The following is a 56,051-nucleotide window of genomic DNA, read 5'->3' as shown; positions in this document are numbered from 1 at the left end:
AGTCGAGGGGGCGAGCGCACGGAGGCCCGAAGGACTGAGCACCGTCGTCCCCTCGACACCGACCGAGGCGCCCGGAGGCGGAGCGCCGAAGACACGCGTGGGGGACGATGGTGCGCATGCCCTCCGGAAAGCCACCGGCCAGCCCCTTCACCCGTCTCGACTTCCAGCTGGTGCTGCTGCGCCGCATGGCCGACCACAATCCCGACCTGGTGGAGGGCGCCCGGCACGAGCTGGGCGTCTCCATCGCGGACATGCGGGAGGCCAACCGACGGTGGCAGGCGATGGTCCGCTCCCCGCGGTCCCGGTCCGCCGCCTCCCGCTACCGCTCGGTCCTCGGCGAACCCGAGTCGGTGCTGACCCGCAGGATCGGCGACCTCGAGTGCGAGGCCCGCCGGTGGCCGCTTCCGCTCTGGCCCGACCTCCGCTTCGAGGTGCTCCTCGCCCCGAACGGCACCGTCTGGAACGAGTGGCTGATCCGCGCCCCCGGAAGCGACGGGCCTTCACTGCGGACCCTCGACGACCTCACTCCCTGGTCCTGCACGGTCGACGAGGCGGCCCGCGCCTTCGCCCCGGCCCGCCCCCTGCAGGGGACGGCGCCGACGCGGTGGGGGCTGGCCTTCACCGCCCCGGACGGTGACGGCGTGCGGTGGGAGTGTGCCGCCGAGTTCACATGGGGTCTGCTGCAGCGGGTGGCGGTCAACGACCGGTCCGCCGACGGCGACCGGAGCGACTAGGGCCTGTCCGGCGGATCATGCCGCAGACGCGGGGCCTGGCACGCCGATCCGCGTCGATGAGGCGCCGCGGATGTCCTGCGACTTGATCCGCCGGACAGGGCAGTACACCTAGGCGCCTCAAAGGGCCGCCGCCAGGATCGCCGCCGCGACGGCGGGCACCGACCCCGGATGCAGGAACAGGAACAGGTTCGGCTCGACCAGCTCCAGCTCCATCACCCGCGGCTGTCCGTCATCCCCGTCCACCAGGTCGACGCGGGCGTACAGCAGGTGATCCGCGTCCGGTACGGCGGCCAGAGCCCGCTCGGCGACGGCGAGTTCGGCCGGGGTCGGCGTCCAGGGCTCCAGGCCCGGGTGGGCGACCTTGTCCGCGTCGAAGGCGGTGCCGGGAGCGAGGACGGCCCGTTTGCGGCTGGCGTGCAGGAGACGGCCGCCGTAGAACTGCAGCGCCCGTTCGCCGGCCGCGTCGATGCTGCGCATGTACGGCTGCACCATCGCCGTCAGCCCCTCCCCGTGCATGCGCGCGAGGTGCCGTACGGCCGTGTCGTGCTGCTCGGGCGTGTAGCGCGCCGCGTAACGGGCGCCCGCGCCGGAGGTCGGCTTGATGACGTACTCGCGGTCGCCGGGCAGGTCGGCCGCGTCGCCGGGCGCGAGGTAGCGGGTGGGGACGACGGGCACGCCGGCCGCCGTCAGATCCCCGAGGTACCACTTGTCGGTGTTCCACCGCACGACGTCCGCCGGATTGGCCAGCCGCGTGACCTTGGCGCAGCGCTCCGCCCACGCCACGAACTCGGCCGCCCGCCAGCTGTAGTCCCAGGTCGACCGGATGACGGCGAGGTCGTAGGCGCCCCAGTCGACCCCGGTGTCGTCCCAGAACACGGCGTCCGCCTCGGCGCCGGCCGCGCGCAGCGCCGCCAGCAGGACGGGCAGGTCGGCGTCCTTGCTGGTCTGGGGCCGGGGGTCGTAGGTGACGAGGGCGACTCGGGGCACGGCGGGGGTCCCTTCTCGTACGGCTCGTGGCCCCGCAGGCTAACCGCCCGCCCCGGAACCGGGACAACCCCTTTGACCTTCACCTTCGGTGAAGCCCCAGCATCGGTGGCGAGGAACGGACGAGACGGGACGGGGGACCCTCATGGAACCGCTGACGATCGGCGCCTTCTCCAAGGCGTGCCGGCTGTCGCCCAAGGCGCTGCGGCTGTACGACGAGCTGGAGCTGCTGCGTCCGGCGCGGGTCGACCCCGACACGGGATACCGGTACTACGCGGTCGAACAGCTGGAGCAGGCGCGGCTGGTGGCGTGGCTGCGGCGGCTCGGGATGCCGCTGGCCCGGATCCGTGAGGTGTGCGCCCTGGAACCGTCCGCCGCCGCCCGGGAGATCCGCGCCCACTGGGCGCGGGTCGAGGCGGAGACGGCCGTACGGCGGGATCTCGCCGCGTTCCTCGTGGACCAACTGACGCAGACACCGAGGAAGGACACCACCATGCTGGAACTGCGCTACTTCGCCCACTCGGACCGGGGGCAGGTCCGCCCCGAGAACCAGGACACCGCGTACGCGGGCACCCGGCTGCTCGCGGTCGCGGACGGCTTCGGACCCGCGGGCGCCCCCGCGAGCAGCGCCGCCGTGGAGGCGCTGAGGTTCCTGGATACGGAGGAGGTGCCGGCGGGCAACGTCCTCAACCTCCTGGAGGACGCGGTTCGGGGCGCGACGGAGGCGGTCCGGGGCATCACCGGGGGCACGGACGAGTACGGCACCACCCTGACCGCCCTGCTGTGGACGGGCTCCCGTCTCGCCCTGGTCCACATCGGCGACTCGCGCGCGTATCTGCTGCGCGACGGCGGCCTGTTCCGCATCACCGACGACCACACGATGGTCCAGTCGCTGATCGACGAGGGCCGTCTCACCCCCGAGGAGGCCACCGCCCACCCCCAACGCTCCCTGCTCCTCAAGGCCCTGCCGTCCGCCGCCGCCGCGACTGCGGACCTCCGCCTCCACGACGCCCGCGCCGGCGACCGCTACCTCCTGTGCTCCGACGGCCTGTCCACCGTCGTCCCCGACGACCGCATCCGCACCCTCCTCGGCGCCGCCCCGGCCCCGGACGAGGCCGTACGCACCCTGGTCGCCGAGGCGAACACGGCCGGCGGGCCGGACAACGTGAGCTGTGTGGTGGCGGACGTGGTGGAGACGGCGACGGCCTGAAGGGTTGCTCCGTTATTCCGGAATAACGTAACGTCGGGGCATGGCCGATGATCCCTTGCAGGAGCGAGTCGCCGCGCTCGAAGAACGGGTGGCGCGGCTGGAGTTGAGACCGCGGGCGCCCCAGAGTGAGGTGTTCTGGGCGCTCGAGGGGCTGCGCGAGCGGCTCACCGGGGACGGTGAGGTCCTCTTCACCGGCGTCGTGGACCTGCCCACGGGCGAGCACTACGCATGGCAGCAGGGTGCGGCGACGGCGGGACTGCTCGAAGCGGACTGGGCGGACCACGCCGCGCCGTACGCCGCCCTGGGGCACCCGGTGCGGCTCACCCTGCTGCGTGCGGTGCTCCGTGGCACCCGCTCCGCGGCCGAGTTGCAGGAGACGGCCGGGCTGAACACGACCGGGCAGCTCTACCACCACCTCAAGCAACTCACCGCCACCGGCTGGCTCCAGGCCGAGGGGCGCGGCCATTACCAGGTGCCCGCGGGCAGAGTGGTTCCGCTGCTCGTGCTGTTGTCCGCGGTGGTGCCGGCACCGAACCCGACGACGACGCAGGAGTAGTTCATGAACCGACGGAATCTCCTGGGCGCGGCGACGGCCGCGGCCGGAATATCACTGTTACCCGGGCACGCCACGGCGGCCGGGAGCGATCTGGCCGCGCGGGTGCGGCCCTACCTGGACCGTGCGCTGGCCGCCGGCAGCCCGAGCGTCGTCTGCGGAGTCATCCGCGGCGCACACAGGCACGTGGCGGGCGCGTCCCAGGACGGCAGGGCCCCGGACGGCAGGACGGTCTTCCAGCTCGGCTCGATAGGCAAGACCCTCACCGCGACGGCTCTCGCGCGCGCCGTGAGCAGCGGGAGGGTCCGCCTCGACACACCGCTGACCCTGCCCCCGGGCTTCCCGGTCCCCCGCAAGGGCCCTCGGCGGATCACCCTGGCCGACCTGGCGACCCACACCTCCGGCCTGCCCTCCCTGCCGCCCAACCTCCTCACGGAGGCGGACCCGTACGACCCCTACGCGCACTACACACTGGCCGACCTGGCCGCCGGCCTGGCCGAGACGCCCCTGAACACCGAGCCGGGCAGCACCTACGCCTATGCGAACCTCGGGTTCGGCCTGCTCGCCCAGGCGCTGGCCTTCGACGACGTGGACGCGATGCTGTGGCGCGACGTGGCAGCCCCGCTGCGCCTGCGCGACACGACGACGACCCTGCGACCGGACATGGCCCTGCGCAAGGCCACCGGCCATCTCGCCGGGGACGCCGTCCCCGACTGGCACGACCACGTCCTCACCGGCGCGGGCACGTCCGTCTACAGCACCGCCGACGACATGCTCCGCTTCCTCGGCGCACAACTGCGCCCGGACCGCTCACCGTTTGGCGACGCGATCGAACTGACCCAGCGCCCCCGCTTCACCGTCGCCCCGACCCTGCGCCTCGGCCTCGGCTGGCACCTCAGCACGCTCTCCGACGGCCGCACCATGACCTGGCACAGCGGCGGCACCGGCGGATTCAGCACCTGCGCGGCGTTCGACAGACGGAGCGGGACGGCGGTGGTGATGCTCGTGAACACCTTCAGCGAGGAGTCCACCGACAGCCCCCGCCCGGTGGACGAGCTGACCTTCGGACTACTCGAAGCGTTGTAGGGGCGCGCGGAAAACAAAACAAGCCCCCCTGGTGCCGGTGACAGGCAGCGGGAGAGCCCGTATCTTCGATTGCGGAAACCGACGTGGGGGGGGGCCATGTCCGCAGAGTGGAATTTCGAGGAATTTTCCCGAAGCATTCTGAAGATGTACCGCGAGGAACTCACGGAGCGCGGAGGGAGTTTCAACCTCGCCCTGTTCGGCGATGCGGGCGCCGGAAAGAGTACGCTCGTCAACACGGTATTCGGAGTTGAGCAGGCCCAAACGGGCATCGGAAACCGGCAGACCGTCCATTTGCAGTTCTACCGGGAACCCGACGACGGACCCCTCGGCATCTGGGACACTCCGGGTTTCGAAATCGGTGCGGGGACGGTCCCGACCCTGATCGCCGCAGTCGAGAGAACCCTGCAAAAAGCGAAGCAGGGAAACGGCGACGAGTCCATTCACGCGGTCTGGTTCGTCACGAGATCCGCCACGGCACGATTCCTCGATGCGCATGCGGAGCTGATCCGGTCCCTGCACGGTCTCGGACTTCCCGTGTTCTCCGTCCTCACCTGCGTGGACCGGCTCGACGACCGTGTCGACCCGGAAGCCCTCGCGCTGGCGGAAGCCATCACGGCCAGGCAACTCCCCCTGGCCGGCGGGAAGGTCTTCTTGGTCAACTCGATCGAGACCGTCCCACTGGCCGGCCCCACCTACCCGGTGCACGGAGTCAGGGAACTCCTTGATGCCACCGTGCAGGAGATCCCCGAATCCGTACGGATCGCGGCCATGGCCGCCCAGCGCCTCGACTTCACCGTTCAGCGCGCGCGGTCGAAAAACATCATCAGAGTGGCGATCGCCGGCGCACTGCCGGCCCATTCGGCCCCTCCGGTCCTGGACATGGCGTCGTTGCTCGCCGTCCACGGAGGCATGATGTCGGGGATCAGCGTGGCCTACGGTGTGCCGGTGGACGTGAAGGCACTCACTCACCTGCTGTGGAAGATCCTGGTCGGTGGCGTCGCCGTCAAAGAAGGCGCCGGCTGGCTGGCCCGCGAGTTGACCAAACGAGCCACTGAGGAAGCCGGGAAAAAGGTAGCGGCCAAAGGCCTCATCAAATTCGTACCGGGACTCAACTTCGTGGTCGGAGCCGTGAGCACAGTTGTCGGGGCACCGGCGATGTACACCGTCGGCCGCGCTTGGATGGATGTCTGCGAGTACCTTCGACACCACCCTGAGGAAATCAAGAGCGGGGGCGAGACCCGGTACCTCGATCTCTTCCTCAAGTGTTATCAGGAAAGGGTGCGGGACAGCGGGCCGAGCTGGTTGTCGGCACTACTGCGGAGGTGACGGCGCATGAGCGGATTCCCCAGGCAGACGCGACCGCTGTTCGTATCCAGTACCTTCGAGGACTTCCATGCCGAGCGGGACCTGCTGACGAGCATCGTCTTTCCCGAGATGGCGGAGCGCCTCGGCTCTCGGCGGTACGGGTTCGAGCCGATCGACCTTCGTCTGGGAGTGGACACCACGGTTCACGCCGACGAGGCGGCCAAGTCGCGTCTGGTCGTACAGGTCTGCCTGGCGGAGGTCGCCCGCAGCAGACCCTTCGTGCTGGGCATGATCGGGGACCGCTACGGCTGGATGGTCCCGGACGAGCTGGCACGGACGACCGCCGAGGAGTCCGGGTACGAGGGGCCGACGGCCGGCCGGAGCATGACGGACCTGGAGCTTCAGTTCGGGCTTTTTCAGGGGCGCACTGACGGGCACCTGACCGGGGCACGCGTGTACGTCCGCGACCTGGACCTCAGCGGCGCGCCCGCTGAGGTCCGGAATCGGTTCACGGACGCGGGAGACGCCGCGAGACGCCTGCACGAGCTGAAGCGTGAGCTGCGGGAGTCGCTGGGTCCAAAACGCTTCCGGGAGTACCGGGCGGTATGGGACGCACAGCAGAACCGTGTGGTGGGACTGGCCGATTTCCGAGCCATGGTGACAGAGGACCTGTGGGCCGACCTCGACGCCGCGACCTCGGGCTCCCGCGCCACGAACGTGGGCTGGCAGGCCCGGGAACGTGCAGTGCTCGACGAGTTCTTTCACTCCTCCGCAGCGGACTTCGTCGGCCGCACGACCCTGCTGCACGAGCTGAAGACATTCGCGACGGGATCACGGACAGCGGGATCGCGGGCACCGGGATCGGGGACGGCGCGGATCTGCGCGGTGACCGGTGTTCCGGGGTCCGGCAAGAGCAGCCTCGCCGCGGAACTGGTCCGGCAGCTGCGCGAATCCGACGACCTGCTGGTACTCGATCACGCCGCCGGCATCGGTGGCGAAGCCGGCTCCGTGGACACCATGCTGCGGCGTTGGCTGCTGGAGCTGCCGAGCGACTCGCGTCCGGCAGCGGTGGACCAGCTCACGGGAGCAGACCTCGAGCGCACGTTCGCCCATGCGCTCACCCGCGTTGCCGCACAGCGGCCGGTCGCCCTCGTCGTCGACGCGGTCGACGAGTTCGAGCGATCGGTGCGCGCCCACCGGATGACCTGGCTCCCGAAGATCTGGCCCGAGGCAGCAAGGCTGATCTTCACCGCCACCCACGGCGACGACGTGGAAGCGGTGAGCCGGCGCACCGGGGCCCTGCGCCTGGAGCTCGGACCATTGGAGCCCGATGAGGCCGCCCGCCTCGTCGACTCGATCTACCGCCGGTATCGGCGTGCCGTCAACCGCGGCGTCAAGCAGGCGATTCTCGCGAAGCGGACGGCGGACGGTGCGGCGGCACACGGCTCACCGGTCTGGCTGGAGCTGGTCTGCCAGGAGATGAACCTGCTCGGTGCCGAGCACTTCGCGCGCTCGACCTCGTTCCCGGGCCCCGCCGACGAGCGCCTCACGGCCCTGCAGCTCGCCCTGGTGGAGGAGCTGCCGGCCACCCCGCGGGGGATGTACCTGCGCATGATGCGGCGCGCCGAAAAGGTCGCGGAGCTGGCCATTTCGGCAGGCACGGGATCCGACGGACAGCAGGGACCCGCGTGGGTCAAGGGCCTGATGGAGATGCTGGCCCTGGGCAGGCAGGGCTGGCGGGAGAGCGACTTCCGCGCGGTCATGGGCGCCCTCACCGGCGTCCGATGGACCGACCTGCTCTTCTCCAGCGTCCGGCGGGTGTTCCGTGATCATCTGGTGCAGCGCGGTGCCGCAGGACAATGGGACTTCTCGCACAGCGCGTTCCGTACCGCGGCTCTCGACGCCTACACGCTCCCCCCGTCCGGCCGTCAGGACCTGCACGAGCGCCTCGCCGCACACCTGGCGGACCTGGATCCGGACGATGCCCACCGCCGACGTGAACTCATGCACCATCTCGTCGGCGCCGACGACAGACTGGGAGCAGCACGGCTCTACGCGCGTGCGGAACCGGCCTCCGACCTGGCCCGCTGGGCGACGGACTCCTTGGCCGCCCGGTTCCACTCCGGGCCGGAGGGCAAGCCGTGGGTGGCAGGCCTGCTCGCCCAGGACGGACTCGGTTTCGCCGAACGCCTGCAGCTCGGCCACATGATGCTGCGGAAACTGGACGACCGGCTGGCGGGCGACGGAGCCGGCACGGACGAGCGCCGTTCGCTTCTCGAGGTGATCCGTGACAGTACTGCCACCGCCGTGGCGTCGGCGGCTTCACCGACGGCACGGAAACTGGCGGAGCGTCAACACGCGGTGGTACTGCTGCGGTTGGCGGACCTGGCCATGGACATCGGGGACCGGGCCTCGGCCAGGCAGTCGTACGAGTACCTCGTCGCCGACAACCACCGGGCCGCGCGCGACTCGCAGGCGTTGCCTCTCGCGGAAGTCGACTTCGCCGTCGCGCTCGAACGGCTCGGCAGCATGGACCTGATCGAAGGCCATCCGAGTGAGGCGAAGCGGCACTACGGCGAATGTGCCCACACGCTGGAACGGTTGATCGCCGAGGGCCCGACGGACGTCGGTGATATGTACATGACGTACTGCACCGCCCTCGAAGGCCTCGCCGAACTGTGCCGGCAGGAGGGCGACGCCCCGACGGCCGCGACCTACTACGCGCGCATGGCGGCTCTGGAACCACACCTCCAGGGCAGCCCGCACCTGGCCGAATTCCGTATCCGCACACACGTCAACTCCGCACGCTTGGCCGAAACCACCGACCGTCTCGCCGATGCCGCTCGCCATTACGCGGAGGCCGAGGACCTCGCGCGCCGCGCGGTCGAAGAAGCGCCGGAGAACGTCGAGTCACACAGACGATGGCTGCACATCCAGTCCAGTCTCGGGGACATCGAGCTCGCACGACGTCGTTCGGCACAGGCCATGCACTGGTGCCTCCAGTCGCTCGAGGGCTACCGAAAGCTGGCGGCGGCCCTGCCCGACGACCTACCGACGCAGCAGCAACTGGCCGCGGCTCTCGCTCGATACGGCGACGCGCTGATGCAGGGCAGGACACCCCAGGACGCACACGCGGTCTTCCACGAATCACTCGCTCTCCGGTCCCGCATCAGCGCGCTCGTCCCCGACGACGTCTGGGCACGGCGGGACGTCGGTCTGGCGTACGAACGCGTCGCATCGCTCCCGGACGTCTCACCCGAGGAAGCGATCGAGCATCTCGACAAGGCGGTCGGAATCTACCGACAGCTGTGGACCGCTCGGCCCGAAGGCGAGGAAGAACCCCGGACCCTGGCGATCGCCCTGTTCGCCCTGGCACGTCAGACGATGCGCGTCCCGGCACGGCAACTGGAGGGACACCAGCTCCTGGCCGAGGCACACTCCATACTGAGCGACCTCCGGGCGCGAGGTGTCACCCTGCACCCGGAGGGGAAGCGTGTCCTGGCCCTGCTGGACCCGCTGTTCGGCGGCTCGGGCCGCTGGACCCACTCGGTCCGGCCGAACGACGAGGCCGCCTATGCCGAGCTCAACGCGCGGGCTCTCATGGGTGAGCGAGCTCTCGGCTTAGGTGACTTCGAAACCGCCGAAGAGGAGTTCAGCCAGGTGCTGGAACTGGCGCGGAGCATCGACCATCCCCCCAGCATCGCGCGCGCGATGGGCAGCCTGGGCAAGGTCGCTCTCGTCGGCGGGAACGCGCAGGAAGCCTCACGACTGCTGCGCTCCGCCGCCGACTACGCCCACACCCATGGCCTTTCCGCCGAGGAAAGCGTCACGCTGTCCCTCCTGGCACGCCTGCATCATCAGATGGGAGACCCCGAGCTCGGTCTGCGCACCACTCTCCAGCGCGTCGAGCTGGCGCGGCGGACCGGCAACGCGCCAGATCTCGGCTCGGCACTCGGCACCGCCGCCGAGTACCACATCAACGCGCGGCGGTTCGACCAGGCGCTGCCACTGTTGCGGGAAGCGGTCGAGGTACTCGGTGAGTACCGCGTCGACGACCAGCTCGCCAGCGCCTACATGTACCTCGGCTGGGCACTCCAGGAACTCGGTCGCGCGGAGGAGGCGATCGACGCGTATCTCCGGCACATCGACCTCAGTGAGACGCCCGACCTCCTCCCACAGATCAACGTGGGACCCCTGCTCGGCGAGGCGGGACGCCTGGACGAGGCCATCGAACAAGGCCGCCGCGCAGTCACCCGCATGGAGTCCGAGGGCGTCGGTCCCATCGAGGCACTCCGGCGGTTGATCGCCGACTGGGAGAGACGACGAGACGCCGGAACCTGACCGTCCCGGTCCTACCGCTCCTCGTCCGGCTCCCAGTCGAGCAGGCGGACCTTCGCGACCGTGCGCACATGGCGGCGCATCGCGGCGGCCGCCTGCTTCGGCTGCCCGGCGGCGATGGCGTCGAGGATCGCCTGATGCTGGGCTAGCGAGCGGTGGGGCCGGTGGGGCTGGCGCAGGGACTCGGTGCGGCTCTCGGCGATCTGGTCGGCGATGGAGCGCATGAACTCGGCGAGGAGGCTGCTGTGGGCGGCCGCGGTGACCGCCGCGTGGAAGAGCCGGTCGCCCTCGGTGCCGTGACCGCCCGCGTCGATCTCCTCGGCCATGTGGGCGAGTGCCGCCCGCATCGCCGCGAGGTCGTCCTCCGTGCCGCGCTCGGCGGCCAGTTCGGCGAGCTTGGTCTCCAGGGCCTCGCGGGCGTCCAGGACGTCCGGGAGGCGTCGGCGGCGCTCGACCATCCTCTCGACGGGTTCGACGTCCAGGCTGTCGCGGACCAGGTACGTCCCGCCGCCGTGCCGCGCCTCCACCAGGCCCTGGACCTCCAGGACCACGATCGCCTGCTTGACCGAGGCCCGGCTGACACCCAGCCGCTGGGCCAGGTCACGCTCGGGCGGGAGGCGGTCGCCGGCCTTCAGGCCGCCCTCGGTGACGTACTCACGCAGCCGGTCGAGCACCTGCTCGTACAGGCGCTGTCTGGTCATGGGGCGCAGGGCGCCGGTCACGGGCTCGGTCACGGGGTCCCCCTCTCCTCGGGAGCCTAACACCGGGCCCTTCGGTGGCCGAGTGGCTGAGCCAATTCGTGCGCGACCCCTTGACGGCGGTCCGCCGGGCGCCCACGCTAACCAGCCAACCGGCCAAAGTGGCTCAGCCACTCGACCACTCGCCCGACGCACCGCCAAGTACACCGAAGTAGCCCGAAGTACCCCCGCAACCGCTCCGGGACCCAAAGACGGGAGCCCGTATGTCCCCCGAACTCATCTCGATCCTCGTGCTCGTCGTGGTGTTCGTCATCGCCACCACCCGTTCCGTCAACATGGGCGCGCTCGCCTTCGCCGCCGCCTTCGCGGTCGGCGAGCTCGTCGCCGGCCTCGACGCGGACGGCATCTTCGCCGGTTTTCCCGGCGACCTGTTCGTCGTGCTCGTCGGCGTCACCTACCTCTTCGCCATCGCGCGGGCCAACGGCACCACCGACTGGCTGGTCCACGCGTCCATCCGGCTCGTGAGGGGACGCGTCGCGCTGATCCCCTGGGTGATGTTCTTCCTCACCGGCGCGCTCACCGCGATCGGCGCGGTCAGCCCGGCCGCGGTCGCGATCGTGGCGCCGATCGCGCTCAGCTTCGCCGCCCGCTACGGGATCAGTCCGCTGCTGATGGGCGCGATGGTGGTGCACGGCGCCCAGGGCGGCGGCTTCTCGCCGATCAGCATCTACGGCACGATCGTCAACGGCATCGTCGAGCGCGAGAAGCTGCCGGGCAACGAGATCGCCCTGTTCCTCGCCTCCCTGATCGCCAACCTGATCATCGCGGGGGTCGTCTTCGTCCTGTTCGGCGGGCTCAAGCTGTGGGCGCGGGGGGCGGTCGCGCCGGACGCGGGCCCCGGCGAGGGCGACCTGCCGGAGGGCGGTACCGGTCCCCGCCCGTCCGCCAGGACCGGCGACGGCACCAGCCCCTCCGGCACCGCCACCGCCGTCGAAGCCCACCCCGGCACCACGGGCACCCCCGGCGCTCCCGGCACCACCCGCCTCAACCCCGCCCGGATCGCCACCCTCACCGCACTGGTCGCCCTCGTCGTCGCCGTGCTCGCCCTCGACCTCGACGCCGGTCTGACCGCGATCACCCTCGCCGTCCTGCTGAGCGCCGCCTGGCCCGAGGACAGCCGCGCGGCGGTCGGCCAGATCGCCTGGTCGACGGTGCTGCTGATCTGCGGTGTCCTCACGTACGTCGGTGTCCTGGACGAGATGGGCACCATCACGTGGGCCGGCGAGGGCGTCGGCGGCATCGGTGTCCCGTTGCTGGCGGCCGTCCTGCTCTGCTACATCGGCGCGCTCGTGTCCGCGTTCGCCTCCTCCGTCGGGATCATGGGCGCGCTGATCCCGCTCGCCGTGCCGTTCCTCGCGCAGGGCGAGATCGGGGCGGTCGGCATGGTGGCGGCGCTCGCGGTGTCGGCGACGGTGGTGGACGTGAGCCCGTTCTCGACGAACGGCGCGCTGGTCCTGGCCGCGGCGCCGGACGTCGACCGCGAGCGTTTCTTCCGGCAGTTGATGATCTACGGAGGGATCGTGGTGGCGGTGGTCCCCGCGGTGGCGTGGCTGGTGATGGTCGTGCCGGGCTGGGGGTAGGACCGACAGACGGCACCAGGCAGTGACAGTGAACAGTTAAGGAGTACGACGCGTGTCCTCTCTCTTCCCGGCCCTGACGGCCGGCCCGGCGGGGCGAGCCGCCCTGCGGTTCGGCGACCGGTCCCTGACGTACGGCGAGCTCGGCGCCGCCTCCGGTGCCCTCGCGGCACGGATCGGCGGGGCGGGCCGGGTCGCCGTCTGGGCGACCCCGGCGCTGGAGACCGCCGTCGCGGTGGTGGCGGCACTGGAGGCCGGTGTCGCCGCCGTGCCGCTCAACCCGAAGTCCGGGGAGAAGGAACTCGGGCACATCCTGGCCGACAGCGCACCCACCCTGGTGCTCGCCGCGCCCGGTGACGAACTCCCGCCTCCCCTGCGGGATCTGACTCGCGTCGACGTCGACGTGCGGGCCACCGGACCCGTCCCCCACGGCGAGGCGCCCGTGGGCGACGACCCCGCCCTGGTCGTCTACACCTCCGGCACCACCGGCCCGCCCAAGGGGGCCGTCATCCCCCGCCGGGCGATCGCCGCCACCCTGGACGCCCTCGCCGACGCCTGGCAGTGGACCGGCGACGACGTGCTCGTGCACGGGCTGCCGCTGTTCCACGTCCACGGCCTGGTCCTGGGGATCCTCGGCCCGCTGCGGCGCGGCGGATCGGTCCGCCACCTGGGCCGGTTCGCCACCGAGGGCGTGACGCGCGAGCTGAACGACGGCGCGACCATGCTGTTCGGCGTCCCGACGATGTACCACCGCATCGCGGAGGCTCTTCCCGACGACCCCGCGCTGGCCAAGGCGCTGGGCCGGGCGCGGCTGCTCGTCTCCGGCTCCGCCGCGCTGCCCGTGCACGACCACGAGCGGATCACGACCGTGACGGGACAGCGCGTCATCGAGCGGTACGGCATGACGGAGACACTCATGAACACGAGCGTCCGGGCGGACGGCGAGCCACGCGCGGGCACGGTCGGCGTACCGCTGCCGGGCGTCGAGCTGCGGCTCGTGGAGGAGGACGGGACGCCGATCACGTCGTACGACGGCGAGAGCGTCGGCGAGATCCAGGTGCGCGGCCCGAACCTGTTCACGGAGTACCTCAACCGGCCGGACGCCACGGCCGCCGCGTTCACCGCCGACGGCTGGTTCCGCACCGGGGACATGGCCGTGCGCGACCCGGACGGCTATGTCCGCATCGTCGGCCGCAAGGCCACCGACCTGATCAAGAGCGGGGGCTACAAGATCGGGGCAGGCGAGATCGAGAACTCGCTGCTGGAACATCCCGGGGTGCGGGAGGCCGCGGTCACCGGCGAGCCGGACGCCGACCTCGGCGAGCGGATCGTGGCGTGGATCGTGCCGACGGACCCGGAATCACCCCCGGCGGACGCCGAGCTGGCGGACCACGTGGCGAGCCGCCTCGCCCCGCACAAGCGTCCCCGGGTGATCCACCACCTGGCCTCCCTCCCCCGCAACGACATGGGGAAGATCATGAAGCGGGCGCTGACCCGTGACTGACCGTCCGACGGCGCGCGAGATCCTCGCCGCCGTCACCGACGACTTCACCGAACTCCCTTACCCCGAGCCGCCCGCCGAGCCCGACGGCCCGCTCGCCTGGCAGGGCTACGACGCCTCGCGCGCCCGTGCCGCCGAACGGACCGGCGAGCAGGAGTCCGTCGTTGGCGGGACCGGGCACGTGGAGGGCACCCGGGCGGTGCTGATCGCGTTCGAGTTCGGCTTCCTGGGCGGCTCGCTCGGCGAGCGCACCGGCGACCGGCTGGAGGCGGCGTACACGCACGCCCGCGAACACCGGTTGCCGGTGGTGCCGTTGACGGCGACCGGCGGCAGCCGCATGCAGGAGGGCATGCTCGCCCTCACCCAACTCCAGCGCGTGGCCCGTCAGTCGGCGCTCACCAGTCAGGCGGGGCTGCCGCAGATCGCGGTCCTGCGGGACCCGACCACCGGCGGCGGCTGGGCCACGCTGGGCGCGGGCGCCGACGTGGTCCTCGCGCTGCCGGGCGCGCAGGTCGGCTTCGCGGGCTCCCGGGTGCGGCCGCCGGACGCGGACCCGGCGGCGTACACAGCCGAGGCGCAGGTCGCGGCAGGCGCGGCCGACGCGGTCGTACGACCGGAGGACCTGCGCCACACGCTGGGCCGGTGGCTGAGGCTGCTGACGAGCCGGTCGGCCGCCCCCGCCCCGGTCCCCCCGCCCCTCGGCACGACGGACCTCCCGGCCACGGGCTGGGCCGCGGTCCAGCGCGCCCGCTCCCCCCGACGCCCGCGCGCGGAACGCTACTTGGACACCTACTTCGCCCACCGGGTGGCGATCAACGGCGACCGCTGCGGCGGCACCGACCCCGACGGCATGCTGTGCGGCTTCGGCGAGCACGATGGCCGTACGGTCGCCTACGCCGCCCAGACCGGCACGGCGACCCGCCCGGCGGGCTACCGCACCGCCGCCCGCCTGATCCGCCTCGCGGACCGGCTCGGCATCCCGGTGCTCACCCTGGTGGACACCCCCGGCGCGGCCAATGACGCCGACGCCGAACGGCAGGGCGCGGGCGCCGCGATCGCGGACCTGTTCGGCGCGGTGGCCGCCGCCCGCACCCCGGTCACCACGCTGCTGATCGGCGAGGGCGGCTCGGGCGGCGCACTGGCCCTGGCGGCACCCGGCAACACCTGGGCCACGCCGGACAGCTACTTCTCGGTCATCGCTCCCGAACTGGCGGCGGCGATCCTGAAGCGAACCCCGGAGGAGGTCGAGGCGACGGCGGACCAACTCCGCATCCGTCCACAGGACTTGGCGGAACTGGGCGTGGTCCGGCATGTATCACGCGACAACCTCGAGCACCGTCCGTAACGACACCGGCTCACAAACCCCCGTTCAGCGGCACCCCACCCGGCCCACCACAAGGCGCGCCCCCTCCCCCGCCGCCGCACGATGCCTAAGAGGCCACCACCCGGCGGCCCACGGTCTGTGCTCTCGGGAGGACCTGCCATGACCGCCAGTCTGGAGCAGCTGCGCCGCTGTCACTTCGCCGTCGACCTGGGTGCGGCGAGGACGCGGGTGTACGTGAAGGGGGCCGGGCTGGTCGTCGACCAGCCGTCCGCGGCCGCCGTGAACACCCGTACCGGCGCGCTGATCGCGGTCGGCGAGTTCGCGGAGAAGATGACGGGCCGTACGCCGGACTACATCCGTGTGGTCAGGCCCGTCTCCGGCGGCACGGTCGTCGACATCGAGATGGCCCAGCGCATGCTGCGGCACCTGCTCGGCGACAAGATGCGCCGCGCCCTGCGCCGCAAGCCCCGGCTGCGGGCCGCCGCCTGCACGCCGCACGACGCCGACCCGCTGGCCCAGCGCGCCGCGATCGAGACGCTCGTCGGGCTCGGCGTCCGCCGCGTGGAGCTGGTCGACACGCTGATCGCCGCCGCGGTCGGCTGCGGACTGCCCGTCGAGCAGCCCGAGGCGACCATGATCATGGTGTGCGGGGCCGCGGCCACCCAGGTGGCCGTCCTCTCCCTCGGCTCGATCGTCACCGCCGAACGCATCCCGGTCGGCGGCGAGGCCGTCGACCACGCGATCGTGCAGCACCTGCGCCACGAACACGAGCTGATGCTGCCGAGCCAGTCGGTACGGCCGCTGCAACTCGCCCTCTCCGGCAACGGCCTCACCCCGCACGGCCCGGCCCGCACCGAGATCCACGGACGGGACGTGGCCACCGGCCTGGCCCGTTCCGTCCAGGTCGACACCGCCGCCGTCCGCGACGCGATCGAGACCCCGCTGACGGCCGTACTCGACGGCATCGGCCGGGTGCTGCGCAACTGCCCGCCCGACCTGGTCGCCGACCTCGCCGACCGCGGGATCATGATGGTCGGCGGAAGCGCCCTGCTGCCCGGCTTCGACCAGATGCTGCGGAACGCGACGGGCATGCCGGTGCACATCGCCGAGCGGCCGGACGTGTGTGCCGCCCAGGGCCTCGGCTACATGCTGGAAGGCAAGATCGAACCGCTGGTCCTGGACCCGCTGGCCACCTGACCCGGCCCCGCCGGAAGCGGTCCGACGGTGGCGCGGCAGGCGCAGGTCAGCGGACGAACCAGCACCGCACCCGCGTGCCCTCCACACCCGTGTGCACCCGCACGAGGTCGGCGACGAGGTTGACCATGAGCAGGCCCCGGCCTCCCCGCTGGTCGCGGCCGGCCGGCCTGCGGCCCGCCAGGGGATCCGTGAGGCGCCCCTTGTCGTGGACCTCGCAGATCACGTACCGGTCGTCGGCCCACACCCGCAGCGTGCCCGAACCGCCGCCGTGGACCACGCTGTTGGTGGTCAGCTCGGCGGTGACGAGCGCCAGGTCCTGGAGGCGGACACCGGTCAGACCGAGCCGGCCGGCCAGGTCCGTGGCGACGTGCCGGGCCTGGGAGAGCGTGTCCGTGTCGTAGGCGAAGGACGGCACGTCGGCGACGGGCGGCAGCGGCTCGTTGTAGCGGGCCACGACGTCCTCGGGGTCGTACGCCCCGCTGGCCTGCTCCGCCCCCGCGCCCCCGTGGATGACGGTCGGGTGGGTGGCGTAGGCGTCGGTGATGACCAACGGGTCGAGGCGCCGGACGTCGTAGGGACACAGGATGCTGACCGTGCGCCCCTGGAAGGCCGCGTTGATGAGCGCTTCGTGCTGGACGCAGGCGGGGTACTCGGTCTCCGACCGGCCCGCCCAGATCGGCTCACCGATGATCCGCACCCGTCGGCCGGGCGGCTGGGCGTCGGCGAAGGCGCGCAGCACGCCGGGGATGATCCGGCCGGGGTTGCGCCCGGCCTCCCGCATGTCCAGGAGCCGTACCGCGTCGGCGTCGGCGCCGAGGCCGTCCCGGATCAGCCGGAGGTTCTCACCGGGCACGGCGACCGCCACGGGGTCACCGGCGGCGAGGCCGTCGCGCACGAAGGACACCGTGCCCGCCAGGTACTCCTGCTCGTCGCCGTAGAAGAGGGCGGGGTGGACGAAGGGTTCGAAGAGTTCGGCCGCGGCACTCATGACATCGACACCTCGATCGCCGGCAGGTCGGGCCAGAACATCTCCAGCACGCGGCGCAGAGTGTGCGGCGGCTGATCCAGCACTATCCTTCGGCCGTCGCCGAGTTGCTGGGCGGCGGCAGCGAGCGCACCGGCTCCGGCCACGTCGACGAACGTCACGGACGACAGCTCCAGGTAGTAGACATCCTCGTCCTCACGGACGGCCTGTTCCAGCACGCGCCGCCACACCTCGTGCGTCGCCAGGCCGACCTCGCCCGCCACGCGCAGCCCACTGCGCTCGGCCAGGGGGGACACCGTCAGTTCCGGGACCGCGGCTGCGGTTCCGGAAGGTGCCAGGTACCGGATGCCCACACCGACTCCCCGTTCTTCCCGGACGAAAGCGCCCATACCCCGGACCTCACCCGACATTCCTGACGACGGTGTGTAGTACGCCGTACGGCGGGCAGGCGCTCATTCAGCGCCGCCGGACCCCACCGTACCGGCCCGGCGGACGGGGGCACGCAACGTCATAAAACTGTCGGTGACCAACAAGGCGGGGAGATGACCTCAGCGGCACACACACCTCTCGCGAAGCAGCTCAAGGCGCTGGTGATCGAGAGCCGCGTGGACGCGGGCCGGGCGGTGCTCGTTCCGCGCGGGGAACTCATCCACGGATCCGCGGACATCCTGGCGAAGACCCTGGCCGAACTTCCGGACGGCATCACCCGGTTGGAGCTGGACATGACCGGGGTGCTCTTCATGGACACGGCCGGGCTGGGTTTCCTGGAGGCCCTCGGCGACCACGGTCGCCGGCAGGGCATAGCGGTCGTGACCGTGAACTGGGACGGCCAGCCGCGCCGGATACTGGAACTGGTCGGTCTGGACACCACGGACCCGCTGCACGCCCCGGACGGCGAGTCCGCTCCCGAACTCCACCACCCGGCCGCCCACTCGGCCGTGGCCCTGGAACGCGCGGAACAGATGAAGCAGCTGCAGGACGAGGTCGCCCAGCTGCGCCAGGCGATCGCCTCCCGGCCCGTGATCGACCAGGCGCGCGGCATCCTGATGGCCACCCACGCCTGCACCTCCGACGAGGCCTGGACCATCCTGCGCGAGGCCTCCCAGCTCTCCAACACCAAGCTCCGCACGGTCGCCGCGGCGGTCACCGCCAGCGCCGGCACCGACGGCCCGCCGCCCCCGGAGGACGTACGCGCGGCCCTGCGCACGGCAGCGACACGGCACGGACGGTAGCGGTCTCGGCCAACTACGGCTCCCCGCCGTGCCCATGCCCCCGGAACCGTCGTGCGGTCTTGATCCGTTCTTCGGCCGGAGCATAGGTTCCGTCACATGACGAACCTTCGGATCGGTGTGATGTACGACCGCGACTGGGCCCCCGAAGGGCTGCCCGCATTCGCACGGCAGGCCGAGGCGCTGGGTGTGGACGACCTGTGGGTGGTCGAGGACCTCGGCTGGAACGGCGGGGTGTCGGCGGCGGCCGTGGCGCTGGGCGCGACGGAGCGCCTGCGGGTGGGCATCGGCATCACACCGGCTCCGCTGCGCAGCCCGGCGTTGCTGGCGATGGAACTGGCGACGCTGGCCCGGGTGTTCCCGGGACGGCTCGTGGCCGGGATCGGGCACGGGGTACGGGAGTGGATGGTGTCGGTCGGCGTCGCGCCGCGTTCACCGCTGGCCCTGCTGGAGGAGACGATCACCGCCGTGCGCGCACTGCTGCGCGGGGAACGGGTGGAGCTGGAGGGCCGGGAGGTGCGGCTCGACGGCGTCCGGTTGGTGCACCCGCCCGCCGAACCGCCGCCCGTGGTCGCGGGCGTGGTCCGCCCCCGCTCGCTGGAACTGTCCGGCCGGGTCGCGGACGGCACACTGATCGCCGAGGGCCACGGCCCGCGAGACCTGGAGAACACCCGGGCGCTCACCACCAAGGGCGGAGCCGGGCCCGGCCACACCCTGACGGTGCTGTCCTTCTGCTGCGTGGGCGAGGACCCCGAGCAGGTGGCACAGACTCTGCACCCGCACACCGAGGGCCAGGGCACCTGGCTCGGCCGCCCGCGGGAAGAGGTGTTCACCGTGTCCGGCAAGCCCACGCAGGCCGCCGAGCACCTCCACGGACTGCAAGCGGCCGGGGCGGACACCGTCGTCCTGCGCATCATCGGCCCCGAGCCGCTCCAGCAGCTCGAAGCCGTACTGGAGGCTCTCGGTCGCTGAGGGCCCCGCGGGCTCCCCGGCCCCCCCTTCTACGGCAGCTCCGGCAACGGTTCCGTCCAGTCGGGGTCCGCCCAGCGCCCGAGGTCGTCCGGGTCGGGCAGACCGGGCCGGTACGCCGGATCCTGCTGTCGCCGGAGGCGGACGCTCGCGTGGAACACCGCGTCCTTGGGCACACCACGGGAGCGCCTGCCGACGAGGAACCAGAGCGGGCCGTTGTGGTGGAGGGGGGCGTCGGCGAACTCCTTGCTCAGCGCCGTCGCCTCCCCGTACGCGTCGCGCCGGAAGTCCAGGTCGTGGCGGACACCGTCGACGATCCACTTGAGGGTGATGGCGGAGAGCAGGGGATCGCCCTTCGCGTGGTCGAAGGTGCCGCCGACATCGGAGTGCACCCCGGCGAACCAGACCTCCTCCAGCGTGTCCCGGACCGGCTGCGGCCGGGGCTTGACGAGGTATTCGCGGTAGGGGCGGCGCCTCTCGTCGAGGGACACGGCGTGCCGGATGCGGGCGGCGTTGGGCAGGGAGCGGGTGTAGGGCCACTGCAGATCGCCCAGGCGGAGGATGCCGGCCGCTTTGACGGTGTCCCAGAGCCCCAGGTAGGCGACCGGTACGGCGTAGCGCGAGACCTGCTTCGGGTCGTTGCGCTTGACCGTCTCCCACAGCGGGTTGGTGGTGGTGTGCCGGCAGAAGGCGTGCGAGAAGCGCGCGACCTCCTGCTGGCTTCGGCCGATGTCCTGGTTGAAGGCGTACTTGGCCACGGCGTAGGGGACGAGGTTCTCCGCCCCGGGCCGTATCAGGCCGGGCTTGTTGAGCATCCCGACGAGCGCGCGGGCCGTGTAGGCGCCGCGGCTGAATCCGAAGACGTACACGGAGTCGCCGGGCTCCCAGTGCCGCATCAGGTAGGTGTAGGCCTCGGCGAGGTTGGTTCTGAGGCCGGTCCCGAAGGCGAGGCCGCCGAGCCGGGAGAGCCGGTGAGCGAGGGGCCCGCGCGCGGTGGCGGACGACATGGTGCCGACGCCGGGGTCGTAGTAGAGGAGCTGGTCCGAGGGGCTGTCGGCTTTCAGCATCTCGTACAGCTTGACCACGTTGGTGGGGTTGCGGGCGCCGACCTGGTTGCCGGTTCCGTCGAGGCAGACGACGATCTTGCGTGGCATGACCGCTCCTCGCTATCCGACGGACGGGGTGGACGCGCTTCTCGCCCCGGGAGGTATCTGCTGCTCGAACGCCGCCAGGGCGACGGGGCTGTCCGGCGGGGCGACGGCCATCATGCGGCGCCGCTGCGCCTCCGCCAGGGCGTCCCCGGCCGGCGTGCCGTGCCGGGCGTGGACGATGCGCACATGGCCGTCACCGGAACCCCGGCGGTCCACCGGGGCGACGCCGGCGTGGGTACCGTCGGGCAGGGTGACCCACAGCTGGAAGTCGTCGAACTTGAAGAAGTCCGCGGACTTGGTCGGCCAGGGGTAGTGGTGTTCGCCGGCCGCCTTGGGCAGGACCCCGGAGTGGTGGGGGGTGCTCATCGGCACGCACGCGTTGAAGAGCCCGTCGGTCCAGGCCTCGACGCCGTCGGCATCCGTGACGGGGGTGCTCAGGAGGGCTCGGGCGCGCTTGTAGCCGAGGGATTCCAGGGCCGGAAGCGTGAACGGGAAGGCTGCCACGAGGTCGGCGGCCTCCTGCCGGAGGCGTTCGACCTTCGCGGGGTCGGCGCAGAACTGCATGCTCCACTCGATGCCGACCCGGGCCCGGTACATCCGCCAGCCGTTCCCCGTCATGACCCAGAGGCTGCCGCCGTGGTGCATCTCCCAGGGCCCGGCCCCGTACGGCGCCTGCGCCGCGTCGCCGCTCAGCTCCTGGAGGATCTTCTTGGCCACCTTCTTCGCGGCACGGAAGTGACTGGACTCGGAGCGCTTGGGATGCTTCACGATGTGGATCTCCCAGGGGCGGGTCTCCCCATGGGTGTGGGTCACCTCCAGGAGCGCGCCGGCCCCCGGACCTGCGCTCTCCGTCGTTCTCACGGATCCGGCGTCTGCCATGGCCGGCCTCCTTCGGTCGGCGGCCCCGCACGCTACGCCGCGCCCGAGCGCCGCTGTCTCCATCGTGCAGCGGCCGCCCGGCACCGTCGACTTCTGGGCAGACAGGGAGGTCAGCCGGGTTTCGCGGTGGCGTCTGCCCCGACGGTGACTCGGAGGTCACGGAACCTGTCGTTCGTCTGACGCTCCGTGTGGCCCGCGTGACGGAAGTGATCGAAGGCCTGAACCCACGCCCAGGCTGGGTTAGCCTCGTCTCCTCGTTGGCGAACTGGCGTACGGCGCACATCATTTCGGGGGTTCCGTGTCAGAAGATCGGCGGTTACCACCTCAGACGGCGACGAGCGAGGCTTCCGCACTCCGGCAGACCGGTGCCGCTCCGCTGAACCCCGGCGACCCGGACCAGGTCGGCCCCTATGTGCCGCTGGCGCTGCTCGGCAGCGGCGGCATGGGACGGGTCTATCTGGCCCGCCCCGTGGACGACAGCCCCGGCCTGGTCGCGGTGAAGGTGATCAGGCCGGAGTACGCCGAAGACGCCAGCTTCCGGCGCAGGTTCGAGCGTGAGGCACTGGTGCACGACCGGCTCCGCACCCCGCACACCCCGAGACTGTGCGGCACGGGCTTCCGGGACGAGCTGCTGTGGATGGCCACCGAGTACCTCCCGGGGCTCGATCTGGCGGAGGCCGTACGGGAGGACGGCGCCCTGGAGACGGCCACGGTCTGGCGGCTGACGGCGCAGCTGGGGCAGGCGCTCGCCGACCTCGCCGCCGCGGGCATCGTGCACCGGGACCTGAAACCGTCCAACGTCCTGCTGACCGTCCGGGGCGCGCATGTGATCGACTTCGGCATCTCGAAGGCCGTGGACGCGAGCTCGATCACCGGCACGGGCAACCGCGTGGGAACTCCGGCCTACATGTCGCCGGAACACCTGAGGACCGGCCTGTCGGACACCGCGTCGGACGTGTTCTCGCTGGCCGGGACGCTGATCTACGCGGCGGCCGGACGTGCCCCGTTCGGCGACGGCACGGGTGTCGACGTGATGCACCGGGTGGCGTTCGAGGAGCCGGACCCGAAGCTGCTCGGCGAGATCGGGGCGGCGGACGCGGCTCTCGGCTCGCTGCTGTCGGCCTGCCTGGCCAAGGAGCCCGAGCTGCGGCCCACTCCCCAGGACCTCGTCGACGCGGCCGCGCCACACGCCGGGCCGCCCGGCTGGGCCGAGCCGCTGGGTGACAGGGTGCTGGCCCGGCAGCGGGCGTACGAAACGCTGCAGCGCCTCCCGGCCGAACGGAGGGCTCGCCCACGCCCTGCGGGCGAGCCGCAGAGGTCGGTGCCCACCCCGCCCGCCCCGGAGAGCAGGCCCGCTCCCCCGGGTTTCGGGCCCGCGGCGGTCACGGCGGGTTCTTCCGCCCTCACCACCGTCACACCGCCGGAGCGGCCACGCCCGACCGGAGGCCGCGCCTGGGCAGGGAGAAATCGGGTGCCGGCCGTCGCCGCGGTCATCACCCTCTGCGCGGTGGCCGCCGGCGCCTTCGTGTTCGCCCGCCAGGACACCCCCGCGACCGCTCACGGTCCGGACGCCGGCGCCACGGCCTCCGCCAACTCCGTGCCCGGCGACGCCGCCGCCTCGTCGATGCCCGGCGCCCCGCAAGGGGCCTCCCCCGACGGCTCGCCGGGCAGGACTGCCGACAGCGCCGCCCACACCGACGGGAACGCCTCGTCCCCTGTGGCCTCCGCCTCCGCCGACGGCGGCCCCACGAACGATCCCGCCGCCCCGGCGACCGAGCCCAGCGCCCCCGCCGACACCCCCGCGTCCCCGAGCCCGGAACCCCCCGAACCGGCCACCCCGCCCTGGATCTCCGACTGCACCCACTACTCCGGCAGCGGACGCACGAGCCAGGGGGACAGCGGCAAGCGCGTGCTGCAGGTGCAGTGCATGCTGACGAACCGCGGTTACGGCGTGGGCGGCAGCGGCGTGGACGGCGAGTTCGGCCCCGAAACGGACGCCGCGGTACGAAGCTTCCAGAGCGACAGGCGGCTGGACGTCGACGGCATCGTGGGCCACGACACCTGGGCGGCGCTCCGCAGCACCGAGTGAGAGCGGATGTTCACCGGTGACTTGAACTGCGCCCGCCTGCGCTCCCCGATCGGTCACGGTCTCGACACGTTGGCGGTGATTCGGCCGATGCCGACGCGTTACGTGACAGAGACCTTGCTTTTGATCCATTTGAGGAGGTGGCTCGCTATCGTCTGATCGTATGACAAGGTTCGTGAGGTCGACGGGGCGGGAGTCGCGGGTGGGTCCATCCGTCCGGGGCCGCAGGGCGCAGAACCTCCGCGGCGCGTGGGACTGGCGCACCATCCGTGGGCGCATGTCGCTCATCCTCGCCGTACCCACGTGCCTGCTGCTGGTGATGGTCGGCTTGGCCGTCGACACCCATCTGCGGGCGTACCAGGACGCGCGCAGCACCCGGGCGCACATCGGAGTGAGCCTGCGCATCCAGGGCCTGGTGCACAACCTGCAGGAAGAGCGCACCTTCACCAACCTGGTCGCCGAGGACGGGAGCTACCGCTCACAGCTCACCCGCAGCCGCGAGCAGGTCGACACATTCCGCCGTGAGCTGGGCGACGAGCCCGTCGTGGCCGCCGCGACGAGCCGCTTCGGGCAGCTCACGGCGGTCCGGGACACCGTGGACTCGGGCACAGCCGACCGGAAGAAGACCCAGGCGTACTACACCAAGGTGGTCGGCGCGCTCAACGCCGCCGACCCCGCCACCGACGAGGCCACCGGCGGCGACCGGCAGCTGCTCCAGTACCTGTCCGCCCTGGAGGCCCTCGCCGAGACGAAGGAAGCAGGCAGCCAGGAAGTCAGCCTGCTCAGCGGGGTGCTGGCCGCGGGCCGCTTCCGGGGGACGGAGTACCTCGACTACGTCTCGACGCGGGCGACCCGCATCTCCGCCATGGCCCGCTTCTTCAGGCTCGCCACCCCGTCCCAGGGCGACGCCGTCAGGAACATGTTCTCCTCGACCATGTCCGATCGCGTCAGCGCCGTCGAGAAGACCGCTCTCAACGCCTCCGACGGATCGCGGATCGACGTCGACACGCGGAAGTACAGCAGCGACATGCTCCGCATCGACACCACCGTGTACCGGGCGGAGCAGCGGGTCGACACCGACGTCCAGGCCCGTGCCAGGACCATCAGCGACAAGGCCGCCTCCGCCCTGACCGGCTACCTGCTCCTGGGCGTCCTGGTGACCGCCGCCCTCATCGCCGCCGCGATGTTCGCCGGCCGCTCCATCACCAGACCCCTGGACGCGCTCGCCCGCGAGGCCGACGACGTCGCCGAGCGCCGTCTGCCCGAGACCGTGGCGCGTATCCAGGCCGGGAAGTCCACCCCGGCCGACGAGGACGAGCCGCTGTCCAGCGGCACGCGGGAGATCACCAGGGTCGTCACCGCCCTGCGGGGCGTCGAGCGCACCGCGGTCGGCCTGGCCACCGAGCAGGCCGTACTGCGCCGCAACACCACCGAGTCCCTCGCCAACCTCGGCCGCCGCAACCAGGGACTCGTGCGCCGTCAGCTGAGCCTCATCACGGCCCTCGAACAGCAGGAACTCGACCCCGAGGCGCTCGCCGAGCTCTTCGAACTCGACCACCTCGCGACCCGTATGCGCCGCAACGCCGAGAGCCTGCTCGTCCTCGTCGACGAACGCAGTCCGCAGTTCAGCAGCGTGACCGCCGGCAGCCTCGAACTCGTGCAGTCCGCCCTGGGCGAGGTCGAGCAGTACCGACGGGTCGCCATAGCCGACATCGAGCCCCGCCGGATCAGTGGCCGAGCCGTCGCCGAACTCTCCCACCTGCTCGCCGAACTCATCGAGAACGCCCTCACGTTCTCCCCGCCCGAGCAGCCCGTGAACATCCACGGCTGGGCGGACGACGACGACTACTCCATCGCCGTGGTCGACCACGGCGTCGGCATGTCCCCCGAGGACCTCGCTCGCGCCAACGCCCGCATCACCGGGGAGGAAGCGTTCCTCGTCGCCCCCACCCGCTACCTCGGCCACTACGTCGTCGGCCGTCTGGCCCGCCGCCTCGGCGTCGAGGTCCTGCTCTCCGACACTCCCGGCGGGGGCGTGTCCGCTCTCGTCACCCTCCCCGCCCGGGTGCTCGCCCCCGACGAGGCGCCACCGCCGGACCGGCAACAGTACGTCTCCTCCATGCTCAACGGCTTCCGGTCGGGCGTCGCGCGCGCCGAAGCCAGATAGGAACGGCCCGTGAACCCCGCTCACCAGAACCTGGCCTGGCTCATCTCCGACTTCGTCCGCACCGCCGACGGCGTCACCCACGCGGTCGCCGTGTCCTCCGACGGCCTTCTCATCGCAGCCTCCGAAGGCCTCAGCCGCGATCTCGCCGACCACCTGTCCGCCCTGGTGTCCGGCATCGTGTCCCTCACCCAGAACGCCGCCGACACGTACGGCTTCCGCGGGATGAAGCTCGTCATGATCGAGATGGTCGACGGCTTCATGATGGTCAACCACATGCGCGACGGCTCCTGCCTCGGCATCCTCGCCGAGGAGGGCTGCGACATCGGACTCGTCGGCTACGAGATGGCCGTCCTCGCCGACCGCGCCGGCACCCTGCTCACCCCGCAGCTCGTCGGTGAACACCGACAGATGCCGCCCGGGAGGCATTGAGCCCGCGCCCCGGTCATGTTCTTCGCGGTCCTGCAAGAGGGCCGCTGGCCTCCGGGCCCGGCATGACTGTGTCCCCCTGTCGAACGGATGACCTGGGGGTGGTGTCACCGGGCCCGGGAGGTGCCGTCGGAGACGCTGACGAGAGGTCCGGCCACTGCCCGGTCCGGCGCAGTACCGGACAGATCGGGGGCTCCACTCGAAGTCCTCCACTGAGGGCAGCTGCGACCCGGACTCCCACTGGCGAGGCAGCGGCTCCAAGCCGGCGGCCACGCACGAAAATGCGAGTCCTCATCGTCGAACCCTGAGCATGACCGTCCAGCAATCTGCTGGCGCCCTGCCCCCAAAGGCGATAGAAGCGAAACGCCCACGTGCAGGAGATCGTGCTGGTTGCCGCCGTGCCGCTCAGGACCGTGGCGGTGCAGTGCTGCCACAAATGACGAGTTGCGTCGGTACGACCACGTCGTGTTCAGTCTCCTCCCCGCCCAGGATGCTCAGCAGCATCCGCCCGGCCAACTCCCCTTGCTCCCGCACCGGTTGCCGGACGGTCGTCAGGTCGGTCAGCTCGGCCACGGGGTGGTCGTCGACGCCGATGACGGACAGGTCGTCGGGGATGCGCAGGCCCGCTGTTCGCTCGCCGCGTCATACAGACGGCACAACCAACTCACCCAGCACGGCCTCGGCAACACTGCACACAGGAGAGCGGCGGCCCCACCGAATTCCGGCAGGGCCGCCGCACTCCATTTCAACTCAGGAACTTGAGAGCAGCGACTGATCAGCTCCAGTTATTGGCCTCGGAGAAATCCTCCAAAGATGCTGTCACATCGGTGGAGAACTCACCCGTAAGGTCGCGCAGCTCGATCAACGTCGATCGCAGATCTCGTTCACCTTCCGCAACGCCTCGCTCCCGCAGCAGGATGGCAAGCACCTGCTCCCGAGCATCCAGCTCACGCTGGACGAGCGGCCCAGGAAGCGGCCGGGGCTCCCCGCTTCGCACAATGATCGGCTTCTCTCCCGAGAGTTTGAAGTCAACCATCGAAAGAAGCGTTCGCATCGTCCTGAATCCGGTTTCGATCCGGTCGATGGAGGGCCTCAACGAAACAGCCAGCGCCTCTCCGACGAGACCAACGGCCTGCTCGGCATGGAACCCGGGATGCGCTGTGGGGTCCGCATCTTCGAATTCACACTCACTGTCTTCGACGAGAGAATCCAGGAGGGCCGAGCAGTCGTCCGCGACGTCATGGCCGGCAGCCATTTGCCACGCGAGTTCCAGGCCGGACTCGACCCAGCTGTTCTGCTCCTCCGATCCGAATACTCGACAGAAAGGAGCCGCCCGCTCCGCTGTCGCCGCGGAGAGGGCCATCAACTCGGTGGCTGACGGGTCAGGAAGGTTACCGATCATGACGCCTCACTGATCGCTCCCGGGCACCCAGAAGTACCTGAAGGGAGAGTATTTCTTAGTATCGTGCCCCCCTCCAGGACGGGAGGCGAGATGGCTGCGCATCTCCCTGATCCGGGTCTGCCCGTCGGGCTTCCGGGCTGCGGCACTTTCGATGGATTTCCCAGAGGTAGAGCCGCGCACGCCCTGTACACGCCGACCGGCCGGCCGAGCACCAACGCCGTCCGCCTCGCTCGAGTGCGAGCACCAGCCGGATGGGTCCACCACAACCTCGATGGCGCGGAAGCCGGCTACCCAGCGGGTACTCGTCGACAAGAGGGGTCGTCGCTGATCAACCACCTAGGTGGCGCAGTGCTCGTTCGGCGGCATGTGCGCCGCACATTCCGTGTGCGCCGGGGCCAGGTGGGGTGGCCGCGGAGCACAGGTAGTGGCCGGGGACCCCGGTGTCGTAGGGCTGCAGGGTGGGGCGTGGGCCGAGTACGAGTTGGGGGATGTCCTTGGCGCCGGTCATGATGTTGCCACCGACGTAGTTGGGGTTGTACTCGGCAAAGCCGGGCGTGGTGCGTACCGCGGTGCCGATGATCCGGTCGCGGAAGCCGGGTGCGAATCGCTCGATCTGCGCGATGATCGCCGCGGTGGCGTCACCGGTGTAGCCGTTCGGGACATGGGCGTAGGACCACACGGGGTGGACGTCGCCGACGGACCGCGACGCGTCCGCCAGGTACTGCTGCCCGACCAGGACGAACGGTCTCTCGGGCATCCGTCCGGCATGGATGTCCCGCTCGGTGGCCGCGATCTCGGCGTACGTGCCGCCGACGTGCACGGTCCCGGCCCGCCGCGCCGCCTCGGCCCGCCACGGGACTCCGCCCTCGACCGCGAAATCGACCTTGAACGCGCCCGGTCCGTACCGGTAGCGCCGGTAGGCGCGGGCTATCCGTGGCGGCAGCAGTTCGCCGAGGATGTCGGCCAGGGCTGTGGGCGCCACGTCCCATACGGTCACGGCCGCGGGCGGAAGCTGGGCGAGCGACCGCACACGTATCCCCGTCTCGATCTTCCCCCCGAGGTCGAGCAGAAGTGCCGCCATGGCGTCGGTGATGCGGCGTGAGCCTCCCTCGGCGACCGCCCAGCCGTAGCGGTGACCCGCGGTGAGGATGCCCAGCCCGATGCTCGCGCTGAGCGGCCGCTCCAGTGGGCGGAAGGCGTGCGCGGCGACTCCGCCCCACAGCGCTCTGGCCTCTTCGGTCTTGAACGCCTTCGCCAGCAGCGACGCGGGGGCGAGTGCCGGTATGCCGAAGCGGGCGAGGCGGACAGGATGTCGGGGAAGGCGCATGAGCGGGCCCATGATGTCGTCAGCGATGGTGTCGTACGCCGCTGAGGGCCCCTCGAACAGTCGACGCCAGGCCCGTCCGTCGGCGCCGAGACCGGCGGCGGTCTCGGTCACCGAACGGTGCAGCACCCCGGCCGAGCCGCCGTCCAGCGGATGCACGCAGTCGATCTCCGGCCACGCCCACCGCAACCCGTAGTGGTCGAGGTTGAGCTCGTTCAGGAACGACGAGCCGACGGCCATGGGGTGGACGGCCGAGCAGTGGTCGTGCAGCAGACCCGGCACGAGCGCCTCACCGGAGCGGGTGCCGCCGCCGATCTGGTCGGCCGCCTCCAGCACCGTGACCCGTACGCCTGCCCTGGCCAGGGCGACGGCCGCGGCCAGACCGTTGGGTCCGGCGCCCACCACGGTCGCTGTGCTCATGTGGCTCTGCCTTTCCGGAAGGTGTTCTGTCCTTGCCCTACGGTGCCAGTCGCTCCGCGACCCGAGGGCCTGTCTCCGACGCCGTGGGCGTGTCTTCGCGGGCCAAGGTGACGTTCAGCGGAATCGGGCCGTTCGGCAGCCATGGTTGCTCCTTCACCGCGTCGGCGACCTTCCACGTACCCCGCTCGATCACTCCGAGGGCGGCGTCGATCACCTGGTAGCTCTGCGTCCCGCGGTGGATGGGCTGTGACTCGACCCAGACGACGATCCACTCTCCGGGAGCGAATCCGATCCGGGCCTGCACGGCGTTGATGAGGTCGATGTTGTGCAGATGGCCGTCGCCGAAGTTGAATCCGATCAGCGAGTTGCAGCCGAACTCCGCCTCGCGCACGGTCCGTCGGTCGAGATCGGGAAGATTCTTCAGCAGCACCGAGAACAGGCCGCGGCCCTGGCTGTGCATCGATCGCCAGGCGATCGTCTGCTGCATGGTGATCTCGGCGACGGCCGGCGGGTACCCCATCGCCTGGAGTTGGTCCACCTGGTTCTTCGTCGGGCGATGCGGCAGCGAGTTCAGCTTCTCCTCCGCGCCGGGCGCGAATGCCCACAGTGCGGAGGCCCAGTTGCCCGCGTACTGCCGCATCGAGGGCAGGAACGACACCAGGTCCGGGCGGAGGTTGCCGACGACCGGGAAGAACAGCAGTCCGGCGGCGATGGCGGTGGCCAGCCACGGCGAGGACATGTCGCTGACGCCGTAGCCGCCCGGGGCGGGGAATCCGAGGAACAGGAAGACCGAGAGGTACGCGAACAACAGGTTCCACTCCAGCGGCACCGCCAGCGGGAACGTGGAGACGATGAAGAAGTGGAAGACGACCATCAGCACCACCGCGGCGAGCGTGAGGCGGTGGTTCGCGGAGAACAGCAGCACCAGCGGGGTGACGATCTCCACGGTCGAACCGCCGACGTGCGCCACGAAGGTCGCGACCTTCGACGGGCGGATGTCGCGGGGGAAGTCGCGGTAGTGCAGCCGCTTGACCCACTTCGCCGGAACGCATGGACTGTTGGAGACCATCGGTGAGACCACGTTGGTGAAGTGCCGCCCGAACTTCGACACCCCGGCACCGACCCAGACCACGCAGATCAGCATCTTGGCCGCGATGATCATGTCGGTGAACGGCAGTACGGCGAAGAACAGCAACGCCGGCAGATACTGCTCACCCCGGGCGGCCAGGAAGATCGTCTTGTCCCGCAGGCCATTCAGCACATACAGGACGATCGGCACCACCAGCAGGGCCGGGCGCACCAGCCCGGAGGTGTTGTGCGGCAGCGCCTCGGTGAGCGAGGCGGTCGAAGTGCCGGGCATCAGGACGGCCAGCAGCAGGGACACCAGGAAGGCCAGGTAGAGGACGACGTCGCCCACCGTGCGGCGGTCCCCGCGCGTGAACGGCACCCGCTTCCACGGCCGCAGCCGGATGGTGCCCGGCCTGGCCCAGAACAGGATCCCGCCGGTCATCGGCTTGAACTTGCCGGCGATCGGGCCCCAGGAGCCCGCGACACCGACGACTTCCAGGAAGACCGTCCAAAGCACCAGCTTCTGGTAGACGACCGGTTCGTTCCACCAGTGCGTGACGTTCCAGAAGGGGCCTGTGCCCGAGGTCCAGGTCGCCAGGGCCGTACCGCCGAGGACATAGAGGACGAGGACCTTGACGGCATAGGTCGCCGGAATCATCTTCGGTGTGCCGAACCCGTATTCCACCCAGTGCAGGGACAGTGCTCTCAGCCGCTCCCTAAGCGGTTCCTCCAGAAAGGTCTCCTGTTCGACGGGGGGAAAGTCGCCCGTTTTGAAGCCCATTATTGTCACCTTTCCTGCCGATTTTCATTTCCTGTTTTCAGGTGCTTTCCGAGCGCGCCGGACCGCGGCCGCGAAAATGCTCGGGTGAATTAAGGGATGATTTCTACGAGTTCAGCGTCGATGTGCGGAGGCGCCGTTTGTCGATCTTTCCCACCGGATTCCTCGGCAGGGCATCGGTGACAGTGACCGCCACCGGCACCTTGATCCGGGCCAGCGAGCCGCGGCAGTGTTCGACGAGCTCGTCGGCGGTGACCGTCGCGCCTGGCAGGAGTACGACGTGCGCGACCGGGACCTCGCCCAGCGTCGGATCGGCTGCCCCGACCACTGCCGCCTCCAGCACCGCCGGGTGGGCGTGCAGGACGTTCTCGATCTCCTTGGGGTAGATGTTCTCCCCGCCCCGGATGATCATGTCCTTGATCCGGTCGACCAGGACGAGATAGCCGTCGGTGTCGAAGCGCCCGACGTCGCCGGTGTGCAGCCACCCGTCGATGACGGTCCGGGCGGTCTCTTCCGGCAGCCCGAGGTAGCCGCGCATGACGTTCGGGCCCCGGACGACGATCTCGCCCTCCGCCCCGGAGCCCAGCAGGTTGCGCTCGCCGTCCATCACCGCGACCGTCTGTCCGGGCAGTGGCAGCCCGACCGTGCCGGGCTTGCGCAGGCCGGCCGGGGGATTCAGCGTCGAGGCACAGGTGCCCTCGGAGAGTCCGTATCCCTCGACGATCGGCACTCCGTACCGCTGCTCGAACCGGGAAATCAGCTCTGCGGGCATCGGTGCCGCCCCGCAGATGACACGGCGCAGCGAGGAGGTGTCCGGCCGCACGTCGTCGGCCAGCGCCACCAGCATCGCGTAGATCGCCGGCACCGCGGAGAAATAGGTGGGCCGGGCGCGTTCGACCGAGGCGAAGAAGGTCGAGGCGCTGAAGCGGCCGGCGATCGTCGTGCGCCCGCCCGCCAGCAGCGGCGACAGCACGCTCACCACGATCCCGTTGACGTGGAACAGCGGCAGGACCAGGAGACTGTGGTCGCTGTCGTTCAGGCCGACACCGTCGATGATCATCCGGCACATCGCGGCGATGTTGGCATGGTCGAGCATCACGCCCTTCGGACGGCCTGTGGTCCCGCTCGTGTAGATGATCAAGGCGAGGGAGCCGGACGTCAGCGGGACCGCGTTAGCCGAGTCCGCGTCGCCCCCGGACTCCGTGTACGTCGCCTCGGACACGGAGAGCGTCCCGGCGGGGTGGGACGCGTTGTCGGTTATCACCGCTTTCGCTCCGGAATCCTCGATCTGGTGGCGTGCCTCAACCTCGGTGAGTCCCGGATTCACGGGTGTGACCGCGGCGCCGAGACGCCAGGCCGCAAACATGACGACGACGAGTTCCAGGCGATTCGGCAGAATCAGCGCCACTACGTCGCCCGCACCGATTCCTCGTGTGCGCAGAGCTGTCGTCGCGGTCCGCACGCGAGCAAGGAATTCCCGGTTGTTCAGCTGTTCATGATCGTCCGCAATGCAGGGTCCTGTGGGATTCCGGGTGGCCCTGGCATCCGGCAGTTCGGCGATGTGCTGCACGTTTCCTCACCATTGAGTCGCACCGTGACGGAGTTGGTGAGGAAAAGGTAGGAAGGGCACACCCGGTCGGCCATGGGCCCGCGTCCCAGCTCGCAAGCGCGGCTTTGTGCCGCCGTCACAAAGGCACGAGGTGATGGGTACTGGGCGGGCGGGGACGACGGGAAACATGGCGATGAGTCCTGTTGCGGACGCCAGCCATCCGGTTACCGTCAGCCATGAGCACCGACATGGACGGGACCGTGCGGGATGTCGCCAAGTACATCCAGGCCGATCTGGAGAGCCTCACCACCGAGATGACCTCGATGTTCGTCCACGTCATCCCCGAGTTCCGGCACGACGACGCGGTACGGCGGCTCATGGTCGCCAGCACCTCGTCGAACCTGGCGGCCATCCTCGACATGCTGAGGCTGAGCATCTCGCTCGACGACATCACCGTGCCCCCGGCCGCCGCCGAGTACGCACGCCGTTTCGCCCAGCACGACCTGTCGCTGGAGGCGCTGCTGCGGGCCTACCGCCTCGGTGAACACATGCTCGTACAGTGGGCCATGGCCTTTCTGCGCCGTCTGGAGCTTTCCACGGACGAGGCGCTGGCAACGACCAGCCGGATCGCGCTCCTGGTCAACAGCTACATCGACCAGGTCATCGAAGGCCTGATCGACATCTACGAGAACGAACGCAGACGGTGGGACACCCGCTCCGACGCCGCCCGCGCCGCCCAGGTCCGCGCCGTGCTCGACACGGAAGGGCTCGACCTCGTCTCGGCCGAGAACATGCTCTCGACATCGCTGCGCGGATGGCATCTGGCAGCCATCATCTGGGCCGAGCCCAGTGCACCCGCCCCGGCCGCGGCCCAACTCCGGGCAAGCGAGGCGATGCTCGGCGCAGCCACCGGCAAGGCCCCACTGACGATCTCCGCGGACGAACAGACATGCTGGGCGTGGATCTCCTCCGTCGGAAAGCCGGTCCTCGACGTCCACCGGCTCGAAGAGGAACTGGGCAGACACCCGGCGCTCCGCGTCGCCATCGGTGACCCGTCTCCCGGACTCGACGGATTCCGGCAGACGTTCCGTGACGCGCAGCGTGCCCGCAACGTCGCCGCCACCGGGGCCGCCCCCGGTCGTGCGCTCTTCCTTCATGCCCAGGTCGGGCTGGCCGGCCTCCTCGTCGACCACCTCACCGATGTCAGAGCCTGGGCCGGACGCGTGCTCGGTGACCTCATGCGCGACGACGAGGCCACGGTCCGGCTGCGCGAAACCGTGCAGGTCTTCCTCGACGCACGAGGCAGCTTCACCGACGCCGCCGCCAGGATGCACGTGCACAAGAACACCGTCCACTACCGCGTACGCAAGGCCGAGGAGATACTCGGCCACCCGCTCACCGAACACCGTCTGGACATCGAGGTGGCGCTACTGGCCTGCGCGCAGCTCGGGCTCAGGTACGTGCGGGGTGCGTAACCGCACGATCATCGGTCGGGTATCCGGATCAGGGGCGCGATCCAGCAACCCACGGCTATCCGACCGATGACACAGGACAGAGGTGATGGCGCGCGACGGCCCGCTCGACCGGCCGCCGACCGCGCCCGCGGCATCCGCCCCCTCGTCCGCCGCGCCCTGCGCCTGTCCGCTGCTTCTTCGACCGTCGCGCCCTCGACGCCGCCCTGGTGGACAGGGTCGTCCAACGCGGCGTATGCCGACGCGGCCGCGGCTCACCCGCGCCTGATCGATACTGCCATCGCCCTCGCGGGTCATGCCGGCACACTGCCCCCAGCTACTGGTCAGGGGATGCAGGGATGACCATCTGCGTTCTGCTCGTAGATGACCAGGCCCTGATCCGCACCAGCTTCCGCGTGCTCAATCGGCCCTCCTCAGGCCTTGTCAGTCTGTTCCTGTCCTTGCGGCCTCAACGCGGCCTCAATGAGGCCCGCCCAGGTGGGGCGCAGGTACGGGACGCTCATCGCGCCAGCTCGGAAAGGGGCTCCAACTCGTTCGCAGCGGATTCCCCTTCCTCAGCCCAGGGGCTTCGACCCGTTATTCGGGACGGAGCCTCGACGGCCCTCATAAAGGCTGGGACGTCTCCCCGGAGAGAGGCCGAGTACGTCACGTCCTCCCCGCCGGGGTCCGCAGGAGAGCCCGGGTCACCGCGTGGCCTGGAGCGGTGAAGACGGTTGCCGTGGGGCCGGACTCGACGATGCGACCCGCGTCGAGGACGGTGACCGTGTCGGTGCGGTCGGCGATGAGCGGGAGGTCGTGGCTGATGAGGACGAGGGCCGTGCCTCGCTCCTCTCGCAGCCGGACCAACAGGTCCATGATCGCCTCGGCGCTGGCGGAGTCCAGCGCCGAAGTGACCTCGTCGCAGATCAGGACGTCCGGATCGGCGGCGAGCGCCCGGGCGATGGCCACGCGCTGACGCTGTCCGCCGGACAGTTCGTGCGGATAGCGGTCGGCGAACTCGGGCGGCAGACCCATCTGCTCGAGCAACTCCACCACACGCGCGGCCACTTCGCCCGCCCCGCACCGGCGGTGCAGTCGCATCGGCCTGCCGACCGTGGCGCCGACCGTGCGGCTGGGATTGAGCGCACCGAGCGGGTTCTGTGTGACCAGCTGGACCCGGCGCCGCTGTTCGCGGCTCCGGCCGCGCGGGCCGGTGCTCAGCGTCACCCCGTCGAGGCTGATCGTGCCGGCGGTGACCGGCTGCAACCCGACCACGGCACGGGCCAGCGTGGTCTTGCCGGAGCCCGAGGCACCGACGATCCCGGTCGCCGAGCCGGGCGCGACGGCGAGGGCAACACCGTTCAGCGCGGGGGCGTCCGAGCGACGGCCGAAGGTGACACGGAGGTCGCGGACGTCGAGCACGGCTTCGATTGCGGCCGCGGGCGTTTGCCGCTCCGGCCTTTCCCCGGTCGTAGGGGTTGCGGCGGTCCCCCCTGTGTAGGTGCCGGTATAAGCGACGCCTCCGTACGGGCCGAGTTCCACCACCTCGTCCGCGATCCGCTCGACGAGTCCGGGGTCGTGGCAGGAGAGCGCGACGGCAAGGCGGTGCTCAGCGGCCAGGTGCCGTAGCAACTCCCCGATCTCTTCGCGGAGTTCGGGGTGCAGCCCGGCGGTGGGCTCGTCCAGGAGCAGGACCTTGGGGCGGCGGGCCAGGGCACGGGCGAGGGCCACTCGGCGCTGCTGTCCGCCGGACAGGGCGGCGGGGCGGCGGACGGCGAGGGAGCCGTCGTCCGGGAGCCGTACCTCGGCGAGAAGCGCCCGTATCGCCTTCGGGGTCCGGTCGTCGGCGAGTTCGCGGAGCAGGGAGCGGACGCGCATACGGGGGTTCAGTCCCGAGCCGGGGTCCTGGCCGACGTAGGCGAGCCGCTCGCGGCGCAGGGCGCGCAACTCCCGTTCGGGCAGGGCGAACACGTCGTGGCCGAGGACTTCGACCCGGCCGGCGGTGCGTCGTGTGCCGGGTGGCAGTAGTCCGGTGAGGGCCCGCAGCAGCGTGGTCTTGCCGGAGCCGGAGGGGCCGGTCAGAGCGACGACCCGTCCCGGGTGGAGGGCGAGTTCGGCGTCCTGGAGGACCACCCGGCCGTCGAGGGCGGCGACGGTGAGGCCGGAGACCTTGACTGCCGCTTCGGCAGGGGGAGTTGCGGTGCCGTCGGGGCCCGAGTTGTCGTCGTCCTTCCGGTACCGGTCGGGTACGTGGCTCACAGAACGGTCACCGCCTTCCGGCCGGTCTGCGGGGCGAGGGCCGCCGCGGCGAGGTTGACGCTGAGGGCGAGAAGGCCGATGGCGATGCTGGGGGCGACGACGGCCCAGGGGTTGAGGAGGATGCCGGAGGAGTTCTCGCGGATCATCAACGCCCAGTCGGCGGCCGGGGGTTGGGGTCCGACCTGGAGGAACCCGGCGGTGGCGACCAGGTAGACGGCGGCGACGAAGCGCAGGCCGAACAGGGCGAGGAGGGTGGCGCGCAGGTTGGGCAGGACCTCGCGCAGGACGAGGTGCCAGAGACGTTCGCCGCCGGCCGCGGCGGCCTCGACGTACCCGGAGGCGGCGACGGGTGCCGCCGCGCCGGCCGCGAGCCGCACCGCGTACGGCACGCCGAGCAGTACGGCGGCGCTGATGACGGCGAGCCGGCCGCCGTCCGGCCAGGAAAGGGTGACCAGGAGGATGCCCAGGACGGCGGGCAGCAGCATCAGCACGTCGGCGACCCGTTCCACCAGGCGCCCGACTCGCGGCCGCAGGGCACCGGTCGCACCGAGGACCGCCGCGCTGCCGGTGACGAGCACCGCGACCAGCAGCGAGGAGAGCACCAGCTCACGACCGCCGGCCAGCAGCCGCGTGAGGACGTCCCGGCCGAGCTGGTCGCCGCCGAGCACCGCGTCCGCGCCCGGTTCCCCGTACGGCGCGGTGACCGGCGCGTCGATGGCGTGCGGCGCCAGCCACGGTCCGGCAAGGGCGAGGCAGACGAGCAGCAGGGCGGGCAGAACACGTATGAGCGTGGCACGCGCCCGGGGGGTCATCGGCGGCCTCCGGCGTCGAGGGCTCCGGCGTTCGTCGGCAGCCGCTTGTATTTCATCGCCGTGCTCCCGCCGTCAGGTCGCGTACGAGGTCGGCCAGGAGCAGTACGCCGGTGATGACCGCGCCCGACAGGGCGGTCACACCCGCGATGACGGGGCTGTCGCGGTCGGTGACCGCGGAGGCGAGGACGGAGCCGATACCGGGGTAGTTGAAGATGGTCTCCACGACCACCGCGCCGCCGAGGAGCATGCCGGTGGAGGTGGCGAGGCCGGCGGTGATGGTGGGCAGGGCCCCGGGCAGCACGTGGTGGGTGAGGACGCGGTGGGGTGGAAGGCCGTCCAGTACGGCGGTCTCCACGTGCGGCGCGCGGGCCTCGTCGGCGAGGGCGGCGCGCACGATGCGTACGTTCCAGCCGGCCTGCGGGATGGTCAGAGCGAGCGCGGGCAGGACCAGCATCTCCCAGGAGGCGGGGGTTCCGTCGGCGTCGGCGATGGTCACGGCGGGCAGCCATCCTGTCCACAGCGACAGCACCAGGACCAGGGCCACGGCGACCACGAACTCCGGGAGGGCCAGCACGGCGGTGGCCGTGCCGGACACCGCCCGGTCGACCCGGCCGCCTGGCCGGAGCGCGGCCCAGCAGCCGAGGACGGTGGACAGCAGGGCGGTGAGCAGCAGGGCCAGGCCGCCCAGCAACAGCGTGTTCGGGAACGCGGTCGAGAGGAGGTCCGTGACTTTCTCTCCGCGTGCCGAAGTGCCCAGGTCCCCGGTGGGCAGGCCGCTCATCCAGTTCCAGAAGCGTTCCAGGACCGGCCGGTCCAGGCCGAGCAGCCGGCGCCGCTCCTCGGTGTCGGCGGCGCTCTCGCCGCGCTCGGAGGTGGCCGTCGCGGCGTCGCCCGGCAGCAGTTCGACCGTGCCGAAGACCAGCGCGAGGAGCACCGCGAGCAGTACCGCCCGCTTGAGGACGACGAGGCCGACCCGGGCGAGCAACCGGACGGGAGCGCGGGTCGGCCGGGCCCTCTCCACCACGGGAGGGGGCCCGGCCGGCGCGACTGTCTCAGGCGTCAACGGGCCAGCCACGCCTGTTCGAGCTGGACCCTGCCGTAACCGGGCAGCGTGGGCAGCCCGCGGACGGCGGACCCGGCGAGGTCGATGCCGTCGGCCATGCCCCACAGGAGATAGCCGGAGCTGTCGTACTCGATCTTCTGGAGTTCCTTCAGCAGCGCGGTGCGCTCGACCGCGGCGGCGGTGCCGATGGCCTTCTCGTACGCCGTGTCGAATGCCTCGCTCTTCCAGCCGGCCTCGTTCTGGCCGCTGTCGGAGACCATGGTCTTGCTGGCGAAGAAGACCACGGAGTCGTTGGTGCCCCAGTAGGTGGTGTACAGGTCGCCCTTGAGCCAGGTCTTGTCCCAAAAGGTCCCCGACTCCTGCTTGACGACCTTCACCTTCACCCCCGCCTCGCGGACCTGGGTGGCGAAGAGGGTGGCCGACTCGGCGAGGCCGGAGATGTCCTCGGTGGTGTACAGCTCGTACGTCTTGGAGGTGTCGAAGCCCGCCTCCTTCAGCAGTTCCTTGGCCCTGGCGAGGTCGCGGGTGCGCTGCGGGAGGCTCTTGTCGTAGGCCGGGTCGCCGGTGCCGAGGACGTCGTTGGCGACGGTGCCGTAGCCGGAGAGGACCTGCTTGACCATGGCCTCGCGGTCGACGGCCAGGCGCAGCGCCTCGCGGACCTTCACGTCGGCGAAGGGTCCGTCGGCGGTGCGCATGACGATGGGCATCGCCATGTCGTTGGGGCGGCGGACGGTCTGGATGTCCTTGCGGCCCTCGGCTGTACGGGCGGCGACGGCGCCGACGTTGGAAGCGACGTCGATCTGACCCGCGAGCAGGGCACTGGCCATGGCCTGCGGGCTCTCGAAGATCTTCACCTCAATGGCGTCGAGGTACACCTCGCCGCCGTACCAGTCCTCATTGCGGACGAGGCGGGCGTTGCCGCCGCGGAACCAGTCGAGCTTGAAGGGGCCGGTGCCGGGGGCCTTGGCGATGCCCTTGTCGGTGGTGCCCTTCGGTATGACGAAGGTGGTGAGGCGGGTCAGCAGGGGCAGTTCGGCGTTGGCGTAGTCGGAGACGAGGACGACGGTGTCGGTGCCCTCGGCGCTGATGTTTTTCTCCTGGATGCCCGGCAGCCGGGAGGCGCCGGCCGGCGTGGCGCGCAGGCGCTTGAGCGAGAAGACGACGTCTTCGGCGGTGACCGCTGAACCGTCGTGGAACTTCGCGCCCTTGGCGATCGTGAACCGCCACGTCTTCAGGTCGTCGGAGGCTTTCCAGCTCGCCGCGAGCCTCGGCTCGGTGTTGGGCTTGGTGCCGGGCACGGTGAGTGTGTCGTAGATCAGGCTGAGGATGAGGTAGTCGCTCTCGTTGGCCTGAGTGCCGTGGGGGTCACGGGTGATGGCGCCCGCGCGACCCAGTGCGCCGACCCGCAGCGTGCCGCCCTTGCGGGGCTTGGCCGAGTCGCCGGTGGCGGACCCGGTCGGCTCCTCGTCGCTGCCGCCCCCACAGGCGGTCAGCAGGGCGCCCGCGCCGAGGGCGCCGCCGACCCACAGCACGTGACGTCGCGTCAGCTCCACTTGTTCCTCGTTTTCCCGCAGTTGGCTGGATTGCTTAGCCTTACCTACCCTGTGTCGCGCCTGCACGACAAGACCGCGAACAGTGTGACATAGATCCTTCTTAGGTAAGCCTTCCCTATTTCCTATGGGCTGGCTATGTTTCCGACGGGCTACCCGAAGCCGCTCCGGACCAGCCGGTCCGCTCCGGGGAGGCCTTCTTCGCCATGCCCGTAGGCCACTGCACGCGCCTCGCACCGCACAACGCACGTGGAGTGCCCAGCCGCCCCGTTCTGCCGATCCTGCCGGACGACGCCTACGAGGAGGCCCAGGGGTACGAGGGTGAGCCGCCGGCCATGCCCACACTGTGGCAGTCCGAGGACGGCCTGACCCTGCGCTTCGACCCGGCCTACACCCCGCTGGACCGGGCGCCCGAGGACCACCGCGAGGCTTACGGCCGACTGGAGGACGAACTCTCCCGCGTCAGCGTGGCGGTGAGCCTCAGCCTTGGTGAAGTCCTGGTCGTCGACAACGACCTGGTCGTCCATGGCCGCGTCCCCTTCAAGGCCCGCTACGACGGCACGGACCGCTGGCTGAAACGTTCCTCACCGTGCGTGTGCGGGGCCGTCAGACCCGTCCCCCCGCCGAGAAGTCGGAGCACGGATACGGCCAGGCCGTCGACGAGGGCGCCAAGGTCGGCGACATCGAGGCCTTCGCCACCGCCCGGGCCGTGGCCCGCCGCACCGGGCTGCTGCTCGGCGGGCGGGGTGGTGTACGAGGCACTGACCCGGATGACCTCGCTGGCGCCGGGGACGATTATGGTCGCTCTGATCAACGACGGCGGCGAGAAGTACCTGGACACCGTCTTCGACGACGACTGGATGAGCGCCCGGGAGCTGCTCGCCCCCGACGTCGAGCGGGAGGTGGACGAGCTGCTCCCCAAGCTCCGCCGCGTCGCGCCGGAAGCCCAGGTGTAACAGCCCAGGGGTGCCGGCCCCGTCGTACACCCGTCGTACCCCGCACACAGGAACGGACCCGATGCCGCCCGCCCTCGCCCGCCTCCTCGGCGACAGCCGCGCCCTCGCCTCGCTCGCCGTGCCGCTGGCGCTGACCCAGCTCGCCCAGGTCGCCCTCACCACCACCGACACCATCATGATGGGCCTGCTCGGCACCGAGGCCCTGGCTGCGGGCGGCCTCGCCATGGTGATCTTCAACCAGTTGCGCACCATGGGCGTCGGCATGGTCACCGCCGTCGGCAACCAGGTCGCGGCGGCCGACGCGCGCGCAGAATCCGCCGGGGACGGCTCCGGCAACACCGACAAGGAGGCCGCCGAGGACGAGATCCGCGACCTCGTCCGGGCGAGCCTGCTCCTTTCGACCCTGGCGGGTGTCGCCGGTGCCGTCCTGATGGTGCTCATCGGGCACGCCGTGATCTGGCTCGGCCAGGACCCGGACGTGGTCGACGCCGCCAAGCCGGTCCTCTACACCATGGCGCCCGGTCTGATCCCCTGCCTGTGGTTCCAGGCGATACGCCAGTTCACCGTCGGCATGCGCCGCCCACAGGCCCTGCTGCGCATCACCATCGCCTCGATCGCCGTCAACGCCGGCCTCAACTGGGCCCTCATTCACGGCACCTGGATCTTCCCGGCCCTGGGCCTGCCGGGCATCGGCCTGTCCACCAGCCTGGTGTACGCCCTGTCGTGCCTGGCCCTGTACCTCTCCGCCCGGCGCGACGCCCGGCTCGCCCCAGTACTGTCGCTCGCCATCTGGAAGACCCGCCCGGCCACCCTGCGCAGGCTCACCGGGCTGGGTACGCCGATCGCCGCCACCTACGGCTCCGAGGCGGGCTTCTTCTTCGTCGTCGCGCTGTTCGCGGGCAGCTTCGGCACGGCCGCGCTGGCCGCGCACACCGCCGTCAACCAACTCGTCTACATCGTCTTCCAGGTCGCCGTCGGCCTCTCCCACGCCGCGTCCATCGGCGTCAGCCGCGAGCTGGCCCTGCACAACCTGGCCGCGGCGCGGCGCCTGAAGACCACGGCCCTGGCCTGCGCGGCGGCGGTGATGGCCCTGGTCGGGCTGGTGTACGTGACCGTGCCCCAGCTGGTGCTCGCCCCCTTCTTCGACAGCGGTGACGACAGGGCGGTCGAGGTCGCCACGCAGCTCCTCCTGGTCGCCGCGGTCCTGCAGTTCTTCGACTGCACCCAGAACATCGGCGTCGGTCTCCTGCGCGGCCTCGACGACACCAAGGGCGGCTTCCGCGTCACCCTCGTCGGCTACTGGCTCGTGGGTTTGCCCGCCGCGGCCCTCCTCGGCCTCGCCATCGGCTTGGACACCCTCGGCATCTGGCTCGGCCTCCTCACCGGCCTCGCCACCACCGCCGTACTCCTCCTACGCCGCTTCGACCGGGGCCTAAGCCGGCTGCCCCGGGCAACGGAACCGGCGCCGTCCCAGGCCTGAGGGCCGGACGCCGGGCCTTGGGCGGGAAGGCGCTGGTGAAGTCGTTGGCCTGGCGTTCGGCTTCCGGTGCAGGGCGCTCACGGGTGGCGTGCATGACGAGGTGGCCCAGTTCGTGGGCGGCGTCGAACGTGCTCCGCTCGACGGTCTCCATCGTGTTCAGGAAGACGAACGGGGTAGTGCCCCGCCACACCGCGAAGGCATCCACCTCGAGGGAATCCGGTGACAGGGAGAAGACTCGGACGCCGTGGGATTGGAGTAGGTGCACCATGTTGGGCGCTGGAGCGTTGCCCGGGTCCCAGCGGGTGCGCACCATCTCGGAAGCCGTCTCGGGATCCGGTTTGCCGAGGGACGGGAGATCTGGCTCAGGCAAGCGGAAGCGTTCGTCGATCCAGTCGTACAGCTGCGCGGTACCCTCTTGTTGCAAATCATATGCAACAACAGACAATGCGCAGCAAGGGTGTGAGGCTGATGACGACCCGCCGGACAAGAGGTGCCGCCATCATGGCGGCGATGCTGACCGGGCTCGCCGCGTGCTCGGCGCCCAGCAGCGGCGAAGGTGATGGCGAGGCCGCCGCCTCCGTCGTGATCGGGGTCGCGTCCGAGCCGGACACCGTCAGCCCGCTGCTCGGCTACGGCAAGGACGGCAACTCCAAGCTGTTCGACGGACTCCTCGCCCGCGACGCTGACCTGAAGCTCACGCCCGCCCTGGCGAAGGCTCTCCCCCAGGTCGCCGACGACGGGCTCACCTACACCTACACCCTGCGTGAGGGAGTGGAGTTCAGCGACGGGGAGCCGCTGACGGCCTCCGATGTGGTCTTCACCTACCGGACCATGCTGGACGAGAAGACCAACAACACCGCCCGCAGCGAGCTGGACGCTGTCAAGAAGGTCCGGGCGGACGGCGACGACAAGGTCGTCTTCACGCTGAAGTACCCGTACGCACCCTTCGCCGCGCGCACCGTGCTGCCCGTCGTCCCCGAGCACATCGCTGCCAGGCAGGACCCCAACACAGGCTCGTTCAACGCCAAGCCGGTCGGCACCGGCCCGTATGTCCTCTCCTCCTGGAGCAAGGGCGAGAAGCTCACGTTCAAGGCAAACCCGAACTACTGGGGCCCCGCGCCGAAGGTGAAGACGTTCACCATGGCGGTCATCGCGGACGACAACGTACGGGCCACCCGCCTGCGCTCCGGTGACCTGGACGGCGCGATCCTCCCGCCCAACCTCGCCGCCACGTTCAAGGACGACGAAGGCCTGCAGACGTATGACGCCAAGTCCTACGACTTCCGGACCGTCACTCTTCCTCAGCAGAACAAGGTCACCGGCGACCGGGCGATACGGCAGGCGCTCGACGCGGCCGTGGACCGCAGGGCCATGGTCGACAGGATCCTCGATGGGGCGGGGCGTCCCGCGTACGGGCCGCTGCCCGTCGACGATCCGTGGTTCGCCCAGGGCATCGAGCGCGAGCAGGATCTCGGCAAGGCCCGGCGGATCCTCGACCAGGCGGGCTGGAAGACCGGTGAAGGCGGCATCCGCACCAAGGGCGGCCAGCAGGCGGCGTTCACGCTGCTCTATCCCTCGGGTGACAAGGTCCGTCAGGACCACGCCCTCGCCTACGCCTCCGACGCCAAGAAGGCCGGCATCGACGTGACGGTGGAGAGCGCGACCTGGGAGGTCGTCGAGCCTCGGATGAAGGACGACGCGGTCCTCGCGGGCTTCGGCAGCACCGGCGATCCCGACTTCGGCCTGTACACCCTGCTGCACTCCTCCCTCGCCGGTGACGGTTTCAACAACATGGCTCGCTACGACAATGCCGCGGTGGACGAGGCCCTGGACAGCGGCCGGCGCAGCCAGGACCCGAAGAAGCGCGCCACCGCCTACGACACGCTTCAGCGGGAACTCGTGAAGGACCCCGGCTATACCTTCCTCACCCACATCGACCACATCTACGTACTCACCGACCGTTGGAGCGAGCTGACGACGCAACTGGAGCCGCACGAGCACGGCTTCGCGAGCGGCCCCTGGTGGAACATCGAGGACTGGCGGCCGAAGAAGTGACCCGGCCGCCCTGGGGAGCGATGGCGCGGCTCGCGGGGCGGCGGGCGCTGTTCGCCGTGCCCGTGCTCCTTGTCGTCACCTTCGGCGTGTTCGCCATCGCCGCCGCCTCCCCCTTCGACCCCGTCAAGGCGTACGCCGGCCCGGCCGCCCTCGGCGCCGACCAGGAGACCCTGGACCGGCTGCGGGACAACCTCGGCGTGGACGAGCACTTCGCCGTGCGCTGGTGGCGGTGGCTGACCTCCGCGCTCGGCGGTGACCTGGGCCAGTCGAGCGTGCTGCGGCAGCCTGTCACCCAGGTCATCGGCGAACGCCTCGTCTGGTCCACACTGTTGTGCGCGGCCGCGTTCGTGGTCGCCGTGCTGGTCGGCACGCTGCTCGGGGTGCTGGCGGCCCGCCGTCCCGGGGCGTGGCTCGACCGGATCGTCACTTCGCTGGCGTACGCGTTGGAGGCCGCCCCTGTCTTCTGGATCGCGCTGCTCGTCATCTGGCTGTTCGCCCTCCAGCTGGGTGTGCTCCCGGCGGGCGGGCTGACGGACACCGCCAGCGAACAGGTCACGCCCGGGCAGGTGGCAAGTCATCTGGTCCTGCCGGCGGGCGTGCTCGCCGTCTCCCAGCTCCCCTGGTTCGCCCTGTACGTCCGTCAGGGCGTCGGTGACGCCCTGACGGAGGACCCGGTCCGCGGCGCCCGGGCGCGGGGCCTGAGCGAGAGCACCGTCCTGCTCGGACACGCCCTGCGCTCCGGGATGCTTCCCGTCCTCACGCTGGTCGGTTCCCGCGTCCCCGAACTCATCACCGGCGCGCTGCTGGTGGAGAGCGTCTTCAGCTGGCCGGGTATCGCGGCGGCGACGGTGGAGGCGGCCACCGCCGTCGACTTCCCGCTACTCGCCGCCCTGACGACCCTGGCCACCGCCGCCGTGCTGGTCGGCAATCTGCTCGCGGACCTGCTCTACGGCTTGTTCGACCCAAGGGTGAAGTTCAGTGACATGTGACGCCCCGGGCTCCCCGGCTCCCCACCGCCCAGCTCCCGTCCCCCCGCCTCCCGCCGAAGCCGTATGGAGGTCGTACGGCACCCGGCGCCGCTCCACGCGCACACTGCGGGTGCGCGCGTCCGCCGCGCTCGTCGCCTTGACCGTCCTCTCCGTGCTCCTGGTACCCCCGCTCGTCCGGCTCGACCAGCAAGCCGTGGATCTGGCCGCCAAACTGCTTGCGCCGAGCTGGTCCCACCCCTTCGGCACCGACGACCTCGGGCGCGACCTGCTGGTCCGCTGCGTCTACGGGCTGCGGGTCTCCCTGCTGGTCGGTGTGGCGGCGGCCCTGGCCGCGACCGTGATCGGTACCGCCGTCGGCGCCACCGCCGGGGCCCTGGGCGGCTGGGTCGACCGCGGCCTCATGCGTGTGGTCGACGCCTTCTCGTCCATACCCCACCTGCTGATGGGCATCTTCATCGTGGCCGTGTTCCAGCCGGGGGTCTGGCCGGTGGTGGTCTCGGTCGGGCTCACCCACTGGCTGTCCACAGCCCGCATCGTGCGGGCCGAGGTGATGTCCCTGCGGTCGCGCCCCTACATCGACGCCGCCGTCTCCGGTGGCGCGTCCCGGTGGCGGGTGGCGCTACGACACCTGCTGCCTGCAGTTCTGCCCCAGGCCGCGCTCGCCGCCGTCCTGATGGTGCCGCATGCCATGTGGCACGAGTCGGCCCTGTCCTTCCTGGGCCTCGGGCTGCCCACGCACACGGCGAGTCTCGGCACCCTCATCCAGGGCGCACGAGGTTCCCTGCTGGCCGGGCAGTGGTGGCCGACCCTCTTCCCCGGCCTCTTCATCATCGTCCCGACTCTGGCCATCGCCGGTCTCGCGGGGGCCTGGCGGGAGCGGATCAACCCCCGCCGCCGATCGGAGCTGATGCTGTGACTCTCACCGAGCGACAGCCCGTGCTGTCGGTACGCGGGCTGTCCGTGCGCTTCCTCATGCCCGGCGGTCGCCGGATCGCCGCCGTCACCGACGCGCACTTCGACGTGGCGGCCGGCGAGTGCCTGGCCCTGGTCGGGGAGAGCGGCTGCGGCAAGTCCGTCCTCGCCTCCGCCCTGCTCGGCCTGCTCCCCGCCAACGCCCAGACCGCGGGCGAGGCCCGCCTCGGCGATCTCGACCTGCTCTCCACCGACGAGCAGACCCTCGCCCGCAGGGTCCGTGGCCGCCTGATCGGCCTCATTCCGCAGAGTCCCGCCGCGCACCTCACCCCCGTACGCACCATCCGCTCCCAACTGGAGGAGACGGTCGCCGCGTTGACCGGCAGCCGTGGCCGCGCCGCCCGGGCTCAGGCCGCGCGATCGGCAGCCGAGCGTGCCGCCTTCCCCCCGGACCATCTCGACCGTCACCCGCATCAGCTCTCCGGCGGCCTCGCCCAGCGCGCCGCCACCTCCCTCGCCCTCGTCGGCGACGCACCCCTGCTGCTCGCCGACGAACCGACCACCGGACTCGACCGCGACCTGGTCGACCGCACGGTCGACGAGCTACGGCGTCCTGTGGATACCGCCGGACAAGCCCTGCTGGTGATCACCCACGACCTGGCAGCGGCCGAACGCATAGCCGACCGCGTGGCCGTGATGTACGCGGGGCGGCTCGTCGAACTGGCCGACGCGCAGGCCTTCTTCGGCTCTCCCGGCCCCCGCCATCCCTACAGCCGTGGCCTCCTCCAAGCCCTCCCGGACCGCGCCTTCTCCCCCATCCCCGGCATGCCCCCGGAACTGGGCGAACTCCCCGACGGCTGCGCCTTCGCCGCCCGCTGCGCCCGGGCCACCGACACCTGCGCCACCTTGCCGCACCTGACCAGCGCGGGGGCCGTCGCCTGCCACCACCCTTACGTGCAGGAGGATCTCCGTGCTTGAACTGCGCCGCATCACCGCCGGATACGAGCGGCACGCACCCGTGGTGCGGAACGCTTCCCTGACCATCGCTCCCGGCGAAGCTGTCGGGCTGCTCGGGCCAAGCGGCTGCGGCAAGTCCACCCTGGCGCGCGTCGCCGCCCTGCTGCATCGCCCGGACTCCGGCGCCCTCGTCCTGGACGGCGCACCGGTACACCGCTGGCGCCACCGCGCCTCGAGCGAACGGCGCACCGCCATCGGGATCGTCTTCCAGCAGCCCCGGCTGTCCGCCGACCCCCGGCTGCGGCTCACCGACCTGATCGCCGAGCCCCTGCGCGCCACGGGCCGCCGCGAGGCCGTCCCTGAACGGGTTCCCGAACTGGCCGCGACCGTCGGCCTGACCCCCGACCTGCTGGGCAGGCGCCCGCACGAGGTCAGCGACGGCCAGCTGCAACGCGCCTGCTTGGCCCGCGCCCTCGTGCTGCGCCCACGCTGGCTGGTGTGCGACGAGATGACGGCGATGCTGGACGCCTCCACCACAGCCGCGCTGGTCACCGTCGTCGAGGACTACCGCCGGACGACCGGTGCGGGCCTGCTCGCCGTGGGACACGACCGTGTGCTCCTGCGGCGCTGGTGCGACCGGACAGTCGACTGGGACACGCTGGTCAAGGAGAACCCGTCAGCCGGAGGGCCCCTGCGAGTCATGTCCTCGCAGGAGCCCTCTGTTGTGCTGCCTGCGAGTGAAAGTTGAGAAGACGATCACGAGCAGGACATCTGTGCGACCGCGGACGCGCTACGGCCTCATTGCGCTCACGGCGCGAGCAGCAGGCTGTCGCCGCGCTCCTTGGCGGCGGCATAACGCCGCGCCACGTCCTGCCAGTTGACGACGGCCCACATGGCGTCGATGAAGTCGACCTTCTGGTTCTTGTACTGCAGGTAGAAGGCGTGCTCCCAGGCGTCGAAGACCAGGATGGGGGTCGAGCCCTGGCCGACGTTGCCCTGGTGGTCGTAGACCTGCTCGACGATGAGGCGGCCGCTGAGCGGCTCGTAGGCGAGGACGCCCCAGCCCGAACCCTGGGTCGTCGCGGCGGCCTTGGTCAACTGCGCCTTGAAGCCCGCGAACGAGCCGAACGACTCGGCGATCGCATCCGCGAGCTCGCCCACACCATCGGCGGCCAGCGGCTCGCCGCCGCCGTCACCGGTCATGTTGTGCCAGTAGATGGAGTGGAGGATGTGGCCGGAGAGGTGGAAGGCCAGGTTCTTCTCCAGGCCGTTGATCGCACCCCACGCCTCCTTGTCGCGCGCCTCCGCGAGCTGCTCCAGCGTGTCGTTCGCGCCCTTCACGTACGCCGCGTGGTGCTTGTCGTGGTGCAGCTCGACGATCTGGGGGTTGATGACCGGTTCGAGCGCCGCGTAGTCGTACGGAAGCTCCGGGAGCGTGTAAACCGCCATGTCCAACATCCTTCGGCTCATTATTGCAACTAATGTGCAACTGGAAGCTAGCAGCAAGAGCTGCTTCCCGCCGATCAGGCATTGGTCCTAGGACCTTCGCCGTGTCGCGGAGAGACAACCGCCAGGTGAGGTCGGTCCCGGTCATGACGAACGGCCCGCTCGCGGCCGGACGCGCTACAGCATCACCGGAAACCGCACCCTCACACGTCAGCAGTGCGGCCGGGCGGGGGCATCGCCAACGCGCATCCGACGGAAGCGGTGGACAAGACCAAGAAGTTGGCCGGGCTACGGCCGGCTCCTCGCCATTGCTGCTGGCCCAGGGTCGATGTACACGCTGCGGCGGCCTGAGCCTGCCGTCTATCGTCCGGCGTCGGATGACGTGAGGAAGACACTGGTGAGTGGTGCGCGCATGGTCCAGCCAAGCGACTCGTAAAGGCCCTGCCCGTCAACCGTGGCGGCGAGCACCCCAGCCCGAGCGCCCGCCGTGATCGCCGCGTTGGCCAGGGTGCGCATGACTGCCCGTCCCAGGCCCTGGCGACGGTGAGCGGGTGCGGTCTCTATCTGGTCGAACACGACGTGGCCGGCGCGGGAAGGGCCGGCGACCTGGCCGTGGGCGGCAAAGGCGCCGCGCATGTCGAGGATGAGGGCGCGGGTGACATCACCTCGGCTCCAGGTGCGCAGTTGGTAGCCGGCAGGGAGGTCCGTCGTGGACGGGTGCAGGGTTGTCGACATCAGGAAGCCAGGGGCGTCAAAGGCCCATGCGGGTGTGAGCCAGGGGGATATGACCTCTGGGGCCGCGAGTACCTTGAGCCAGGTGCCAGGTGCTGTGGCCGTCTCCATGAGCCTGCGGATGAGCGTCTCGTCGGCGTTGGGTAAGACGTGCCGGGTCACCTGCGTAGGCAGTCCGACGTCCACCGTGAATCCCCAGGGGATTTCCACGGGAGGGGCGGCCCCGCGCGAGGTGGCCCAGCCGTCGACCCAGGCTCGCACGATCTCGGTATCCACACGACCTCCGCATGTAATAGGTGCCGACAGTTAAGGCACATTACATGTCGGGAATGCGAGCCGATCGAGACCCTCGGGACAGAAGGGATGGCCACCTTCCGCGGCACCGGCCCGAGGGCGGCGACGCCCTGGGCGGCGCCCGAGCCCGCCGCCGGTGTCCCGCCGTCCGTCCCAGAGGGCACGCTCTGACCAGGGAGGTCCGCCAGGCCGCCTGCCCTGGCCCGCGGAGCCGGTGAGAAGCTGGGCCGCCGGGGGCGTTTTCGCAGGTCAGGCAGGATGAGCGGTGTCGGTGCTACTCAGCCCTTGTCAGTCTGTTCCCGCCCTTGCGGCCCCAACGCGGCCTCAACGAGGCCGCACAGGAGGGACTGGACCAAGTCAAGCGGCGGCCACAGTTCAGCTCCGGTGGTGGCGAGCTACTCACAGGGCGTTCTGCGGGAGGTCGCTGGTTCTCGTAGTGCTGACCGTCGAGTGCGAGGTCCTCTTCGGAGTGGCGGAAGCCGCCCCAGCGGCACGCGCGGAAACCGGTGCGACGGACCCATCCTCCTGCCCCGTAGAGCAGACGACGGACAGACGTCTGCAGGGAGGGGACCAGAAAGTGGCAGGGCACGGAGTCAGAGTCGTCAAGGGTACGGCGGCCGCGGTGGCGGCGATGGTTGCGCTGACCGCGTCACAGGCGCCGGGGGCGGCCCCGGCGCGGGCCTCGGCGCCGGCACCCGGGCAGGCATCCGCCGGGCACGGACCGGGCGTGTCCGGCAACACCCCGTACCGCACCGAGCTGCCGCCGCTGCGGGCCGGCAAGCGGGACGGCGACGCGGCACCGGCGGCGGTGGGCGCTGCGCTGCCGGCGAGCGTGTTCGCCGCTTACCGGCGAGCAGAGGAGCGGCTCTCACGTGAGGCGCCCGGCTGCCGGCTGCGATGGCAGCTGCTGGCGGCGATCGGGCAGGTGGAGTCCGGGCAGGCGCGGGGTGGCGGAGTGACGTCGGACGGTACGACGGTGACGCCGATCCTCGGGCCACGGCTGGACGGCGTCGCCTTCGCGCTGATCCGGGACACCGACGGCGGTGCTCACGACGGGGACACGGCGTACGACCGGGCGGTCGGGCCGATGCAGTTCATCCCGTCGACCTGGGCCCGCTGGGGCGCGGACGGCAACGGCGACGGGCGTACGGATCCGAACAACGTCTTCGACGCGGCACTCGCCGCCGGACGCTACCTCTGCGCGGGCGGCCGGGATCTGTCGCATCCCGCCCAGCTGGACCGGGCGATCCTCGGCTACAACCACTCGACGGCGTATCTGCGCACGGTCCGGGCCTGGTACGCGTACTTCCTGGAAGGGCACCGGGTGGTGCCGGACGGCTCCGCCGGCGCCTCGGCCCGCCCCGAGCCGTCGCGGTCACCCTCGAAGTCGGCCTCACGCACACCCTCCGCCCGTCCGAGCGCCACCCCGTCCCGCACCCCGTCGACCCCCGCCTCGCCGACCCCCACCACCTCCCGCCCGGCCCCCGATCCCGGGGAGACGGAGGAGCCGCAACTCCCCCTCCCCGACCCGGACATCGGGCTCCCCGGCGACGACCTGCTGCCCAGCGCCGACCAGCTGACCCGTAACGCTGACCAATAACAGCGCGGACTCGATCACCGCCGCCCCCTCCACAACCGCTGATACTCGGCGGTAATGTGCGCCTCCCGCCGGACAGCACGAGACCGGTGGGTGAGCGCGAAGGGGCCCTCATGGCGACGGACATGCCTGCGGAATCGCCCGCGGAAATACCCGCGGAGCTGCACGCCGCCGACGACCGCTGGCAGCGCATGTGGAGCCACCGCGAGCAGCTGCTCAAGGTGGCCCGGCGCCGGTCGATGAGCGCGGAGGACGCCGAGGACGCGGTGCACGAGGCGATGCTGCGCGCCGCCGAGCGCCCCGGCCTGGACGACGAGCGGCTCGTGGCCTGGCTGACGACGGTCACGATGCGGCTGTGCGTCGACCGCTACCGACAGGTGAACCGCGATGCCCAGGTCCGCACCAGCCCGACCCTCATCGCCCCCGGCCCGGTGCCCGTCGAGGAGGCGGTGTGCGACCGGGCCGAGGCGAAGTGGCTGGCTGTACGCAGTGGTGAGCTTCCCGCGCGGCAGGCCGAGGCGCTGCGGCTGAGGTCGGAGGACCTGGACGTCGGCCAGGTCGCCGTCCGGATGGGGCTGAGCTACCGGACCGTCGAGTCGCTGCTGGCCCGGGCACGGCGGACACTGCGGCAGTCGCTGGCGGCCACGCTCGGGTTCGCGCTGTTCGTGATCGGCCGGGGGCGGCCGCGCGGGGACGGCAAGGTGCAGGCCGTTGCGGTCACCTCGACGGCGGCGACGCTGGCGGTGGCGGGGTTGGTGTTGCTGCCGTACGCCGTTGAGGGGGGCGGTACGGCGCCTCGGCCCGCTGTCGCCTCGCAGGGTCCGGAGGCGCTGCGCCCGGACGGCGGTGGCGAGGGGCGTACGTCTCAGGGGAGCCAGCCCGCGTCGGCCGAACGGAGAGCAGCCGGGTCCCCGGCGAGCGAATCGTTCCTGCCGCTCACCGTGCCGTCGCTGCCGGAGCTCTCCGTGTCCCCCCTGCCGGTGCTGTCCGCGCCGGTGCTGTCCGCGCCGGAGGTGCCGCCGGTGCCCGAGGTGCCGGAACTGGCCGGGGTCCCCGATCTGCCGGCCATGTCCTCCGCCCTTCCCACGGACGCGCCACTCCCGGCGATCCCGGACGCCTCCACGGTCGTACCGTCCGCCTCGCTCCCCGTGCCGACGGCGACTCCACTGCCGTAGCTCCGGACATACCGTCACAGATCGCCGCGAACCCCTCGACCGGAAACCCGCTCGAAAAAATCCGCCATCCGAGCGACGGACGCCCGTCCCCTCCCCGTAGAGCAGATGTCAGAGCTGCTCCAGGGGCTGAAGGGTGGACCGGATGGGTGTCGAGATCTGTGTGGAAGGGCTGACCAAGTCCTTCGGTCACCAGGTCATCTGGCAGGACGTCTCACTGACGCTGCCCGCCGGGGAGGTCTCGGTCATGCTCGGCCCCTCGGGCACGGGCAAGTCGGTCTTCCTCAAGACGCTCGTGGGACTGCTGAAACCGGAGCGCGGCTCGATCACGATCCAGGGCCGGGACATCACGAGGCTCCGCGAGCACGACCTGTACGAGGTGCGGAAGCTGTTCGGCGTACTGTTCCAGGACGGCGCACTGTTCGGGTCGATGAACCTGTACGACAACATCGCCTTTCCGCTGCGCGAGCACACCCGTAAGTCCGAGAGCGAGATCCGGCGCATCGTGCTGGAGAAGATGGACATGGTCGGGCTGATCGGCGCCGAGGGGAAGCTGCCCGGCGAGATCTCCGGCGGCATGCGGAAGCGGGCGGGGCTGGCGCGGGCCCTGGTGCTCGACCCGGAGATCATCCTCTTCGACGAACCCGACTCGGGCCTGGACCCGGTCCGCGTCGCCTACCTCAACCAGCTCATCGTCGACCTCAACGCCCAGATCGACGCGACCTTCCTGATCGTCACGCACGACATCGCCTCGGCCCGCCAGGTGCCGGACAACATCGGGCTGCTGTTCCGCCGCGAGCTGGTGATGTTCGGGCCGCGCGAGAAGCTGCTGACCAGCGACGAGCCGGTCGTACGGCAGTTCCTGAACGGCCGGATGCAGGGCCCGATCGGGATGGCGGAGGAGAAGGACGCCGCGCAGGTCGAGCAGGAGCTCGCCGCGCTCGGCGACGACGGCAAGGGCACACGGTCTCCCGGCAGTCAGGCTCTGACTCCCCGCCTGCTGCCGGGGCCGGGCATTCCCCGGCCGCCGCGCTGGGAGGCGATCGCCCGACGCGAGGCCGCGCCGCACCAGAAGGCGGTGGCCGGCGCATGAGTCTGTCACCGACCGGAGCACTGCGGCACTCGGGGAGCCTGTTCGCAATGGCGCTGGACGTCGTCCGGACCATTCCCCGACGGCCCTTCCAGGCAAGGGAGTTCATCCAGCAGGCGTGGTTCGTCGCGAGCGTCACCATCCTGCCGACGGCCCTGGTCTCCATCCCCTTCGGCGCGGTCATCGCGTTGCAGATCGGCAGCCTCACGCGGCAGCTCGGCGCCCAGTCCTTCTCGGGTGCCGCCTCCGTGCTCGCCGTGCTGCGCGAGGCCTCGCCCATCGTCACCGCGCTGCTGATCGCGGGCGCCGGCGGCACGGCGATCTGCGCCGACCTCGGGGCGCGGAAGATCCGCGACGAGATCGACGCGATGCAGGTGCTGGGCATCGACCCCATCCACCGACTCGTCGTGCCGCGCGTGCTGGCGTCGATGCTGGTGGCGGTGCTGCTCAACGGCCTGGTGTCGGTGGTCGGCGTGGCGGGCGGCTACTTCTTCAACGTCGTCCTGCAAAACGGCACTCCCGGCGCCTACCTCGCCTCCTTCACCACCCTCGCCCAGCTCTCCGACCTGTGGGCGGCCGAGGTCAAGGCACTCGTCTTCGGCGCGATCGCCGGGATCGTCGCCTCGTACAAGGGGCTCACCGCGAAGGGCGGACCGAAGGGTGTGGGCGACGCGGTGAACCAGTCGGTGGTGATCACCTTCATGTTGCTGTTCGTGACGAACTTCGTGATGACCGCGGTGTACTTCCAGGTCGTCCCGCAGAGGGGTTAGCCGATGAGACCGCTTCAACGCCCTTTGCGCTCACTCGAAGAGCTCGGAGTCCAACTCGTCTTCTACGGCCGCTCATTGGCCTGGACAGGCCGTACCCTGCGCCGCTACAAGAAGGAGATCCTGCGACTGCTGGCCGAGGTGAGCTTCGGCCGGGGGGCCCTCGCCGTGGTGGGCGGCACGGTCGGTGTGATCGCCTTCCTGTCGTTCTTCACCGGCACCGAGGTCGGCCTCCAGGGATACGCGGCCCTCAACCAGCTCGGCACCTCCAACTTCGTGGCGTTCCTCTCGGCGTACTTCAACACCCGGGAGATCGCCCCGCTGGTGGCGGGGCTCGCGCTCTCGGCGACGGTCGGCGCCGGTTTCACCGCGCAGTTGGGCGCGATGCGGATCAGCGAGGAGACCGACGCGCTCGAAGTCATGGGCGTGCCCTCGCTGCCGTTCCTGGTGACGACGAGGATGATCGCCGGGTTCGTGGCGGTCATCCCGCTGTACGTGATCGGCCTGCTGTCCTCGTACCTCGCCGCCCGCACCATCACCACCGGCTACTACGGGCAGTCGGTCGGTACCTACGACCACTACTTCCAGCAGTACCTGCCACCGGTCGACGTGCTGTGGTCCTTCGGCAAGGTGCTCGTCTTCGCCGTGCTGATCATCCTGGTGCACTGCTTCTACGGCTACTACGCGAGCGGCGGCCCGGCGGGCGTCGGCGTGGCGGTGGGCCGTGCGGTGCGGACCTCGATCGTGGCGATCAACGTCCTTGATTTCTTCCTGTCGCTCGCGATCTGGGGCGCAAACACGACCGTAAGGATCGCGGGGTGAGCCGCCGTATGAGGGTACTGAGGCTGAGGTTGTACGGCGTCGTCTTCATCGTCGTACTCGCCCTGCTGCTGTCGCTGTCGGTAGCCGTCTACCGGCAGGTGTTCACGCCGGTCGTGTGGATCACGCTGGAGGCCGACAGCCTCGGCAACCAGCTCGATCCGCGCGCCGACGTCAAGCTGCGCGGGCTGCTGGTCGGCGAGGTGCGCGAGGTGCGGGCCGATGGGACGAAGGCGACGCTCGACATCGCGCTCAAGCCGGAGCACGTCGCCCACATCCCGTCCGACGTGCGGGCGAGGCTGCTGCCCAAGACGCTGTTCGGCGAGAAGTACGTCGACCTGGTCGCGCCCGCGCACGCTGTGTCCTCATCGTCTTCCTCGGCTCGCCCGATCCGCGCCGGGGACGTCATCACCCAGGACCGCACCCGCGTCGGCATCGAGGTGCAGCAGCTGATGAACGACCTGCTGCCCCTGCTCCGGACGGTCCAGCCCGGCAAGCTCAACGCCACCCTCTCCGCGTTCGCCACCGCCCTCGAAGGCCGCGGTGACCGCGTCGGCGACAACCTCACCCGCCTGGAGGCCTACCTGCGCCGCCTCAACCCCCATCTGCCCTCCCTCACCGAGGACATCGCCCGCTTCGCCGAGGTCGCC

46 protein-coding genes and 1 pseudogene (1 of these 47 running past the window's edge) are annotated in these 56,051 nt (G+C 70.8%); 29 read left to right on the top strand and 18 right to left on the bottom strand.

What is annotated here, in order from left to right:
• The first annotated feature begins 107 nt into the window (after positions 1 to 107).
• Positions 108 to 734, top strand: coding sequence for a hypothetical protein (locus tag KUM49_RS32270; RefSeq protein WP_217240501.1), 627 nt, complete (start codon positions 108 to 110; stop codon positions 732 to 734).
• Positions 735 to 851: 117 nt separating this feature from the next.
• Here KUM49_RS32270 and KUM49_RS32265 read toward each other — a convergent pair whose 3' ends face one another.
• Positions 852 to 1,721, bottom strand: a complete 870-nt coding sequence (locus KUM49_RS32265; protein WP_217240500.1) for a RimK family alpha-L-glutamate ligase — start codon at positions 1,719 to 1,721, stop codon at positions 852 to 854.
• Positions 1,722 to 1,863: 142 nt separating this feature from the next.
• Here KUM49_RS32265 and KUM49_RS32260 point away from each other — a divergent pair, with 142 nt between their 5' ends.
• From KUM49_RS32260 to KUM49_RS32240, 5 genes are all read left to right on the top strand, one after another.
• The gene (locus KUM49_RS32260) at positions 1,864 to 2,928 is read left to right on the top strand and encodes a MerR family transcriptional regulator (protein ID WP_217240499.1); all 1,065 of its coding nucleotides are present in this window, start codon (positions 1,864 to 1,866) and stop codon (positions 2,926 to 2,928) included.
• Positions 2,929 to 2,968: 40 nt separating this feature from the next.
• Positions 2,969 to 3,484 carry a helix-turn-helix transcriptional regulator gene (locus KUM49_RS32255; protein WP_217240498.1) on the top strand — a complete coding sequence of 172 codons (516 nt, stop codon included), beginning with the start codon at positions 2,969 to 2,971 and terminating at the stop codon, positions 3,482 to 3,484.
• Between the two features lie 3 nt (positions 3,485 to 3,487).
• Complete coding sequence (locus KUM49_RS32250) at positions 3,488 to 4,567, top strand: serine hydrolase (RefSeq protein WP_217240497.1); 1,080 nt, start codon at positions 3,488 to 3,490, stop codon at positions 4,565 to 4,567.
• Between the two features lie 96 nt (positions 4,568 to 4,663).
• Positions 4,664 to 5,893 (top strand): GTPase family protein, encoded by a 1,230-nt coding sequence (locus KUM49_RS32245; protein WP_217240496.1) that lies wholly within the window; start codon positions 4,664 to 4,666, stop codon positions 5,891 to 5,893.
• Positions 5,894 to 5,899: 6 nt separating this feature from the next.
• Positions 5,900 to 10,213 carry a tetratricopeptide repeat protein gene (locus KUM49_RS32240; RefSeq protein WP_217240495.1) on the top strand — a complete coding sequence of 1,438 codons (4,314 nt, stop codon included), beginning with the start codon at positions 5,900 to 5,902 and terminating at the stop codon, positions 10,211 to 10,213.
• An 11-nt stretch (positions 10,214 to 10,224) separates the two neighbouring features.
• On the opposite strand, the gene KUM49_RS32235 is transcribed toward KUM49_RS32240, so the two are convergent.
• Positions 10,225 to 10,932, bottom strand: a complete 708-nt coding sequence (locus KUM49_RS32235; RefSeq protein WP_217240682.1) for a FadR/GntR family transcriptional regulator — start codon at positions 10,930 to 10,932, stop codon at positions 10,225 to 10,227.
• A 239-nt stretch (positions 10,933 to 11,171) separates the two neighbouring features.
• Here KUM49_RS32235 and KUM49_RS32230 point away from each other — a divergent pair, with 239 nt between their 5' ends.
• The 4 genes from KUM49_RS32230 (at position 11,172) to KUM49_RS32215 (ending at position 16,567) form a co-directional block, all read left to right on the top strand.
• Positions 11,172 to 12,548, top strand: a complete 1,377-nt coding sequence (locus KUM49_RS32230; RefSeq protein ID WP_217240494.1) for an SLC13 family permease — start codon at positions 11,172 to 11,174, stop codon at positions 12,546 to 12,548.
• Positions 12,549 to 12,600: 52 nt separating this feature from the next.
• Positions 12,601 to 14,049: an acyl-CoA synthetase gene (locus KUM49_RS32225; RefSeq protein WP_217240493.1), complete on the top strand. Its 1,449-nt coding sequence runs from the start codon at positions 12,601 to 12,603 to the stop codon at positions 14,047 to 14,049.
• On the top strand, positions 14,042 to 15,391 hold the full coding sequence (locus KUM49_RS32220; RefSeq protein WP_217240492.1) for a carboxyl transferase domain-containing protein: 1,350 nt from the start codon (positions 14,042 to 14,044) through the stop codon (positions 15,389 to 15,391). Before KUM49_RS32225 ends, KUM49_RS32220 begins: the two co-directional genes overlap by 8 nt.
• Positions 15,392 to 15,529: 138 nt before the next feature.
• Positions 15,530 to 16,567, top strand: a complete 1,038-nt coding sequence (locus tag KUM49_RS32215; RefSeq protein WP_217240491.1) for a rod shape-determining protein — start codon at positions 15,530 to 15,532, stop codon at positions 16,565 to 16,567.
• A gap of 46 nt (positions 16,568 to 16,613) precedes the next feature.
• On the opposite strand, the gene KUM49_RS32210 is transcribed toward KUM49_RS32215, so the two are convergent.
• Both KUM49_RS32210 and KUM49_RS32205 read right to left on the bottom strand, forming a co-directional pair.
• A complete protein-coding gene (locus KUM49_RS32210; RefSeq protein WP_217240490.1) occupies positions 16,614 to 17,555 on the bottom strand; it encodes an anti-sigma factor RsbA family regulatory protein in 942 nt (313 codons plus the stop codon).
• Positions 17,552 to 17,941 carry an STAS domain-containing protein gene (locus KUM49_RS32205; protein ID WP_217240489.1) on the bottom strand — a complete coding sequence of 130 codons (390 nt, stop codon included), beginning with the start codon at positions 17,939 to 17,941 and terminating at the stop codon, positions 17,552 to 17,554. The genes KUM49_RS32210 and KUM49_RS32205 overlap by 4 nt, the downstream gene beginning before the upstream one ends.
• 153 nt (positions 17,942 to 18,094) lie before the next feature.
• Here KUM49_RS32205 and KUM49_RS32200 point away from each other — a divergent pair, with 153 nt between their 5' ends.
• Together KUM49_RS32200 and KUM49_RS32195 are read left to right on the top strand one after the other, a co-directional pair.
• Positions 18,095 to 18,784, top strand: coding sequence for an ANTAR domain-containing response regulator (locus KUM49_RS32200; protein WP_217240488.1), 690 nt, complete (start codon positions 18,095 to 18,097; stop codon positions 18,782 to 18,784).
• Positions 18,785 to 18,880: 96 nt separating this feature from the next.
• The gene (locus tag KUM49_RS32195) at positions 18,881 to 19,753 is read left to right on the top strand and encodes an LLM class flavin-dependent oxidoreductase (protein ID WP_217240487.1); all 873 of its coding nucleotides are present in this window, start codon (positions 18,881 to 18,883) and stop codon (positions 19,751 to 19,753) included.
• 29 nt (positions 19,754 to 19,782) lie between these two features.
• On the opposite strand, the gene KUM49_RS32190 is transcribed toward KUM49_RS32195, so the two are convergent.
• Both KUM49_RS32190 and KUM49_RS32185 read right to left on the bottom strand, forming a co-directional pair.
• Positions 19,783 to 20,904 (bottom strand): DUF2235 domain-containing protein, encoded by a 1,122-nt coding sequence (locus KUM49_RS32190; protein WP_217240486.1) that lies wholly within the window; start codon positions 20,902 to 20,904, stop codon positions 19,783 to 19,785.
• A gap of 12 nt (positions 20,905 to 20,916) precedes the next feature.
• Positions 20,917 to 21,780, bottom strand: a complete 864-nt coding sequence (locus KUM49_RS32185) for a DUF6424 family protein (RefSeq protein ID WP_254402105.1) — start codon at positions 21,778 to 21,780, stop codon at positions 20,917 to 20,919.
• A 298-nt stretch (positions 21,781 to 22,078) separates the two neighbouring features.
• Between KUM49_RS32185 and KUM49_RS32180 the strand changes: the two genes are divergently transcribed.
• The 3 genes from KUM49_RS32180 (at position 22,079) to KUM49_RS32170 (ending at position 26,462) form a co-directional block, all read left to right on the top strand.
• The gene (locus tag KUM49_RS32180; RefSeq protein WP_308406842.1) at positions 22,079 to 23,869 is read left to right on the top strand and encodes a protein kinase; all 1,791 of its coding nucleotides are present in this window, start codon (positions 22,079 to 22,081) and stop codon (positions 23,867 to 23,869) included.
• Positions 23,870 to 24,143: 274 nt separating this feature from the next.
• A complete protein-coding gene (locus tag KUM49_RS32175; RefSeq protein ID WP_217240485.1) occupies positions 24,144 to 26,033 on the top strand; it encodes a nitrate- and nitrite sensing domain-containing protein in 1,890 nt (629 codons plus the stop codon).
• Positions 26,034 to 26,042: 9 nt separating this feature from the next.
• On the top strand, positions 26,043 to 26,462 hold the full coding sequence (locus KUM49_RS32170; protein ID WP_217240484.1) for a roadblock/LC7 domain-containing protein: 420 nt from the start codon (positions 26,043 to 26,045) through the stop codon (positions 26,460 to 26,462).
• 402 nt (positions 26,463 to 26,864) lie between these two features.
• On the opposite strand, the gene KUM49_RS32165 is transcribed toward KUM49_RS32170, so the two are convergent.
• The 5 genes from KUM49_RS32165 to KUM49_RS32145 all read right to left on the bottom strand — a co-directional run bounded on the left by KUM49_RS32165 (position 26,865) and on the right by KUM49_RS32145 (position 33,021).
• Positions 26,865 to 27,080 (bottom strand): substrate-binding domain-containing protein, encoded by a 216-nt coding sequence (locus KUM49_RS32165; protein WP_302185515.1) that lies wholly within the window; start codon positions 27,078 to 27,080, stop codon positions 26,865 to 26,867.
• A 154-nt stretch (positions 27,081 to 27,234) separates the two neighbouring features.
• Positions 27,235 to 27,861 carry a hypothetical protein gene (locus KUM49_RS32160; protein WP_217240483.1) on the bottom strand — a complete coding sequence of 209 codons (627 nt, stop codon included), beginning with the start codon at positions 27,859 to 27,861 and terminating at the stop codon, positions 27,235 to 27,237.
• Positions 27,862 to 28,189: 328 nt separating this feature from the next.
• Positions 28,190 to 29,605, bottom strand: coding sequence for an NAD(P)/FAD-dependent oxidoreductase (locus KUM49_RS32155; protein WP_217240482.1), 1,416 nt, complete (start codon positions 29,603 to 29,605; stop codon positions 28,190 to 28,192).
• A gap of 37 nt (positions 29,606 to 29,642) precedes the next feature.
• A complete protein-coding gene (locus tag KUM49_RS32150) occupies positions 29,643 to 31,454 on the bottom strand; it encodes a DUF3556 domain-containing protein (RefSeq protein ID WP_217240481.1) in 1,812 nt (603 codons plus the stop codon).
• A 103-nt stretch (positions 31,455 to 31,557) separates the two neighbouring features.
• On the bottom strand, positions 31,558 to 33,021 hold the full coding sequence (locus tag KUM49_RS32145; protein WP_217240480.1) for a class I adenylate-forming enzyme family protein: 1,464 nt from the start codon (positions 33,019 to 33,021) through the stop codon (positions 31,558 to 31,560).
• 215 nt (positions 33,022 to 33,236) lie between these two features.
• Between KUM49_RS32145 and KUM49_RS32140 the strand changes: the two genes are divergently transcribed.
• Positions 33,237 to 34,475 carry a helix-turn-helix domain-containing protein gene (locus KUM49_RS32140; protein ID WP_217240479.1) on the top strand — a complete coding sequence of 413 codons (1,239 nt, stop codon included), beginning with the start codon at positions 33,237 to 33,239 and terminating at the stop codon, positions 34,473 to 34,475.
• A gap of 642 nt (positions 34,476 to 35,117) precedes the next feature.
• Here KUM49_RS32140 and KUM49_RS32135 read toward each other — a convergent pair.
• The 4 genes from KUM49_RS32135 to KUM49_RS32120 are packed head-to-tail and all read right to left on the bottom strand — an operon-like array spanning position 35,118 to position 40,138.
• Positions 35,118 to 36,710 carry an ATP-binding cassette domain-containing protein gene (locus KUM49_RS32135; protein ID WP_308406841.1) on the bottom strand — a complete coding sequence of 531 codons (1,593 nt, stop codon included), beginning with the start codon at positions 36,708 to 36,710 and terminating at the stop codon, positions 35,118 to 35,120.
• Positions 36,707 to 37,522 carry an ABC transporter permease gene (locus tag KUM49_RS32130; protein WP_217240478.1) on the bottom strand — a complete coding sequence of 272 codons (816 nt, stop codon included), beginning with the start codon at positions 37,520 to 37,522 and terminating at the stop codon, positions 36,707 to 36,709. Before KUM49_RS32130 ends, KUM49_RS32135 begins: the two co-directional genes overlap by 4 nt.
• Positions 37,523 to 37,574: 52 nt before the next feature.
• The gene (locus KUM49_RS32125; RefSeq protein ID WP_308406840.1) at positions 37,575 to 38,543 is read right to left on the bottom strand and encodes an ABC transporter permease; all 969 of its coding nucleotides are present in this window, start codon (positions 38,541 to 38,543) and stop codon (positions 37,575 to 37,577) included.
• Between the two features lie 38 nt (positions 38,544 to 38,581).
• On the bottom strand, positions 38,582 to 40,138 hold the full coding sequence (locus tag KUM49_RS32120; RefSeq protein ID WP_217240476.1) for an ABC transporter substrate-binding protein: 1,557 nt from the start codon (positions 40,136 to 40,138) through the stop codon (positions 38,582 to 38,584).
• 260 nt (positions 40,139 to 40,398) lie between these two features.
• Between KUM49_RS32120 and KUM49_RS50835 the strand changes: the two are divergent.
• Both KUM49_RS50835 and KUM49_RS32105 read left to right on the top strand, forming a co-directional pair.
• A pseudogene (locus KUM49_RS50835) lies at positions 40,399 to 41,091 on the top strand (TauD/TfdA family dioxygenase); the annotation flags it as partial.
• A 61-nt stretch (positions 41,092 to 41,152) separates the two neighbouring features.
• Positions 41,153 to 42,571 carry an MATE family efflux transporter gene (locus tag KUM49_RS32105; protein WP_217240475.1) on the top strand — a complete coding sequence of 473 codons (1,419 nt, stop codon included), beginning with the start codon at positions 41,153 to 41,155 and terminating at the stop codon, positions 42,569 to 42,571.
• Here the strand turns inward: KUM49_RS32105 and KUM49_RS48835 are convergent.
• Positions 42,471 to 42,839, bottom strand: a complete 369-nt coding sequence (locus KUM49_RS48835) for an ImmA/IrrE family metallo-endopeptidase (RefSeq protein ID WP_254402128.1) — start codon at positions 42,837 to 42,839, stop codon at positions 42,471 to 42,473. The genes KUM49_RS32105 and KUM49_RS48835 overlap by 101 nt on opposite strands.
• A 200-nt stretch (positions 42,840 to 43,039) precedes the next feature.
• Between KUM49_RS48835 and KUM49_RS32095 the strand changes: the two genes are divergently transcribed.
• The 5 genes from KUM49_RS32095 to KUM49_RS32075 all read left to right on the top strand — a co-directional run bounded on the left by KUM49_RS32095 (position 43,040) and on the right by KUM49_RS32075 (position 48,232).
• A complete protein-coding gene (locus tag KUM49_RS32095) occupies positions 43,040 to 44,626 on the top strand; it encodes an ABC transporter substrate-binding protein (RefSeq protein WP_217240473.1) in 1,587 nt (528 codons plus the stop codon).
• A 20-nt stretch (positions 44,627 to 44,646) separates the two neighbouring features.
• Positions 44,647 to 45,615: an ABC transporter permease gene (locus KUM49_RS32090; RefSeq protein WP_217240679.1), complete on the top strand. Its 969-nt coding sequence runs from the start codon at positions 44,647 to 44,649 to the stop codon at positions 45,613 to 45,615.
• Positions 45,616 to 45,718: 103 nt separating this feature from the next.
• Positions 45,719 to 46,531 carry an ABC transporter permease gene (locus KUM49_RS32085; RefSeq protein WP_217240678.1) on the top strand — a complete coding sequence of 271 codons (813 nt, stop codon included), beginning with the start codon at positions 45,719 to 45,721 and terminating at the stop codon, positions 46,529 to 46,531.
• A 56-nt stretch (positions 46,532 to 46,587) separates the two neighbouring features.
• Entirely contained in the window at positions 46,588 to 47,505 is a 918-nt protein-coding gene (locus KUM49_RS32080; RefSeq protein ID WP_217240677.1) for an ABC transporter ATP-binding protein, read from the top strand.
• Positions 47,498 to 48,232 (top strand): ABC transporter ATP-binding protein, encoded by a 735-nt coding sequence (locus KUM49_RS32075; protein ID WP_217240472.1) that lies wholly within the window; start codon positions 47,498 to 47,500, stop codon positions 48,230 to 48,232. The genes KUM49_RS32080 and KUM49_RS32075 overlap by 8 nt, the downstream gene beginning before the upstream one ends.
• Positions 48,233 to 48,291: 59 nt before the next feature.
• On the opposite strand, the gene KUM49_RS32070 is transcribed toward KUM49_RS32075, so the two are convergent.
• Positions 48,292 to 48,933: a superoxide dismutase gene (locus KUM49_RS32070; protein WP_217240471.1), complete on the bottom strand. Its 642-nt coding sequence runs from the start codon at positions 48,931 to 48,933 to the stop codon at positions 48,292 to 48,294.
• A gap of 357 nt (positions 48,934 to 49,290) precedes the next feature.
• Complete coding sequence (locus KUM49_RS32065) at positions 49,291 to 49,938, bottom strand: GNAT family N-acetyltransferase (RefSeq protein ID WP_217240470.1); 648 nt, start codon at positions 49,936 to 49,938, stop codon at positions 49,291 to 49,293.
• 595 nt (positions 49,939 to 50,533) lie between these two features.
• Here KUM49_RS32065 and KUM49_RS50360 point away from each other — a divergent pair.
• The 6 genes from KUM49_RS50360 to KUM49_RS32035 form a co-directional block, all read left to right on the top strand.
• On the top strand, positions 50,534 to 51,556 hold the full coding sequence (locus KUM49_RS50360) for a lytic murein transglycosylase (protein ID WP_374200218.1): 1,023 nt from the start codon (positions 50,534 to 50,536) through the stop codon (positions 51,554 to 51,556).
• A gap of 110 nt (positions 51,557 to 51,666) precedes the next feature.
• Positions 51,667 to 52,728, top strand: a complete 1,062-nt coding sequence (locus KUM49_RS32055; protein WP_217240469.1) for an RNA polymerase sigma factor — start codon at positions 51,667 to 51,669, stop codon at positions 52,726 to 52,728.
• A 142-nt stretch (positions 52,729 to 52,870) separates the two neighbouring features.
• Entirely contained in the window at positions 52,871 to 53,818 is a 948-nt protein-coding gene (locus KUM49_RS32050; RefSeq protein ID WP_217240468.1) for an ABC transporter ATP-binding protein, read from the top strand.
• Positions 53,815 to 54,585, top strand: coding sequence for an ABC transporter permease (locus KUM49_RS32045; RefSeq protein ID WP_217240467.1), 771 nt, complete (start codon positions 53,815 to 53,817; stop codon positions 54,583 to 54,585). Before KUM49_RS32050 ends, KUM49_RS32045 begins: the two co-directional genes overlap by 4 nt.
• Positions 54,586 to 54,588: 3 nt before the next feature.
• Positions 54,589 to 55,404, top strand: a complete 816-nt coding sequence (locus KUM49_RS32040) for an ABC transporter permease (protein WP_217240466.1) — start codon at positions 54,589 to 54,591, stop codon at positions 55,402 to 55,404.
• Between the two features lie 8 nt (positions 55,405 to 55,412).
• Positions 55,413 to 56,051: the 5' portion of an MCE family protein gene (locus KUM49_RS32035; RefSeq protein WP_217240465.1), read on the top strand. The gene runs 618 nt beyond the window's last position; only the first 639 of its 1,257 coding nucleotides appear in the window; the start codon lies at positions 55,413 to 55,415; the stop codon falls past the right edge of the window.

Source organism: Streptomyces sp. AC555_RSS877 (assembly GCF_019049245.1).
Taxonomy (GTDB): Bacteria; Actinomycetota; Actinomycetes; order Streptomycetales; family Streptomycetaceae; genus Streptomyces.
This window is presented reverse-complemented; position numbering and strand designations above follow the sequence as displayed.

Coding starts and splice junctions, on each gene's coding strand:
- KUM49_RS32270 (WP_217240501.1), top strand. CDS start 108: ATGGTGCGCATGCCCTCCGGAAAGCCACCGGCCAGCCCCTTCACCCGT.
- KUM49_RS32260 (WP_217240499.1), top strand. CDS start 1,864: ATGGAACCGCTGACGATCGGCGCCTTCTCCAAGGCGTGCCGGCTGTCG.
- KUM49_RS32255 (WP_217240498.1), top strand. CDS start 2,969: ATGGCCGATGATCCCTTGCAGGAGCGAGTCGCCGCGCTCGAAGAACGG.
- KUM49_RS32250 (WP_217240497.1), top strand. CDS start 3,488: ATGAACCGACGGAATCTCCTGGGCGCGGCGACGGCCGCGGCCGGAATA.
- KUM49_RS32245 (WP_217240496.1), top strand. CDS start 4,664: ATGTCCGCAGAGTGGAATTTCGAGGAATTTTCCCGAAGCATTCTGAAG.
- KUM49_RS32240 (WP_217240495.1), top strand. CDS start 5,900: ATGAGCGGATTCCCCAGGCAGACGCGACCGCTGTTCGTATCCAGTACC.
- KUM49_RS32230 (WP_217240494.1), top strand. CDS start 11,172: ATGTCCCCCGAACTCATCTCGATCCTCGTGCTCGTCGTGGTGTTCGTC.
- KUM49_RS32215 (WP_217240491.1), top strand. CDS start 15,530: ATGACCGCCAGTCTGGAGCAGCTGCGCCGCTGTCACTTCGCCGTCGAC.
- KUM49_RS32210 (WP_217240490.1), bottom strand. CDS start 17,555: ATGAGTGCCGCGGCCGAACTCTTCGAACCCTTCGTCCACCCCGCCCTC.
- KUM49_RS32205 (WP_217240489.1), bottom strand. CDS start 17,941: ATGGGCGCTTTCGTCCGGGAAGAACGGGGAGTCGGTGTGGGCATCCGG.
- KUM49_RS32200 (WP_217240488.1), top strand. CDS start 18,095: ATGACCTCAGCGGCACACACACCTCTCGCGAAGCAGCTCAAGGCGCTG.
- KUM49_RS32195 (WP_217240487.1), top strand. CDS start 18,881: ATGACGAACCTTCGGATCGGTGTGATGTACGACCGCGACTGGGCCCCC.
- KUM49_RS32190 (WP_217240486.1), bottom strand. CDS start 20,904: ATGCCACGCAAGATCGTCGTCTGCCTCGACGGAACCGGCAACCAGGTC.
- KUM49_RS32185 (WP_254402105.1), bottom strand. CDS start 21,780: ATGGCAGACGCCGGATCCGTGAGAACGACGGAGAGCGCAGGTCCGGGG.
- KUM49_RS32175 (WP_217240485.1), top strand. CDS start 24,144: ATGTCGCTCATCCTCGCCGTACCCACGTGCCTGCTGCTGGTGATGGTC.
- KUM49_RS32160 (WP_217240483.1), bottom strand. CDS start 27,861: ATGATCGGTAACCTTCCTGACCCGTCAGCCACCGAGTTGATGGCCCTC.
- KUM49_RS32155 (WP_217240482.1), bottom strand. CDS start 29,605: ATGAGCACAGCGACCGTGGTGGGCGCCGGACCCAACGGTCTGGCCGCG.
- KUM49_RS32150 (WP_217240481.1), bottom strand. CDS start 31,454: ATGGGCTTCAAAACGGGCGACTTTCCCCCCGTCGAACAGGAGACCTTT.
- KUM49_RS32140 (WP_217240479.1), top strand. CDS start 33,237: ATGAGCACCGACATGGACGGGACCGTGCGGGATGTCGCCAAGTACATC.
- KUM49_RS32130 (WP_217240478.1), bottom strand. CDS start 37,522: ATGACCCCCCGGGCGCGTGCCACGCTCATACGTGTTCTGCCCGCCCTG.
- KUM49_RS32105 (WP_217240475.1), top strand. CDS start 41,153: ATGCCGCCCGCCCTCGCCCGCCTCCTCGGCGACAGCCGCGCCCTCGCC.
- KUM49_RS48835 (WP_254402128.1), bottom strand. CDS start 42,839: ATGGTGCACCTACTCCAATCCCACGGCGTCCGAGTCTTCTCCCTGTCA.
- KUM49_RS32095 (WP_217240473.1), top strand. CDS start 43,040: ATGACGACCCGCCGGACAAGAGGTGCCGCCATCATGGCGGCGATGCTG.
- KUM49_RS32090 (WP_217240679.1), top strand. CDS start 44,647: ATGGCGCGGCTCGCGGGGCGGCGGGCGCTGTTCGCCGTGCCCGTGCTC.
- KUM49_RS32080 (WP_217240677.1), top strand. CDS start 46,588: ATGCCCGGCGGTCGCCGGATCGCCGCCGTCACCGACGCGCACTTCGAC.
- KUM49_RS32070 (WP_217240471.1), bottom strand. CDS start 48,933: ATGGCGGTTTACACGCTCCCGGAGCTTCCGTACGACTACGCGGCGCTC.
- KUM49_RS32055 (WP_217240469.1), top strand. CDS start 51,667: ATGGCGACGGACATGCCTGCGGAATCGCCCGCGGAAATACCCGCGGAG.
- KUM49_RS32050 (WP_217240468.1), top strand. CDS start 52,871: ATGGGTGTCGAGATCTGTGTGGAAGGGCTGACCAAGTCCTTCGGTCAC.
- KUM49_RS32045 (WP_217240467.1), top strand. CDS start 53,815: ATGAGTCTGTCACCGACCGGAGCACTGCGGCACTCGGGGAGCCTGTTC.
- KUM49_RS32040 (WP_217240466.1), top strand. CDS start 54,589: ATGAGACCGCTTCAACGCCCTTTGCGCTCACTCGAAGAGCTCGGAGTC.